Source organism: Candidatus Rokuibacteriota bacterium (assembly GCA_030647435.1).
Taxonomy (GTDB): domain Bacteria; phylum Methylomirabilota; class Methylomirabilia; order Rokubacteriales; family CSP1-6; genus AR37.
Genome location: JAUSJX010000126.1, coordinates 1 through 44,361, shown reverse-complemented (window position 1 = coordinate 44,361; position 44,361 = coordinate 1). Strand labels below are relative to the sequence as shown.

Genomic DNA, 44,361 nt, shown 5'->3' with positions numbered 1-44,361 from the left:
ACCACTGCACCTCGCTCGACGATGTCCTCCGCGAGAGCGGCGTGGGCAAGGGCAACTTCTACTACCACTTCAAGAGCAAGGAAGAGCTCTGCTACGCCATCATCGACCGGCTGGTGCGCGGCTTTCTCGAGCGCACCCTTGAACCGTCCTTCGTTGATCCCGATCGCGATCCCGTAGCGCAGATCCACGGCTTCCTCGACCGTGTTCTCGACAACCTGCGCCAGCGCAACTGCGTCGGAGGCTGCCCCATCGGTAATCTCGCCTCCGAGCTGTCCGACGTCCACGAGGGCTTCAGGCAGCGGCTGGCCGAGATCTTCGTCCAGTGGCGGGCGACACTGGCGCGATCGCTGCGCCAGGGTCAGGCGTCCGGGCGGCTCAGCGCAGACTGCAATCCCGAGGGGGCGGCCCACTTCCTCGTGGCAAGCCTCGAGGGCGCCATCCTCATGAGCAAGGTGACAAAGGACATCACGGTGATGGAGCAATGCGTGGACGAGCTCAAGCGACACCTGACCCTGTACATCCGGTCTTGAGCCCCCGGTCTTAAGCCCCCAGTCTTGAGCTGACGACGACCAGCGTGTCCCGCGCGGCGGGGCACAGGAGAGTCATGATGAGCGTCCCACAAGCGGAGACGATGACCGAACCCGAGCCGCGGCCGGCCGGAGCCCCGCGCGTCGATCGCGACGCTGCCCTCCTGGAAGGGCTGCGCCGGGGCGATGCCGGGGCGGCCGAGCTGCTGCTCGACACCTACGGCGACCGCGTCTATCGCCTGGCCATCCGCATCACCGGCAACGAGCAGGATGCCGAGGAGGTCGCCCAGGACGCGCTCTGGACCGCAGCGCGCAAGATCGACACCTTCAAGGGCGAGTCGGCCTTCGGCAGCTGGGTGTACCGGATCACGGCCAACACGGCGTACCAGAAGCTTCGCGGGCGGCGCGGCCGGCGCAACGAGGTGCTGTGGGACGATCTCCAGCCCGCCTTCGACGAGCACCGCCAACATGTCGAGCCGGTCGCCGACTGGTCGGGCAAGGTCGAGGAACCGGCGCTCCAGACTGAGCTCAGGACGGTGCTGACGACGGCGATCAACGACCTCCCCGCCGATTACCGGACGGCCTTCCTCATGCATGATGTGGAAGGGCTGTCGAACCCGGAGATCGCCGAGACGCTGCGTCTGAGCCTGCCCGCGGTGAAGTCACGCGTGCACCGCTCGCGTCTCTTCCTGCGCGAGCGCCTCTCGCGCTACATGGCGGCCGCATGACCGCGCGCGCCAAGGCGGATACGCGCTGGATCGCCGATTTCCGGTCGCGCTATGCCGCGTGGTGGCCCGGGGCCGCGCCGCTGATCGAGCAGCACGACTACGCGTCGGCCTTCAAGAGCTATCCCTGGCCGGCCTTCACCGAGACGCCCTGGACGCCGCTGATGAAGCCGCTCGCGGCCCTGCGCATCGGCGTGGTCACCACGGGCGGCCTCTACCGCACGGGCCACGACCTCCCTTTCGACGGCAAGGCTCCCGACGGGGACTGGAGCTTCCGCGCCATCCCGGCCGGGACCGCGATCCAGACGCTCGCCATCTCGCACGAGCATTTCCCCCACGAGACCGCGCGTGCGGACATGAACACGATCTTCCCGCTGGACCGGCTGCGCGAGCTCGAAGCGGGCGGCGAGATCGGCGGTCTCACGCCGACCCACTATAGCCTGATGGGCTACTGCACCCGGGCGGCCGACATCGCCGAGACCATGGCGCCCGAGATCGCCTCGCGGCTCAAGGCCGAGGGCGCGGACGCGGTTCTCCTCGTACCCGTCTGACCCATCTGCCACCAGTCCGGCGGACTGGTGCAGCGCGAGATCGAGGCCTGGGGCATCCCGACCATCTCACTCTCCAACAACCCGGGGGCGACCGGGCGTGTCATGCCTCCCCGCTGGGCGCACGCACGCTTCCCTCGCGGCAGCATGCTGGGCGAGCCGGGAAACCGCGACAAGCAGCTGGCCGTCCTGCGGGACACGCTTGCCGCGCTGGCGTCCATCACGACCCCCGGAGGGCACGTCGAGCTGCCGTACCGCTGGGAGACCTCCCCGGTCATGTGGCGCGGCAAGCCGCTGAGCGAGAGCTCGAACAGCTAACGTCGCGTCGTGCTTGACTTTCGGGCCCGTCCTGTGGTCATATGGGCGCTCGCTCAAATTTCATCCGAAGAGAGGTCAGAGGGCAATGGAAGCGGTCATCGCGACGGGCGGGAAGCAATACCGGGTGGCTCCGGGCCAGGTGATCAAGGTCGAGCGCCTCGACAAGGCGGCCGGCTCGCCCGTGGAGTTCACGCAGGTGCTCATGGTCGAGAACGACGGGCAGGTAACCGTTGAGCCCAAGGCGCTTGCCGCCGCGAAGGTCACGGGCCAGGTGGTCTCCGAGAAGAAGGGCGCCAAGGTCCTCGTGGTCAAGTTCAAGCGCAGGAAGGGCTACCGCCGGCACCGCGGGCACCGGCAGATCATGACCGCAGTCCGCATCACCAAGATCGAGGCATAGCGCGATGGCTCACAAGAAGGGTGTCGGCAGTTCCCGCAACGGCCGCGACTCGAATTCGCAGCGACTGGGCGTCAAGCGCTTCGGCGGGCAGTTCGTGACGGCGGGCAGCATCATCGTGCGCCAGCGCGGTACCCGCTTCAAGGCGGGCGTCGACGTCGGGCTCGGCACGGACCACACGCTGTTCGCCACCTCCGACGGCTACGTTCGCTTCGAGCGCAAGGGCGACGACAAGTACGTCAGCATCGCCCAGCAGCCCGCCTGATCGCGCCCGGCGTCCCCGGGGCCTGAGATGTTCGTCGACGAGATCGACGTCTTCGTCAAGGGCGGTGACGGCGGCGCTGGCTGCGTGAGCTTCCGGCGGGAAAAGTTCATTCCCCGCGGCGGCCCGGACGGCGGCGCCGGCGGCGCCGGCGGCAGCATCTTCCTCGAAGCTGATCCGTCCATCACCACGCTCCTCGACTTCCACTACCAGCGGCACTACACCGCCGAGCGCGGCCAGCACGGCAAGGGCGCCAACAAAACGGGCGCGTCCGGCGAGGACACCGTCCTGCGCGTGCCGCTCGGCACCGTGGTGTCGGGCCGCGCCACGGGCGAGCGCCTGGGAGACCTGACGGCGCCCGGCGAGCGCGTGCTCGTGGCGCGCGGCGCGCGCGGCGGGCGCGGCAATGCGCGGTTCACCAGCTCCACCAATCGCGCGCCGCGCCGCGCCGACCTCGGGCGCCCCGGCGAGGAGCGCTGGATTCACCTCGAGCTCAAGCTCCTGGCCGACGTGGGCGTCGTCGGATTCCCCAACGCCGGAAAGTCCACGCTCGTCTCGCGGCTGTCGGCCGCCAAACCGAAGATCGCGGACTACCCGTTCACCACGCTCCAGCCGAGCCTCGGCATCGTCCGGGTGGATGAGCACCGCTCCTTCGTCATCGCCGATTTGCCTGGGCTCATCGAAGGGGCCGCCGAGGGCAAGGGGCTCGGCCACCGCTTCCTGCGCCACACCGAGCGGACGCGCGTCCTCGTGCACCTGGTCGATCTCGACCCGGGCTCCGGCCGTGACCCGGTCGAGGACTGGCGCGTCATTCAGGGGGAGCTCGCCGCGTATTCCGGGGAGCTGGCGGCGCGGCCCCAGATCGTGGCGGGGAGCAAGGCCGAGCTGCCCGGGACCGAGGAGCGGCGCCGCGCGCTCGAGACCTTCTGCGCGGCCGAGGGGCTCTCCTTCCACGCGATCTCGTCGGTCACGGGATTCGGGCTCGACGGGCTGCTGCGCGATATTGCCAAGATCCTGACGAGCCACATATGGGCGCCCGCCGCGGGCTGACGCGCGCGCGGCGTCTCGTGCTCAAGGTCGGCAGCGGCCTGATCACGAGCCCGGCCGAGGGGCTCGACGCCAAGCGCATCAGGGCGCTGGCGGGAGACATCGCCGCGCTCGTCGCCGAGCGCCGCGAGGTCGCGCTCGTGTCGTCGGGCGCCATTGCCGCGGGCATTGCGCGCCTGGGCCTCACGTCCCGGCCGCGCTCGATCCCGGAGAAGCAGGCCGCCGCGGCCGTCGGGCAGTCGGCGCTCATGTGGCACTACGAGCAGGCCTTCAAGCGTCACGGCATCAAGGTCGGCCAGGTGCTCCTGACCTCTCAGGACATCAGCGACCGCGGCCGGTACTTGAACGCCCGCAACACGCTGCTGGCGCTGCTCGATTTCGGCGTGCTGCCCATCGTGAACGAAAACGACACGGTCGCCGTGGACGAGATCAAGGTGGGCGACAACGACAACCTGGCGGCCCTCGTCGCCCACCTCATCGACGCCGACCTGCTGGTGCTGCTGACGGACGTGGACGGCCTCTACACCGGCGACCCGCGGCGCGATCCCTCGGCGCGCCGCATCGAGACGGTCGAAGCCGTGACCGACGAGATCCGTAAGCTCTGCTTCGACGAAGTCGGCCGGGTCTCGGTCGGCGGCATGGCCACCAAGCTCGAGGCGGCCCAGAAGGCCGGCGCCTCCGGCATCCCCATGGTGATCGCGAGCGGCCGCGAGCCCGGCACGCTGGGCCGCCTGCTCAAGGGCGAGCCGCTGGGGACCTACTTCCTGCCCCGTGACGACAGGCTGGCGGCGCGCAAACGCTGGATCGCGTTCGCCGTCCCGCCGCGGGGGCGGCTTACCGTTGACGCCGGGGCGCGAAAAGCGTTGACTGAGAAGGGTAAGAGCCTGCTGCCGTCGGGCGTGCTGGGCGTCCAGGGGGAGTTCAGCGCCGGCGACGTCGTGGCGCTGGGCGAGCCCGACGGACAGGAGTTCGCGCGCGGGCTCGTCAACTACGACGCGGGCGAGTTGAGGAAGATCCGCGGCGCGAAGACGTCCGAGATCGAGAAGGCCCTGGGGTACAAGGGGCTTGCCGAGGTCATCCATCGGGACAACCTGGTGGTGCTCTCCGGCCCGGGAGGATGCTGACCATGGACGTGACGGCGCACGTGACCGCGAAGGCGCGGGCGGCGAAGGAGGCGGCCCGCGCGCTGGCCCTTGCCTCCACCCGCGCCAAGAACGAGGCGCTGCTCCAGATGGCCCGCGGCCTCGAGGAGAAGACGGCCCCCATGCTCGAAGCCAACCGCGCCGACCTCGAACGCGGACGGGCGACCGGGCTCACCTCGGCCTTCATCGACAGGCTGACGCTCTCCGAGGCGCGCATCGAAGAGATGGCGGCGGGCCTGCGACAGATCGCCGCGCTGCCCGATCCCGTGGGCGAGACCGTCGAGGCCTGGCGCCGGCCGAACGGGATCGAGATCTCGCGCGTCCGCGTCCCGCTGGGCGTCATCGGTTTCATCTACGAGTCGCGCCCCAACGTCACGGCCGACGCCGCCGGCCTCTGCCTCAAGTCCGGCAACGCGGTGCTGCTGCGCGGCGGCAGCGAGGCGCTCGCGTCCAACGCCGCCATCGTCAACGTGCTCGGCAAGGCCGTGGAGAAGGCCGGCCTGCCCGCGGACTCGGTGCAGGTCGTGGACACCGCCGACCGCGCGGCGGTCATGGCCATGCTCACGCTCGACCGCTTCGTCGATCTCATCATCCCGCGCGGCGGCGAGGAGTTCGTGCGGCTTGTCGCCGAGCGCGCCACGGTGCCCGTCCTCAAGCATGACAAAGGCGTGTGCCACGTCTACGTGGATGCGGGCGCCGACCTCGACATGGCCGCGGCCATCGCGGTCAACGCCAAGGCGCAGCGCGTGAGCGTGTGTAACGCCATGGAGACCCTCCTCGTGGACGCGGCGGTGGCAGCACGCTTCCTGCCGAAGGTGGCGGCGCGGCTGCGCGAGGCCGGGGTGGAGATGCGCGGCGACGACCGCACGCGGGGCTTCGTGCCCGACGCACGGCCGGCGACGGACGCCGACTGGGACACGGAGTATCTCGACTATATCGTCGCGATCCGGGTCGTCGACGGACTGGACGCCGCCATCGAGCACATCCGGCGCCACGGCTCCGGGCTGGCCGAGGCCATCGTGACGTCCGACCTCCGGAACAGCCGTCGCTTCACTCGTGAGGTGGACGCCGCCGCGGTCCTCGTCAACGCCTCGACGCGCCTCGTGGACGGCTCGCAGTTCGGCATGGGCGCCGAGATGGGCATCTCGACCTCGCGGCTGCACGCGCGCGGGCCCGTCGGCGTGCGCGAGCTGACCACGACCAAGTTCGTCGTGATGGGTGACGGACAGGTGCGGGAGTAGCGGCCCAGGTGCCCAAGGTCGGCGTCTTCGGCGGCTCGTTCAACCCGATCCACTTCGGACACCTGCTCCTCGCCGACGAGATCTGCGAGGCCCTGGCCTTCGACCGCGTGCTCTTCGTGCCGGCCGCCGTCCCGCCCCACAAGCCCGCGGCCGAGCTGGCGACGGCCGAGCATCGGTACCGGATGACCGAGCTGGCCGTCAGCCTGCACCCGCGCTTCGCCGTCTCGGACGTCGAGCTCCGCCGCCGGGGACCTTCCTACACCGTGGACACGCTCCAGGCGCTTCGGGGCGAAGGCGATCTCTACCTGCTGATCGGCTCGGAAACCTTCCTCGACCTCTTGAGCTGGCGGGAGCCCCGGGAGGTCGCCCGCCTGGCGCGTCTGGTCGTCGTACCGCGCACGGGCGCCGACTTCGAGCCCGAGGCGCCGGCGGCCCAGAAGGTCCTCCACGAGCTTGGACTATCTGCCTTCGGCAGCGCGGACGGCCCCGTGCTCTACCGCGCGGCCTCGCTGCCGATCTCGGGGTCGGACCTGCGCCGCCGCGCGCGCGACGGCAGGAGTCTCGCCTACAGGATGCCCGAGCCCGTCGCCGCCTACATCCGCCTACACCGCCTGTACCGCCCGGCACCCTGATGGCACCCCTCTCTGCTGAAGCCACCGCGCGCCTGGCGGCCCACGCCGCGCTGGACAAGAACGCCGAGGACCTCGTCATCCTCGATCTCCGGGGCCTGTCCACGGTCGCCGACTTCTTCGTCGTCACGAGCGCGCGCTCGACGACGCAGGCCGGCACCATCGTCGAGGCCGTGCGTATGGCGCTCAAGGGTGCGGGTACGCGGCCACGACACCAGGAGGGCAGCGCGGAGAGCGGGTGGCTGCTGCTGGACTACGTCGACGTCATCGTGCACGTCTTCGTCGGAGTGACGCGGCACTTCTACGCGCTGGAGCGCCTGTGGGGCGACGCGCCGCTCCTCACCGTGGAGCGGGGAGCGGCCGCCGGCGATTGATTTCCGCTGGGGAGCGTGGTAGCCTTCGCCACTAATTCCGGCCCCCGACCGCCGTGTCGCGGAGGAGACAGCGATGAGGAAGGATCGCTTGGCCCAGTTCAAGAAGAAGCTGGAGGAGAAGCATCGCCAGCTCTCCGAAGGCGTGGGCAAGACCGTGCTCTACGCCAAGGGTCCCGAGGACGACTCCACGAAGGACATCGGCGACCAGGCCGCGACGTCCTACAACCGCGAGTTCCTCTTCGAGCTGAGCAACGGCGACCGCCGGGTCCTGAAAGAGGTCGTCTCCGCGCTGCAGAAGATCGACGGAGGCAACTTCGGTGACTGCGAGCGGTGCGGGGAGGCCATCTCCGACAAGCGCCTCGACGCGCTGCCCTTCGCCCGCTACTGCATCGACTGCCAGCGGCTCATCGAAGAAGAAGAGCGCACCGCCGCCGGGTAGCGCCGCCCGGGGGCTCTCCAGCCGTGTCCGTCCGCTTCGGCGTCCTGCTCGCTCTCGGCTTCGGCGCCGCCGTCGCGTACCTCGCCTCACTGAACACCGCGCGCGTCCGCGTCGTCGTCGCCGCCGATTGGGCTTGGGAGGTCCCGCTGGCCGCGCTGGTGGTTGGCGCGTTTCTCGCCGGCGCGGTGCTGGTCTTGCTCCTCGGCCTCGTCCGCGACCTCGGACGCTCCTACCGCGACTACCAGCGCGCGCGCGAGGCCCGGCGCGCCGAGTCCCTTGCCGACGTCTACCACCGTGGAGTCGACGCCCAGCTCTCCGGCCGCGCCGACGCGGCGCTCCAGATCTACGAGGAGCTGTTGAAGCGGGATCCCGGCCACGCGCAGGCGCACGCGCGGCTGGGCGAGCTCGCGCTCGAGCGCGGCGACGCCAAAGGGGCCCTGGTCCACCACCTGGACGCGCTCCGGGGCGAGGAGCGGCCTGAGCTCGTGTTAGCAGCTGCGGAGGACTTCCGGCGGACGGGCCGCCCCGGGGAGGCCGCGGCCCTGCTCGAGCGCCTGCTGGCCCACGACCACGACCACGTGGCCGCGCTCCGCGCCCTGCGCGATCTCGCCGTGGCCGAGGGGCAGTGGCAGCGGGCGCTGGGCGCGCAGGAGCGGATCGTCGCCCTCGGCTCGGGCGAGCGGCGCCCGGAACAGGCGATGCTGGCCGGCATCCAGTACGAGCTCGGGCGGGCGCTTCTCGCGGAGGGCCAGGTTCAGCCCGCCATTGCCCGCTTCCGCGAGGCGCTACGCTCCCAGTCCGACTTCGTGCCCGCCGCCGTCGCGCTCGGAGACGCCTACGTCGCGGCGGGCGACAGCCGGGAAGCCTTCCGCGCGTGGGAGCGGGCGGTCGAGACCCATCCGGAGCTGCCGCTCCTGGCCCGCCTCGAGCAGGCGTACAGGATCGAGGGCCGCCCGACGCGGATGATCGCGCTCTACCAGGCCGCGAGCGCGCGCGTGCCGGAGAGCGTGCCGCTGGCCTTCGCCCTCGGCCGCGTCTACTTCGAGCTCGCCATGCTGGACGAGGCCGCCGACCAGTTTCAGAAGGTGGAGGTCCGGGAGCCGAACCTGCCCGGGCTCCACGCCGTCCTCGGTGCGATCTTCGAGCGCCGCGGACAGACGGCGGAGGCGTTCGAGGAATACCGGCGGGCGCTCACGCTCAGCGGCGCGTTCGACTGGCCCTACCGTTGTAGCGCGTGCGGGGCTGAGCACGGGCGCTGGATCGACCGGTGCCCGTCATGCCGCGGCTGGAACACGTCGCGCCCGTAGCGGCGGGCGAGGCTCACGGCTGGCGGCCGTGGGTCACCGCCGCCCTCGACCTCGTCTTCCCTCCGCTCTGCCCGGTCTGCGACGGGATGCTCGGTGCCGGCCGGCGCGACCCGCTCTGCGGCGCCTGCTGGGAAGGCTTCGAGCGGATCGCGCCGCCCTGGTGCCGGTGCTGCGGCGCCCCGCTCGGTATCGAGGGGCTCTGCGGTGCCTGCCGGAGCCGCCGGCCGCGATTCGCGTACGCGCGCGCGGCCTTGCTCTACGGCGACCTCGCGCGCGAGGCGATCCACGCCTTCAAGTTCGGCGGACGGCGCGGGCTGGCGAATCCGCTGGGCGACCTTCTCGCCGGGCTGGGTCTCTCCGCGCTGCCGGGCGCTGCACCCGACGCCTTCGTGCCGGTCCCGCTCCACCCCCGCCGCGCGCGCGAGCGGGGCTACGACCAGGCGCTGCTCCTGGCCCGGCGCCTCGAGTGCGCCTGGGGCGTGCCGGTGGTGGTCGACGCCCTCCTGCGGGCCGTGCCGACCCAGCCCCAGACCGATCTCGACGCCGCGGCGCGAAGGCGGAATGTCCGCGACGCCTTCGCCGTGCGCCGGCCCGAGCTGATCGCCGGTCGCCACGTCGTGCTCGTGGACGACGTGCTCACCACCGGCGCCACGGCGGGGGAGTGCGCCCGCAGCCTCTACCGGGCAGGGGCGGTCGCCGTCGGCGTCCTGACCGTCGCCCGGGCCCTCTAGAGCAGGCCGCCGATAAGGGCCCATCTGCTTCGTTGCCGCCCTCGGCTGCGGGCTCAACGTACAGGAGTACGCCTCGCCCGCAGCTCTCGGGCGCCGCCTCGCATCTGGACCCTTCTCGTCGCCCTGCGGTGTTGTTCGCTGCCGCCTCAGTTGTGTCTTTGGCTGTGCTTGCGGCGGCGACTGCCGCCGCCTATAATTAGGGCTCTCGTGAGGCGGAAGTCGCCGCCAATCCTCAATAATCGTCACCAAGGAGCGCATCATGGGTGTGCGGGTCGGGGTCAACGGGTTCGGGCGCATCGGCCGGGTGTTCTTTCGTGCGGCGCTCCAGGCGCCGGAGCTCGAGGTGGTGGCGGTCAATGACCTGGCGGACGCCAAGACGCTCGCCCACCTTCTGAAGTACGACTCGGTCCACGGCATCCTCGCCGCCGAGGTGACGCACAAGGGCGAGGCGATCTTCGTCAACGGGCGCGAGGTGCGCGTCTGCTCCGCGAAGGATCCGGCGACCCTGCCATGGGGCGAGATGGGCGTGGACATCGTTGTCGAATCCACGGGTGTCTTCCGCGACAAAGCCACGACGACCAAGCACCTGCAGGCGGGTGCCAAGAAGGTGGTCATCACGGCGCCGGCCAAGGATCCCGACATCACCGTCGTGCTGGGCGTCAACGAGCAGAAGTACGACCCGGTCAAGCACGAGCTGGTCTCCAACGCCTCGTGCACCACCAACTGCCTCGCCACCGTCGCCAAGGTCCTGCTCGACAACTTCGGCATCAAGCGCGGCTTCGCCTCCACCGTGCACTCCTACACCAACGACCAGCCCATCCACGACTTCCCGCACAAGGATCTGCGCCGCGCGCGCGCGGGCGCCCTCAGCATGATCCCGACGACGACGGGCGCCGCGACCGCCGTGGGACTCGTGTTGCCCGAGCTCAAGGGCAAGCTCGACGGGATTGCGATCCGCGTGCCGACCGCCAATGTCTCGGTGCTGGATCTGACCGCTGATCTCGAGAAGCCGACGACGGCGGCGGCGGTCAATGATGCCTTCCGCGCCGCCGCGACGGGCGCGCTGCGCGGGATCCTTGACGTCACGGACGAGCAGCTCGTCTCGGTGGACTTCAACGGCAACCCCCACTCGTCCATCGTGGACCTGCAGTCCACCGCGGTGATCGACGGCACCATGGTCAAGGTCCTCGCCTGGTACGACAACGAGTGGGGCTACTCGAACCGCGTCAAGGACCTCATCCGGTACATGTCGAAGTCACTGTAGCCGGACCAAGGCAGCTTGCCCAAGCTCAGCGTCGATCAACTGGACCTCGCGGGGAAACGCGTCTTCCTCAGGGTGGATCTCAACGTCCCGCTCGAGGATGGCCGCGTCGCCGAGGACACGCGCATCCGCGCCGTCGTGCCCACGATCGAGCACTGCCTCAAGGCGGGGGCGTCGGTCATCCTCGCCTCGCACCTGGGGCGCCCGAAGGGCAAGGTCGACCCGCGCTACTCGCTCGCGCCGGTGGCCGCGCGGCTCGATGAATTGCTCGGCCGACCGGTGCCGCTCCTGCCCGACTGCGCCGGGCCCGAGGTCGAGGCGGCCGCGGCCGCCCTCAAGCCGGGCGATATCGTCTTGCTCGAGAACCTGCGCTTTCACCCGGGCGAGGAGGCCAACGACCCCGAGTTCGCGCGCCGGCTAGCCGCGCTTGCCGACGTCTACGTCGACGACGCCTTTGCGGCGGCGCACCGGGCGCACGCCTCGACCGAGGGGATCACGCGCTTCCTCCAGCCCGCCGCGGCCGGGCTGCTCATGGCGCGCGAGCTCGAGGCGCTGGGGCGGATCTTCGAGCGGCCCGAGCGGCCTGTGGCCGCCGTGCTGGGCGGGGCGAAAGTCTCCGACAAGCTCGCCCTGGTCGAGCACCTGCTGACCCGAGTGGATGCCCTCCTGATCGGCGGCGGCATGGCTTTCACCTTTCTCGCGGCGCTGGGCCACGGCGTCGGCCGCTCGCTCCTCGAGGCCGAGCGGCTCGAGGAGGCGCGCGGCATCCTGGCGCGCGCCAGGAGCCTCGGCGTGCGGGTGCGGCTGCCCGTGGACGTGGTCGTGGCGCCGTCCTCCGACAGCGCGGACGGCATCCGGACCGTGGGCGTGCGCGAAATCCCCGACGAGCTGATGGGCCTCGACATCGGCCCGCTCACCGTGGCCCAGTTCGGCGCCGCGCTCCAAGGCGCCAAGACCGTCGTCTGGAACGGGCCGATGGGCGTCTTCGAGAAGCCGGCCTTCGCGGCGGGCACTCTCGGCGTTGCGCGCGCGGTCTCCGGGTGCGGCGCCTTTTCCGTCATCGGCGGCGGCGACACCATCGCGGCGGTGCGGCAGGCGGGCGTCATCGACCGCATCGGCTACATCTCGACGGCCGGCGGCGCCTTCCTCGAGTTCCTCGAGGGGCGCGTGCTGCCCGGTGTGGCGGCCCTCGGCGAGGCGCCCTGATGCGGACACCCCTCGTCGTCGGCAACTGGAAGATGCACGGCGGGCTCGCCGAGGCGCGGGCGCTGGCCTCGGGAGTGCGCGACGGGCTCAAGCGCCCGCGCGGCGTGGAAGTGGCGCTCTGTCCGCCGTTCACGGCGCTGCCTGCGGTGGCGGAGGTGCTGGCGGGCTCGTCCATCGGCTGGGGCGCCCAGAACTGCCATTGGGAGGACACGGGCGCCTTCACGGGCGAGATCGCGCCCGGCATGCTCGCCGAGCTGGGCTGCCGCTTCGTCATCCTCGGGCACTCGGAGCGCCGGCACCTCTTCCACGAGACCGACGACGACATCGCCCGCAAAGTCGCGGCGGCGCTTCGCCACGGGCTCCAGCCGCTGCTCTGCGTCGGCGAGACCGCGGAGGAGCGGCGCCAGGGGCTGACCTTCACCGTGGTCGAGGGGCAGCTGCGCGCCGGATGGGCCGGGCTTGGTGCCGACGAGATCGCCCGCTCCGTCCTGGCCTACGAGCCCGTGTGGGCCATCGGCACCGGTGTCAACGCCACGCCCGCCCAGGCCGCAGAGGTCCACGGCTACCTGCGCGGGCTCGTCTCCGAGCTCGCCTCGAAGGAGACCGCCCAGTCCCTGCGCATCCTCTACGGCGGCAGCGTCAAGCCCGACAACGCGGCGGCGCTGACGCAGCAGCCCGACATCGACGGCGCACTCGTGGGCGGCGCCTCGCTCCAGGCGCAAGGCTTCATCACCATCGCGAAGAAGTCCGCCTCCAGGGGCGGATCATCGAAGGAGTGACCCGCCCATGTTCACCTTGCTCGTGATCATCCATGTGATCGTCAGCCTCGTCATCATCGGCATGGTGCTGCTCCAGGCCGGCAAGGGCGCCGACATCGGCTCGGCCTTCGGGGGCAGCGGCAGCCAGGCGGTGTTCGGCTCCATGGGCACCCCGACCATCCTCGGCAAGATCACGACGGTGGTCGCCGTGGCTTTCATGGTGACGTCGTTCTCGCTGGCCGTGCTGGCCCACAACCGCTCGACGACGATCATGCCGGCCTCCGCGCCGGCAGAGCCGACGGTGCCCGCTGCCCCCGGCGTCCCCGCGCCGGGGCGGAAGTGATGCGCGCCGCGCGTGGAACGGTCCTGCTGGCGCTCGCCACGCTTTTCGCTTTCGGCGGCAGCTTCGGGCACGAGGCCGCGGTCGCCGCCGACCAGACGCCGGTCGCGAGCGAGAAGCCCGTCTCCGGCGACACCTTCGTCCAGGCCTCGATCGGCGACATCACCGGCCTCATCCCCAACATCACCACGGACGCGCCCTCGCACGCCGTGGGCAACCTCATCTACGACGGGCTGGTGCAGACCGACAAGGATCTGAACTGGGTGTCGTCGATGGCCGAGTCCTGGCAGTTCAGCAAGGACTGCCTCAACCTGACCTTCAAGCTGCGGAAGAACGTGAAGTGGCACGACGGCAAGCCGTTTACCGCCGAGGACGTGCACTTCACGTACAAGACCATGATGAACCCGAAGACCCCGACCGCGTACCGGGACGATTTCGAGCTGGTCCGGGACATCCAGGTGCTCGACCCGTACACGGTCCGCGTCATCTACTCGCAGCCGTACGCCAAAGCCGTCGGGAGCTGGGGGACGGCCATGCTGCCGAAGCACCTGCTCGCGAAGTATGTCGAGGAGGGAAAGCTGCGCGAGGCGCCGCAGAACACGCAGCCCGTCGGCACCGGGCCATACCGGTTCCAGGAGTGGAAGAGCGGCGAGAAGGTGGTGGTGGTGGCCAACAAGGACTACTACGTCGAGGGGCGGCCGTACCTGGGCCGCATCGTCTACCGCGTCATCCCGAGCCAGGCGACCATCTTCCTGGAGCTCAAGGCCAAGGGCGTGGACATGGCCGATCTCACGGCCATCCAGTACGCGCGCCAGACTGAGTACCCGGCCTTCAAGCAGGACTACAACAAGTTCCGCTACCCGGGCAGCGGCTACACCTACTTCGGCTTCAATCTCAAGGACCCGCGCTTCGCCGACCGGCGGGTGCGGCAGGCCTTTGCCCATGCGATCAACAAGCCGGAGCTGATCGAGGGTGTGGTCATGGGGCTGGCGCGCGAGGCGACGGGGCCATTGCGCCCCGGCACCTGGGCCTATACCGACAAGGTCAAGCGCTACCCGTACGACCCGGCGAAGGCCAAGCAGCTCCTCTCCGCCGCGGGGTGGTCGGACCGGAACGGCGACGGCATCCTGCGGAACAAGGAAGGCCAGCCCTTCAGCTTCACCATTCGGACCAACCAGGGCAACGAGGAGCGGAAGAAGGTCGCCGAGCTCATCCAGCAGTGGCTCAAGGAGATCGGCATCCAGACTGACATCCAGACCATCGAGTGGGCCGCCTTCCTCAAGGAGTACATCAAGCAGAAGCGCTTCGAGGCGATCATCCTCGGCTGGGGCACGGGCATAGACCCGGACCAGTACCCCATCTGGCACTCCTCCCAGATGGGGCCCGACCAGCTCAACCAGATCTCCTTCTCGAACGCTGAGGTCGACGCGCTCCTCGAGAAGGGCCGCACCTCCTGCCACCAGCAGGAGCGGGTCGCGACGTATCGGCGCATCCAGGAGATCCTGGCCGAGGAGCAGCCGCTGATCTTCCTGTACTTCAAGGACGCGCTGCCCGCGGTGTCCTCGCGGGTGCGAGGGATCAAGCCGGAGCCGGCAGGCATCGGCTACAACTTCATCGACTGGTTCGTCCCGAAGCAGCTGCAGCGGTATACGTCGGGCTAGATGACGCTCTTCGCCCTGCGCCGGCTGGTGCTGGCGATCCCGCTCCTGATCGGGATCACCTTCATCTCCTTCATGGTCATCCAGCTGGCGCCGGGCGGGCCCTTCGATTATCTGCGCGGGGAAGAGTCGGGGCAGGACTCCAAGCTCATCGAGCGGCTGAACAAGGAGTACGGCCTCGACCAGCCGATCCACGTCCAGTACTGGCGGTGGCTGACCCGCCTCGCGGCCCTCGACTTCGGCCGGTCCTTCCAGCCGGACGCCAAGCCCGTCCTGACCAAGATCAGCGAGCGCCTGCCGATCACGCTCTTCATCAACCTCATCCAGATGTTCATCATCGTCGCGCTGGCGATCCCGATCGGCGTCGCCGCGGCGACGCGCCAGTACTCGCTCTTCGACAAGGTCACCACGATCTTCGTCTTCATCGGCTTCGCCACGCCCGATTTCTGGCTGGCGCTCCTGCTGATGATCCTCTTCGGGGTGCAGCTCGACTGGCTGCCCATCTCCGGGCTGCGCTCCCTCAACCACGAGTACCTGGGCTTCTGGCAGAAGCAGTGGGACTTGCTGAGCCACTTGGTCCTGCCGGTCTTCGTGGTGGTCTTCGGCGGCCTGGCGGGGCTCTCGCGCTACATGAGGCAGAGCATGCTCGAGGTGATCCGCCAGGACTACGTGCAGACCGCGCGGGCCAAGGGGCTGCCCGAGCCCGTCGTCATCGGCAAGCACGCGCTGCGCAATGCGCTCCTGCCGGTGGTGACCATCCTCGGGCTCTCGCTGCCGGGGCTCATCGGCGGCAGCGTCATTATCGAGAGCATCTTCGCCATCCCGGGTATGGGCCAGCTCATGGTCCAGTCGGTCTTCTCACGCGACTACCCGGTGGTCATGGGCAACCTCGTCATCGTGGCAACGCTGACGCTGCTGGCCAACCTCTTCGCCGACCTCGCCTACGGGCTCGTGGACCCGCGCATCCGGTTCTCGGCGCGGCGGCGGCGGCGCTAGGATGCGCCTGGCGGCCCGCGCCCGGCGAGGGGAGATCCGCCAGTTCTGGCGCACGTTCTCCCGCAACCAGCTGGCCTGCTGCGGCGCCGTCGTGGTCGGCATCCTGGTCGTGATCGCGGTGCTGGCGCCGGCGCTGGCGCCGTGGGACCCGAACAAGCCCAACATGAAGAGGATCCTCGAGGGGCCGTCCGCCACGCACTGGCTCGGCACAGACCAGATCGGGCGCGACGTGCTCTCGCGCCTGCTCTACGGCTCCCGCATCTCGCTGGCGGTCGGCTTCGTCTCGGTGGGGATCGCGGTGCTGATCGGCATCCTGCTGGGCGCCGCGGCGGGCTACAACGGCGGCATCGTGGACGCGTTCATCATGAGGCTCGTGGACCTCATGCTGGTCTTCCCGCGCTTCTTCCTGCTGCTGGCCGTGCTGGCCTTTCTCAAGCCCTCGATCTGGACCATCATGGCGGTGATCGGCCTGACCGGTTGGATGGGCGTCACCCGCCTCGTGCGCGCAGAGTTCCTGGCGCTCCGCGAGCGGGAGTTCGTCATTTGGTCGGAGTCCATCGGGGCCGGCGCGCTGCGCGTGATCTTCAAGCACATCCTGCCCAACGCGCTGGCGCCCGTGCTGGTCGCGATGACGCTGGGCATCCCGGCCGCCATCCTGACCGAGTCCGGGCTGTCCTTCCTGGGCCTGGGCGTCCAGCCGCCCTACGCGACCTGGGGCAACATCCTCAACGACGGCAAGGACCTGATCACGTACGCTTGGTGGCTGACGCTCTACCCGGGGCTCGCCATCCTCGTGACCGTGCTCTCCTACAACCTGCTGGGTGAGGGGATCCGCGACGCCCTCGACCCGCGGCTGCGCCAGTCGGCGGTGGGACGCGTGCGCCGGCTCGGGCGCTGATTGACAAGCCGCTCGCGGCCACGGCATACTTTGCCTTCGCCGGGCCGAAGTGGCGGAATTGGCAGACGCGCACGTTTGAGGGGCGTGTGGGGCAACCCGTGGGGGTTCAAATCCCCCCTTCGGCACCAATGATTGCTAAGCGGGCGTGTTGTTTAGTGTACTCGGTCGGCCCGGACGTCAGCGGGAGTATTTCGGGAGTACCGCAGCGGCCCCCTCCGCAGGTGTGGTGACCGTCTTCGTCCCCTCCATCCGGTGCATAAGCGCGCTGCCGTCTCGCCGCGTCCTGTTCGGGATGTAGCGCGCGTACACGCTGAACAGCATCTCGGGGCTCGCATGCCCCAGCATCGCCGCCACCCAGGACGGCGCCTCGCCCGCGGCCAAGGCATTTGAGGCAAACGTGTGCCGGGTCTGGTACATCGTCCTGCGGCTCAGGCTGGCTGTCGTGAGTGTGGGATACCAGACCCTGTCCCGGAGGGCGTTCACGTTCAGCAGGCCCCCTTGCGCCCCGGTGAAGACGTAATCCTGCCCCGTCGCAGGCGCCCCACGGCCGCGCTTGAGACGCTCGGCGGCTTGCTGGGCCTTCTGGGCCTTCAGCGCATCCGTGACGGCCGGGAACAGGTCGATGTCGCGCACGCTGCTGGCGGTCTTGGGCGGGCCTTCCGTGCCGCGGTAGCGCGCCGCCCGGATGCGCAGGATGCCGCGTGCGGCATCCACATCGCCCCACTTGAGCGCCGCCAGCTCGTTCGGGCGGGCGCCCGTCCAGAACGCCACGGTGAAGTACGGGCGCCACCACGGTGGGCACGCTGCGAGAAACACCGTCACCATGTCCGGGTCAAGCGGATCGGCCTCAGTCGTGGGCTCCCGGAGACCACGGACATGCTCGGTGGGGTCCTCCCGCATGAAGCGCCGCCGCACCGCCGTGCGCAGGATCATCTTGAGCACCAAGAGCGCCAAGTTGATCCGCCGGGCCGAGAGGCCCGCGTCCTGGACCTGGGTCACGAGCTGGCGCATCCGCGACTCCGTGATCGCGCTCACGCGCAGATCACTAGGTCCCGCAGGCCGTTTTTTTGACCGCCGGGTGAGGGTGAGCACGCGCGTTTGCGGGTCCCCGAAGATCCCCACGACCGTCGAACTCGGTCGGAATCCCGCCAAGCGATACGTATCCCACAGCCGGCGCGGTCGTCGCAGTGTTGGCATGCGCGTATCATGCCCGATGCTCGCGCCACCGCCTCAGCCTTTCCGACCGCTGCCAGAGCGGGTTCCCGCACCCTCAACCCCCTGTTTTCACCCACTCACTTCGACGAAGAGCCCGTTTGCGATCAGCTGCCGCTTTTTACAGTCGGCTGCATCGGTTAGATTCCGATGATCTCGTTGAGACCCTCAACGACTTGCGAAATCTCCTCGGGTGAAGCACGGCCGAGTTTTGCCCCGATGCGTTCGACGGCAAGTGTGCGAATCTGGCTGATTTTGACCCACGAGCGTTTCGGCAGCTTTGCCGCTTGAAGCTCGAGAGTCAGCGGAAAACCGGCGCGCTGAGGCTGGCTTGACAACGCCGCTACAATGACAGTGCCGGAGCGCTCATTGAACACGTCGTGGCTGAGGATTAATACCGGACGCAAACCCGCTTGTTCGCGACCGCGGACCGGGTTGAGGTCGGCCCAGCGAAGCTCGCCTCTTAGTATTCGGGCCAAGCGTCGAGATCCTGCCCTAAGCCTTCTTCAGCGAGCGCCTTCTCAAATTTAGGATCGAGCTTTGCGCATTCAGACGCCAGACGGCCGCGCTCCATCCGCGCGAGCTTCTCGGCTACGGCCGACTGGATTGCTCGGCTGCGGTTGGGGAAAACCTTCTTTGCAACTAAGCTGTCAACGCGCTCCAGCGTTTCGCTGTCGATAGTGATGGCAACTTTGATACTGCTCATGGCACCCCTCCACAGTATGATAAAGCATCATACCTCGTCGGAACGCCCAAGGAATTTGACGTGGTGCGTTGAGGGACGCGGAGCGAGCGGCCCGAGCAGCGCCGCGAGCGGGGCGCACAGATCGCGGTGGCGCCAGCCATCGGGCGCAGCCCGTTGTCCCACGGCCGGGGCCCTTTGCGTGTCCACTCACGCGCTTGATCTCATGGCAATACAACTCGTCGGTCTGAGGCGAAAGCCTCGTTAGTATTGGATGGCTATGTTCATAATCTTCCACTCCTCCCTTGAGCCTAAACCTCATGTCTTGTGAGTGAGCCTCCATGTACGCACGCGACAGGGCATTCATTCGAGATTGATAGCCCGGCCCCTGGGATTTGAACCACGAGAGGACTTGGGTATCGATTCGAATCGAGAGCGCATAGCCAACACAAACGGGGGGTCCGCATCGTGGGGACCCGTGCGGCGGGACTCCAGCGCACCTGACACCCTCGACCCCGCCTGCGGGAACACCGGCACAGCAGCATCGCCCGGCGCAGGTGAGCGTCCGTGGCCGGATCCCGCGCTCGGTCCCGGCGATCGTGCGCCGACGACGGCCGCAGAGGCAAGGAGCGGGTGCGGGGCACCGGCGGTGCGCCGGGGGGGAGCGAGGGTGGTATCATACCCCCAGAAAGGGGAGAGCGATGATCACAGGACTCAAGCAAAAGCTCGACTACTCCGACTACGCCCGCATCCCTCCCGATGGGAAGCGCTACGAGCTCGTGGAAGGAGACCTCTACGTGACGCCCGCGCCCAGCCCGCTCCACCAGCGTATCTCCAAGCGGCTCCAGCGGAGGCTCGAAGCCTACTTCGAAGCCCGGGGCCTCGGGGAGGTATTCAATGCCCCTCTCGATCTCATCCTGACGCCCCACGACGTAGTCCAGCCAGACCTCGTGGTCGTCGCCGACCCCACTCAGGTGTCAGAGCGGGGGATCGAGGGCCCCCCGACCCTGGTCGTGGAAATTCTCTCCCCCTCCACCCGCGACCACGACCGGACCGTGAAGGCCCGGCGGTACGCCGCCCTTGGAATTCGCCACTACTGGCTGGTGGACCCGGAGGGATTCCGGCTTGAGTGCTATCGCGCGGAGGCCGGAGCCTATGCGCTGGTGGTCCAGGGAGAAGGCGATGCGTCCCTGTCTCATCCGGACTGGCCCGGCCTCGCCCTGCCCCTCGCCGACCTCTGGCGTTAATCCAGCTGCCCCCTCCTGTACTGGCCCGTTCGCTGGCTGGCACAGAGGGCCTCCAGAATCAGCTTTTGATTCTTTTGGGGAGGACATAGCGCCGAGATCCCTATTTGCGGTGTACCGTTGGGTTGCGATTTCCAGCGTGCGAAGGGGGGGAAGTTGACAGCAGAGGGGGGCTCAAGCATATACAATCGCCACCGGGTGACCATGAGTGTGCGATCCGCATGACCTCGGCGAATGGGGGTACCCGCGTCGGCGTGAACGCCTCCATCGTGGGGGAGAATCCCACCGGCCTCGGAGTGTACGCGATCAAGCTGGTGGGCGAGCTCGATCAGCGCTGGGGAGACCTCGTCATCTACACCTCCCACCCGGAAGCCTTCCCATCGCTCAAGGCTCGGATCGGCCGGGTGCCCGTCTGCTCGCGTCCTGACTACGGCGCGCGGGGTCATTTCCTCCGGGCGCTCTGGGTCCAGAGCCTGCTTCGGCTCAAAGCCCGTGTTGCGGGCGTGACCGTTCTCCTCAACACCGTGCCCGAGAGAATAGTGGGCTCCTCCATGCCTCAGATCACCGTGGTTCACGACCTGCTGCCGTTGTGCTTTCCGGCGGAGTACCCGCGTCAGCAATACTACTTCCGCCTGCTCGTGCCTCGAGTGCTTCGCGCATCGACGATGGTCGTGGCTGACTCGGAGAACACCCGGCTGCACATCAGCGAGCGCTACGGGGTTCCGCTCGAGAAGATTCGGATCCTCCATCCGGCATACGACGCCACCGTGTACCGTCGAGAGGCATTCGATGACTCACCCGGCGGTGATCGGGACGCGTATGTCCTCTACGTCGGGAATCTGCTTCCCCACAAGAACCTGCTCAGGCTGCTGGACGCTGTGGCGATCCTTCGGTGGCGCCGTCCGTGTCGCCTGGTCAGCCGGGGCCACGGTCGGCCGGCGTACGTGCGGGCGGTGAGGGAGCGGGTTGAGACGCTGGGCCTGGGTGACGCCGTGACCTTCCTCGACTACTTGACGGAGGCCGCGCTCCGCCGGCTGTACACCCACGCCGCCTGTTTCGTGCTGCCGTCCCTCGGGGAAGGATTCGGCATTCCCGTGCTGGAGGCGATGGCGTGCGGGACGCCGGTCGTCACCTCGGACATCCCCGCGCTCCGCGAGGTCGCGGCGGACGCGGCGCTGTTCGTTGATCTCTATGATGCCGCGAGCATGGCGGATGCGATGTACCGCGTGCTGTCAGATGGCGAGCTGCGGGAGGAGCTTCGGGAGCGGGGCGTGCGTCGGGCGCAGGCGTTTAGCTGGAAGAGGACCGGAGCGGAGATCTCCGGGGTGATCGACGAGGTGTCAAGAGCTCGGTGTTCAGAGGGGCCGGTGTCCGGTGCTGCGCGATCGTAACGGCTCCTCGAGGAAGGTCCGGTGACTCTCCCGGGCGTCCCTCCCGGCGCGCCGGCGACGGGCGGCCACGTGGACAACCGGTTCGTGATCCGGACGCCTTGCATCCGGGTCGGGAGCGCACGGAGCAGCGGCGGCGGGCCCTTCCCGCCGTACTATGGGACCTGAAACAAGCGAAAGATCCGCGAGTGGTTTGGCCGCGCCATTGCCAGAAAAGGACGATAAATAAACATAATTGAGTCAGCAACTCAGCTTTACCGATACCGTGGCATGGTTCAGATCTTAATCTTGAGGGAACTCAAAGCCCGGTATCGCGGAACCGCTCTGGGATTTCTGTGGTCGTTTGTCAACCCGCTGGTTCTGATGGTGGTTTACGTTTGGGTCTTTTCGGTGTACTTCCGTGTTGACATGGAGCACTACTCCGTCTTTCTCCTGTCCGGGATTCTTCCGTGGAACTGCTTCTCGTCAGGACTGAATGAAGCCACCAACTCCATTATCAGTAATGGCGGGCTTATCAAAAAGGTCTACCTCCCTTCGGAGATGTTTCCGTTAGTGTACGTCGCTTCCAACATGGTGCACTATCTTTTGAGCATTCCGATCCTTCTCCTCTTCTTAATCTTCTTTGGAATAAAACTGTCGTGGCCATTACTTTTCTTCCCCTGGATCCTTTCTATTCAGTTGCTGTTCACCTACGGGCTGGCGCTGATCGTGTCGTCGCTCGCGGTTCAGTTCCGTGACCTTCTTCATGTTGTGCCGAACTTCTTGATGATCTGGTTCTTCGTTACGCCAATCCTTTACCCCGTTGGGATGGTGCCGGAGAGGTATCGTCCCGTGGTGAAGTTTAACCCCATGGCTCAATTGATCACGGCATATCAAGATATGTTCTTTTCTAATCGGATCCCTTCGATGGCCAGCTTAATGATATTGACCGGCTTGTCCGTTGCGTTCCTGGCGATCGGCCTGGCTGTTTTCGGGGCGCGCAGGGACGTCTTCGCCGAAGAGGTGTAACGGATGGTCGCCGTTGAATTATTGGGCGTATCAAAGAAGTATCGACGGCATACCGAGCGTCCGCTCGCTACGACGTTGAAGTCCTATTTCTTGCGGGACCTGTGGCACCGAAAGGATGCCACCAAGAATGTCATCTGGGCTCTGAGGGATGTGAACCTGAAGGTAGAACGCGGGGCAACTTTGGGGGTCATCGGTCGAAACGGTTCCGGAAAGAGCACGTTGCTTAAGGTGATCAGTCGAATCCTGAAGCCTGATGCGGGGACAATCTCCGTGAACGGCAAGGTGGCGGCCCTCATTGAGCTGGGTGCCGGCTTTCACCCCGAGCTGACCGGACGGGAAAACGTGATGATCAATGGAATCATCCTCGGTCTGACAAAGCGGGAGATTCGAGCCAAGCTTGATGAGATCGTCGAGTTTGCCGAACTCCGGGAGTACATAGACGATCCCGTCCGAACGTATTCCAGCGGCATGTACATGCGTCTTGGGTTCTCGGTAGCCGTCCATGTGGATCCGGACGTGCTCTTGATCGATGAGGTTCTGGCGGTTGGAGATGCAGCCTTCAGTCAAAAATCTATTGACCGGATGGGTCATTTCAAGGCGTCAGGCAAGACAATAATCCTCGTGAGCCATGATCCCGAGCTGGTTCAGTCTTGGTCAGACGAAGCGGTGTGGCTGGATGCTGGGCTGCTGAAGATGAAAGGGAACCCGGCCACGGTCGTGAAAGCATACACTCACGAGGTGCGTTCTCACTCTGAGTCTGGCGATCGAGCTTCCAGCGCAATCGGCGGCGAGTCCAAACTGGGGCACTGAGATCAACGCGGGGAAAATGACGACGGGACCACGGCCTTTCCATATGGCGAATTCTGAAGTTACCATTGATGAGCTCATGCAGGGTATCCGTGAAGAAGTGCGCCTGCGGCGGGCGCAGGGCGCGAAGCACGCGAGCGAAGCAAATCCAGCGGGCCAAGCTCCCACCCCCGCGAACGGCGGCGTCGTTGACGAAGTCCTTACGGCCGCGCAGGAGGTTCACGGCGTTGGCTTGAGTCTGCCTTCGATGACCCGACAGCAAGGGATCAAGCGAGGGCTGGCTATAGTTATTGCCCGATTGTTTCTTCGGGTTGCTCAAATCATTACCCGGGACCAGCGTGTCTTCAACAACGCCAGTCTTGCTGCGCTTCGCGCCTTGCATGGGGGCTTGAAGGCGCAGGCGGCACGGGTGGCGGAGCTGGGGGGGCGGACCGAGGGATTGGAGCAGGCGCTCGCAGCGGTCCGGGAAGAGGGCGCGGCGCGGGTGGGGGCGGCACAAGCCGCGCTACAGTCGCAGGTTGACACGCAGGCGGCACGGGTGCGTGAACAATTACGAGTGGCGGGAACTCGTCTTTACATTCACTGCGTCGACTTATGACAAGGATATTTTTTATCGAATCTGCTTGGCTTCTACCCACCATTGAGCTTGCGTATCTATGACGTTCATTTCCTACGCCCAGAACTACGAAGATGTCATGCTCTTTCGGGCCCTGAAAGGGGTCGACAAAGGCTTCTATATTGATGTTGGCGCACAGGACCCACTGTTCGATTCGGTAACCAAGGCGTTCTACGAGCGCGGGTGGCGCGGTATCAACATTGAACCCGTCGAGCACTGGTTTCAGAAGCTCGTTGCGGACAGGCCGGAGGACATCAACTTGCAGCTTGCGGCATCGTCGCAAACTGGCAATGTGAGATTCTTTGAGGTCCGAGACACGGGCATGTCGACCGCGGACGTAAACTTTGCGCGACAGCATGCCGCGCAGGGTTTCGAAGTGCGGGAATATGAGATTCTCGCAAAGCCGCTGGATATGATTTGCGCTGAATCCGGTGTGAAAGAAGTGCATTTCCTCAAGGTCGATGTCGAGGGAGCTGAAGCGGAAGTCTTACGCGGTATCAGCCTTACGGACATTCGGCCACACATCATTCTTGTCGAAGCGACGGAACCAAATTCGCAAGTTACCACGCACAAACAGTGGGAGCACCTGCTGACGAACCGGGGGTACGAGTTCGCATATTTCGATGGATTGAATCGTTTTTACGTCGCGACCGAACATGCGACGCTCAAGAGCATGTTCTCCATTCCCCCTAATTATTTTGACCATTACATCCGTTATCAGGAGTGGCGGGCAACAGAGCACGCTTCGCGTCGTGAGGCCGAACGCGAGGGGCTTGCCCGGGAAACCGATGGGCTGCGCGGGCAGCTCGAAGAGACCCGGCGTGATGCCGAGACATTGCGCGAGCGCGTGGGACGGACGGAAGCCGAACGCGAGGGGCTTGCCCGGGAAACCGATGGGCTGCGCGGGCAGCTCGCTGAAGAGCGCCGGGTTGCCACCGAACTGCGCGGCACAATAGAGTTGTATTACAACAGCCGCTCTTGGCGTATGACTGCCCCGCTGCGCGCTGCTAAACGCCGGTTTGTTCTGAGCGTGCACATATTGCTTGGCGCGTGGAGCTATCTAGTGCGAATGCCTAGGGAACCGCTGCGAGCGGCAGGGCGCCGGGCAGCGAACCGTCCCGCTTTGCGTCGGCTTGCACGAAGGCTGATGATGCGTTGGCCCCGGTTGCGGTGGCGCATCAGGCAGTTTCTATCGGTGACACCTGAGGCGTCGATGGTAGGGCTCAATGCAGACTCCCTCGACCCGCCGCGCGGCGCGGACACCCCCCCGACATCGAATCTCTCGCCGGCGGTTCAGGCGCCAACTGGAAATCACTCGGGGGAGCGTGTTGGGAGATTCGCTGTTATTGAATCGATGCAAGCGGTCGTTGATGTCGAAGCGCTGAGAGCGAGAATACGTAGCGAGACAGAGCATCGCCAAGGACAGAGCGCAGTTTGAGAATGTCGGCTCTTCGAAGTAGCTACAACAACCGACTTAATAAGACGATCTGAAACATGGAATATGGATTGGAGAACAATCAGACCATGAAAAGGAACCCGATTTATTACTGGATCGACCATACAGCCAAGTATGCGTCGAATACCGGGATGCAACGGGTCACGCGCTGTCTTGCGCGCGCTCTTATGAATAACGATAAAAATGTCGTGTTTGTAGGGTGGAATTCTGAGCGAAAGAGTCTTGTCTTGGTAACTAGGGACGAGCTCGAGCATTTTTCTCGATTCAGCGGCCCGCAACTAGACAGAACCTCTCTTGCGCAATATCCCGCGGTGGGCGAAGTCTGCGAATTGCACGAGGCACCACACTTCGTCGCTGGTGAAGGGTGGCTTATCGTGCCAGAGGTGACCCACATCACATATCACGAGTCGCCGCCTACGCTCGATCCAATACTCTACGCAAGGCATTACGGGTTGAGGTCTGCGTTCATTTTCTACGATGCAATTCCGCTAAAACTTCCAGAGTACGCGACCGCTGCAGAAGCCCACGCAGCATACATGCAACATATAGCAATGGCAGATTTGATTATACCGATTTCGGAGTTTTCAGCGGATGATTATGTCGCTTATCTCAGAACCTTCATTTGTTTCGACGACCGAACATTGCCTACTGTTCGGCCAGTTAGTTTGCCGGGAGAAATTCCAGAGAGCCCAAGGGCACAGCGATTAGAGCAGGACTCTGCGGAGACCATGATTTTGTCAGTCGGGACAGTAGAACCTCACAAAAATCAGATCACGTTAATTGATGCTTTCAATCGGCTCTGTGTCAAGTATCCCGAACGTTCACTTCGCCTGGTTCTCGTAGGGCATCTGCATCCGGCGGTTGCGGAGCGCGTCCTGGAAGCCACGCAGCGTAACCCAAAAATCAGCTACCTCCAGTATGTCGAAGATGTGGAGCTTGTAAAGCTGTATCGGCGCAGTAAGTTCACGGTATTTCCGTCAATCGAGGAAGGTTTTGGCCTACCGATCTTGGAGAGTTTGTGGCACGGCAAGCCGTGCGTATGCGCCAAGTTTGGCGCGATGGATGAGGTAGCCCGCGAAGGGGGATGCTTGCAGGTTGATGTCCGATCGGTTGACCAAATCGCGACGGCAATGGAGCGATTGGCGACTGATGAGAACCAGTGGCGCGATTTGGCTCAAGAGGCATTAACCCGAAAGATAAAGACGTGGGACGCGTACGCGACGGAAATCTCTCTGCTGCTCGACGAAATTTCCGATCCAGTCAGCAAGGTCAGGCGGATTCTATATTGGGTCGAGCACACCTGTATATTTCCGTACAACACGGGGATTCAGAGGGTAACACGCCTTCTGGCAAAGTCTTTAATCGCTGAGGGAGTTGAACTCGTGCCGGTGAAATGGGATGCGCAAAAATCGGTTTTCGTTCCACCTACACATGCGGACCTTGAATATCTCGCGCGCTGGTCCGGCCCTGACCCCAATGCTTGGACTTTATCCGATGACTTTGCCGATAAGCCCAGTACATGGCTTCTGATTCCGGAGTTGACGGCCTACCCTTCCGGGCCAGATCTCCCCTGTGTCGTTCAGTACGCCGCAAGCTTAGGGATACGCTCCTCGATTCTCTTTTACGATGCGATTCCATACAAGATGCCGGAATGCTGCTCTCCGCTAGCGACAACACTCCATACGGCTTATATGGGGGCGCTGGATCGGTTTCACCTCGTGATTGCGATCTCGGAGCATAGCAGAATGGATTTACGCGACTTCTTGGTTCGCGAAAAAACGCGTCTGATCGATTTGGACGACCGGGTGATCGCAATAAGTCTCCCGGGAGAGTTTATCGATGTACCGCGAACGACTCGGTATGAAGAGCCCTCGGGCGACGTCATCAGTATCTTGAGCGTGGGCACGATTGAGAAAAGGAAGAACCACGCTAAGATGTTTAGGGCATTCCTCGCCGCCATGGAACACAGTACGAGAAAGGCGGAATTGACAGTGGTTGGCCGGGTGGCCGATGACCTACGCGAGGAAGTTGAAGGATATATCAGTCTAAACCCGGCAATAAAGTGGATCGGCCATGTCGATGATGCACGATTGAGGGAGTTATATTCGGCATGTCATTTTACTGTTTATCCATCACTCGAAGAGGGATTTGGGCTGCCGATTCTCGAAAGCTTGTGGCATGGGAAACCGTGCATCTGCCGGGACCGGGGAGCAATGGTCGAGGCTGCCCAAGGGGGTGGATGTATTCTCGTAGATACGGCAGACGAAGCCCAGTTGGCCGAGGCAATAAGGAAACTCATCGATGACGAGGTCGAAAGAGAACGGCTCGGTCGCGAGGCAACATCAAGGACGTTCAAAACGTGGCGGGCTTACAGCCGGGAAGTGCTGGCTGTTCTGGCGGACCGGTCGGTCGCGCCATTTCAACCAAACCCGGCGATGCCGCTAGCGCCGAAGCTTTACTCGCCGTTGCTGTCAATATGCATCACAACGTACAACCGGTCGGAATGGCTGGATGTGAGCCTTAAACAGCTAACGAAGTTTGTCTCGCCCTATACCGACGTGGTTGAGATTGTAGTCTGCGATAATGCCTCATCTGATAATACCGAAAGGGTCGCAGCTCAATACCGTGGGTTTCCTGGTTTTCGGTATTTTAGAAACCCGGTGAACGTTGGGATGCTCGGGAATTTGCGAGAAACCGTGCACCATGCCCGCGGGCGATTCGTATGGCTACTCGGGGACGATGATATCTTGCAGGCGGGCGCGCTAGAAAAGATCTTAGGGGTCATTGTTGAAAGACCTAATCTTGCGTTAATCTATCTCAACTACGCCTATACGCACCATGATGCGCCGCGGACTATCGAAGATATCGATGAATTTGTCTCAAGCGCGATCCCTATTACTCCACTCAGTGAGGACCGCTGCGCTCCGATTGCTGAACTTGCAACCATGAGCGAAAACTTTTTTACAGCGATTTATTGTCTCGTTTTTAGGCGGGACCATGCGATCAAAGCTTATTCTCAGGATATCGTTGGGCAGCCGTTCTCATCATTATTGACCTGTATTCCAACATCTTATTACGTCTGCAATTACATGTTCCGGGAAATGGGGTATTGGATCGGCGAGCCATGTGTAGTGGTCAATATGAACGTATCGTGGGTAAAGCACGCGCCGTTGTGGGTTCTTGAACGGCTTCCGGAGTTATATGAGTTGGCGGAGTTGCGAGGGGCCGATCCAGCAGAGGTGGATCGGTGGCGGGTGCACAATCTTCCGGGGGCGTTGCATTTTCTTCCGGTGATATATTTCGATGATGGCGCGGGAAATCGGGATCGTTTTTCCTTTGAAAGATTCGTTAGAAGGCATAAGCATCTAGCAGAATTCCAGGCCCAATTGGGCGAGTTCGTAAAGATATATCAACGGGCATATGACGAAGGACTTGTACGCAACGACGCGCCCCCGACGGAGCTTCTTACACGCTTTGGCCTAGTTGAGAAAGGTTATTAGTGAGTTGGCCAATGGAGTGTGATTCATGACGAATTACCGTGAGATCAAAGAATGTCGCATCAGTGGTAGTAGCCGTCTGGTTTCGGTACTCAACCTGGGTAATCAGGTGCTGACGGGAGTTTTCCCGAATAGCCGCGACGTGGAGGTGACGTCGGGGCCTTTGGAGCTAGTGTGGTGCCCCGACAGCGGATTGCTCCAGCTGAGGCACTCCTATGATCTTGACGAAGTGTATGGCAATAGCTACGGGTATCGGTCGGGGCTGAACCAGTCGATGGTGAATCATCTGACAGAAAAGGTCCGCTACTTAGAGCGGACGATACCATTGGGTCAAGGAGACATAGTGCTCGACATCGGCAGCAACGATGCGACTACGCTCAGGGCTTACCGCACCCCCGGCATACAGCGAGTCGGAATCGACCCGACGGGTCGGAAGTTCGGACAGTATTACAGCAACGATATTAGACTCGTTCCGGACTTTTTCTCCTCGGCAGCCTACCGGTCCGTTCAGTCGAAGCCTGCAAAAATCATCACCTCGATAGCGATGTTTTACGATCTTGAAGCCCCCGCAAAATTCGCTTGCGAGATCGAATCAGTGCTTGCTGAAGACGGCATTTGGCATTTTGAGCAGAGCTACATGCCGTCGATGTTACGTCTCAACTCGTACGACACCATCTGCCACGAACACTTGGAGTATTACTCGCTCGGCGTAGTTAAGACAATCATGGAAATGGCGGGGCTCAAGATCGTCGATGTTGTGATGAACGCGGTGAATGGCGGCAGTTTTGCGGTTTCCGTGGCTAAGGTGGGAAATCGAAAGGTTAAGGCGAATGACGCGGTGATCAACTGGCTTCTTGAACAGGAAGAGCGTATGGGACTCAGCACACCGAGACCATACCGCGAATTCGAAGAGAGGGCATTTCGGCATCGCGAGGACCTGGTTCGTTTGATCCGCGCATTGGTCGCCGATGGGAAAACAGTGCTTGGCTACGGGGCGTCAACTAAGGGCAATGTGGTCTTGCAGTTCTGCGGGTTCTCGGAGCGGGATGTCCCTGCGATCGCGGACGTCAACCCGGATAAGTTCGGTTGTTTCACCCCCGGGACACATATCCCAATCATTTCCGAACGCGAGGCTCGTTCGATGAAACCGGACTATTTCCTCGTTTTACCTTGGCACTTTAAAGCTGGAATACTCGATCGTGAAAAAGAATATCTGGCAAACGGAGGAAAGATGATCTTCCCATTTCCAGAAATTGAGATTGTTTGAAGGAGGGCGCTATGCGTTACGAAGGGGTATGTTTTATCTGGAGGGTGTGCGATCCTTTTTAGTAATATTGCATTTCTTGACAACACCATCATCGAGCATGCGGCCGACCGGAACCTGGGGAAACATGGCGCACGGGCGTTGGGAACGGACATCCCGATCATCAGCGAGGGCGAGTCGAGAGCAATGAAGCCGGATTACTACCTTGTGCTGCCGTGGCACTTCAAGAGGGAATTCCTCGAAAGGGAAAGAGAGTCGCTCGACAGGGGAGGTGGTATTATTTCCCCATGTCCGACGATCGAGATCGTTAAGCGCTGAGACGGGTAACGGGAGGCAGACAAGTGAGATGCCGTTCTTTCCTCTTAGGAGCAATGGCGTGGCAATGACGCGAGTGCTGATCACTGGTATCACCGGGTTCGTCGGTAGTCATCTCGCCGAGTATGCCCTGGGCAAAGGGGTCGAGGTGATCGGTTCGATTCGCTGGCGGAGCAGGACCGAGAACATCGAGCACCTCCGATCGCAGATCCAGCTGATCGAGTCCGACCTCCGCGACCTTTCCTCGGTGCAGGGCTTGGTGGAGGCGGCGAATCCGGACTACGTGGTCCACCTGGCCGCCCAGAGCTTCGTGGCGGCCTCCTGGCAGACGCCGGCTGAGACGTTCTACACGAACACGGTGAGTCAGGTGAACCTCCTGGAGGCGATCCGGGTTCGCCCGAAGAAGCCTCGGTTTCTCGTGATCGGTTCCAGCGAGGAATATGGTCTGGTCCATGAGGACGAGCTACCGATCAAGGAGACGAACCCGCTGCGCCCGCTCTCCCCCTATGCGGTCAGCAAGGTCGCACAGGATTTGATGGGCTACCAGTACTGGAAGAGCTACGGCCTGCCCATCGTCCGTTCCCGCGCCTTCAACCACGAGGGCCCCCGCCGGGGCGACGTCTTCGTGACCTCCAACTTCGCCAAGCAGATCGCCGAGATCGAGGCGGGGCTCCGCGAGCCGGTGGTCCATGTGGGAAACCTTGAGGCCCGGCGGGACTACTCTGACGTGCGTGACATCGTCCAGGGTTACTGGCTCTTGCTAGAGCGTGGAGAGCCCGGCGAGGTGTACAACCTCTGCTCCGGCCGGAGCTGGACGATCCAGGAGGTTCTCGACTTTTTCCTGCGTGAAGCCAGAGTCTCGGGAATTGTAGTGAAGCAGGACCCCGCGCGGCTCCGTCCTTCCGACGTACCCCACCTCCTCGGTGACGCCTCCAAGGTCCGCAAGGAGCTCGGCTGGCAGCCCGCAATCTCCTTCGAGCGGACCCTCCTGGATACACTCGAGTACTGGCGTCGTCGGGTTCGGGTTCCGACTCTGTAGGACGGGGTCGGACGGGCCTGGGGCTATGGAGTACTACTACTATTCTGTCCTCTCGTGGCTGCTGTTACTCGTCTGCGGGCTGCCCTTTTCGTTCGCTTGGCTGCCCCGGCCACTGAAGAGGTACTCGCTGGCGTTCGCGCCGTCCATCGGCTACTGCTACGTCGTCTTCGTCACCTACTACGGCTACCGGTCGAATCTGGCCCCGATCAGCGCCTATGCGTTCTCCGTCCTCGCCCTCCCCGTGATCCTGCTCGCGCTCTACGCGGTAGGGGTGCTTCGGGCTCCCGCCGAAGTCCGCGAGATCTGCAACGCCAGGGTCGGCCTCATCACCGCGCTGACGGTGGTGGGATTCGTCGTGGTCTCGATTCCCTTCCTGGCCAAGCACGGGCAGGCGACCTCGCTGTCCCTCGGCAACCTCGACATCGCGGAGTTGGCGGGAGCCTCGCGCTTCTTGCAGGAGTTCGCCCGGAACAGCCAGGTCGGCTTCCTCGGGCAGGGCGGACACTTTGCCTGGACGTCCGACGACGTGTGGTTCGGGCCCTCGGCCATCGTCGCCTTCGCCAGCTCCATCCTGAGCTCCGAGCCCTACAAGCTGCAGAGCCTGGTCATGAACGTCCTCGCCTGCCAGGGCATCCCGTTCCTCTATCTGCTGGCGCGCGAGAGCTTGGCCTTTTCCCGCGCCAGCGCGATCGGAGTGACGCTCCTCTACGCCATCAATCCGGTCGTCGTCTATACGGTCTGGCAGAGCTTCGGCGGCCAGATGATCTCGATGGGGCTCATGCTGGCCCTCTTGTTCCTGCACACCTTCGCGCTGCGCGAGGGGAGCACGGTCCGGGACTACCTGCCATTCGCGCCGGCCGTGGTCATCTTCTTCTCAGGGCTGCTGCTGACCTACCACTTCATGCTGCTGGTAATCGGCGCGCTGCTGGTGGCGTATACTGCGGTCCACGAGGTGGTAGCGCGGCGACTGTCCAAGGGATTGAAGCTGGCGGCCGTGGTGCTCGTTTTGCTCGGGGTGAGCCTACTGCTGAACCCCTTCCGTCTCCGTAGCATCGGCATCGCGCTCAGCTGGCTCGCGGGGGGGAACAACGGCTGGTTCATCCCCTGGCTGAGCCCCGACGTCCTCGTCGGTGGCGGCGTGGTCTCGTCGGACGCCGTGGGTCCGGATCCGGCGCGCATCTTCCTCGCCGGCCAAATGCCCTCAGGCCGCGCCTGGTTCGTGGCGATGGCCGTCGCGGCGTTCGTCGTGTCCGTGGTCCATGCAGCGAGAGGAATGGAGCGCCGGACGCACCTCAGCTTCCTGCTCGGGCTGTTCGTGCCGCTGTTCCTGGTCGGGCTGTACTTCGCCGTCGTCGGATCGGAGGGAGGCATCCTGGGAAGCTATCGGAGCTCCAAGATTACCGCGACGTTCAGCGGGGTGACGCTCCTCGGGCTCGCGCTGGGCTTCCAGACGACATCCTGGCGGGACAGCCGGCTGAAGGTGCTCTTCGCCGGCGTCTGCTTCATCGCCGTTGCTGTTGCGTCGGTGAAGAGCGACAAGGACCTGGTGCGCTTCATGGCCGAGCAGGCTTTCGTCCTGCCCGAGGAGATCGTAGAGCTGAAGAAGATCGAGAGCCTCCCCTTCGTGAAGGGCATCAACGTGCTCGACACCGACAACTTCACGCTGTTCTGGATCAACTACTTTACGATGCGGAAGCCACAAGTATACCAGCGGTTCCCCTACGGAGGGAGACCCGTCGGGTTTCTGAGCCAGGACTACTATCTGGCCATGACACCCGCGGCGCGGAGCAGCGCCCGGGACATATTCTTCGTCGAGGCGACCGACTACAAGATCAAGTACGACATCAACCCGTGGTTCGTGCTCTATCAGGGCGCCGACTCGGACCTGACCCTGAGTCCTGGGGAAGGGTGGTCGGGAAGCGAGCGTACGCACCGGTGGTGCGGCAACGACGGACGGTCGTGCTCGGTTTTCGTGGATAGCCGGACGGAGGGCGTCAAGGTGAGCCTGGAAACGCGCTACTTGTGGCGGCGCGACGGGGAGACGATCTCGGTCGCCGTCAACGGCCAGCCGGTGCGCTCCTCGGAGACGAAGAGGATGCTGGTCACCGAGCCCTTTTCGTTGCGGGCAGGCCGAAACGTCGTGAAGTTCACAAGCTCGCTCGATCCTGTGCTGCGGAGTCCACACGACCCGCGGATGCTCCTGATCGCCTGGCAGTCGATCGTCGTGCGGCTGCCAAAGAGCGCGACGGAGGGGACGCGATGAAAGGCGAACGGACGGTGCCCGGACCGGTGTCCATCCTCATGCCGGTCTGCAACGAGGCCGACATCATCGAGGACGTCATCGAGGAGTGGGTCCAGGACGTCTTTCGGTACCTACCGGAGGGCTCCGAATTCCTCTTCGACGACGGGGCCAGCACCGACGGAACCCGCGAGATCCTGGGCCGGATGTCCGAGAAGTACCCGTTCATTCAAGTCCGCTACAACGACACGAAGGACGGGTTCGCGGCAGCCGCCAGGCGGCTCTATCTAGCCGCCCAATGCCCGTGGGTGTTCTTCACCGACTCCGACGGGCAGTACGTGGCGTCGGAGTTCTGGAAGCTGGTGCCGTTCGCGAACGAATTCTCCGTTGTTCACGGGGCGAAGATCGGGCGCCAGGACGCCTTCGCCCGCAAGGCGGCGTCGGCGGTCTTCAATTACATCGCCCGCGTCGTCTTCGACGTCCATTACAGTGACATCAACTCGGCGTTCCGGCTCGTGAAGCGGGAGGTGGTTCGGGAACTCCTCCCGACGATTCGGTGCATGCCAACCCTGCTGAACGCGGAGCTCTTGCTGAGGGCCGAGCTGAACAACTATGCGATCAAGCAGGTTCGGGTGATGCACCGACGGCGGAAGTTCGGGGTGAGCCGAGGATTGCCGTCGAACCGGTTCCTCTGGGAATGCGTGAAAGCGTATCGTGGCCTGCTAGAATTGAAGAGCGAGTTCAGGGTATGAGAGAGGCCCTGGTGGGGCTGGCGACACGGTACTATCGAAAGGCGAAGACATATATGCTGACCCGGCAGCCGCCGGTGCTCACCCCGCTCTTCTTTCACGCCGTAGAGATCGTGGACAAAGTACTGTCGCCGCGGCGGCAAAGCGCCGAAGAGCGACGCGCCAATACGTTGTGGAAACAGCAGTACCTCGCCTACTGGACGGCGAACGAGGGACTCCGGCTGAAGGTGAAGTCGGACTATCCGGTGGCTCATGGGAGCGATGACCACCGCTACCCGCGGGGCACAGTATTCGACAACTCGGTGAACTACCGGTTCAACCTCAAGCTGTACGAGACCCTGGGCTTCCCGGAGCGCATCGCGGTGATGGATCTGGGATGCGCGGGCGGCGGGATGGTGCGGTCATTTCTCGAGGACGGCCACATCGCGATCGGGCTGGAGGGATCGGACACGTCGAAGCGGCTCCGGTCGGGGGAGTGGGACACGATCCCCTTTCACCTGTTCACCTGCGACATCACCAAGCCGTTCCTGGTCACCGACTGGCATGACCGCGCGTTCCTCTTCGATGTGATCACGGCCTGGGAGGTTCTGGAGCATATCCCCGAAGAGGCGCTGGACGGCCTGATCCGTAACATCCACCGGCATCTGAAGCCGGAGGGGTACTTCATCGGCTCGGTTGATCTGCTTCCGGACGGCAATCCGCTGACCGGTGCCGTGTATCATCGGACGCTCAAGCCGGGGGACTGGTGGCTGGCTCAGTTCACTACGCGTGGCTTGGTCGAGGTGAAGCCGCATGGGTTCACGCGCCGGGACATGGTTCGGGGGAACGGGCTGTCGTTGAAGGACTGGCGGCCGGAGGATGGTGGCGGGATCCACCTGATTCTCCGGAAGGCGTAGACGGACGGGCGAGGGGATGATCATCTGCCAGACGCCATTGCGGGTGAGCTTCTTCGGGGGCGGCACTGACTTCCCGGAGTTCTTCAGAGAGCACGGGGGAGCGGTGCTGGCGACCGCCATCGACAAGTTTATCTACCACTCGGTGAGCCATTTCCCCTCGAAGCTCTTCGACTACTCCATCCGACTGGCCTACCGGAAGGTGGAGTGCGTGAACGGCCTAGCCGAGATCGAGCATGTTCCCTTTCGTGAGATCCTGCGGTACTTCGGGATCGAGCGGGACGTCGAGATCAGTCTCACCGCGGACCTGCCGTCGTTCTCGGGCCTCGGATCGTCGTCCAGCTTCACAGTCGGCATGATCAACGCCCTGAACGCCTATCAGGGCCGGTTCATCCCCAAGGGCGAGCTGGCCAGCCTGGCCATCCACGTGGAACGTGAGATCCTTGGGGAGGCGGTGGGGCTCCAGGACCAGATCATCGCCGCCTACGGCGGCCTGAACGTCATCGAGTTTTCGGGCGCCGACAACTTCGTGGTCCACCGGGTCGCGGTCTCGAAGGCCAAGCTGCAGGAGCTGGACGGCTCGCTGCTGCTCTTCTTCACCGGGATCACGCGGCGCGCGAGGGAGATCGAGAAGAGGAAGATCGAGAACCTGCACCGGATCGAGGGCAACCTGAAGCGGATGCTGACCCTGGTGGAGAAGGCCCACGGCGTGCTCACGGGGGACGGGTCGCTGGCGGCGTTCGGCGAACTGCTGGACGAGACGTGGCGGGAAAAGCGCGTCCTCGATCCGGCCGTCAGCAGCCCGGCGATCGACGAGATGTACGAACGGGCCCTGAGCGCGGGCGCCCTCGGCGGCAAGCTGCTCGGCGCCGGTGGGGGCGGCTTCATGCTCCTCTTCGTTCCCGAAGAGCGGCAGGCCAAGGTCCGCGAAGCGCTCAAGGACCACACCGAGATCCGCTTCAGCATCAATTCTCCTGGGAGCGGTATCATCCACTCATGAGGCGTCGGAGAGACTGAAACGTCATGCGTGAACTGGAGACGCAGATCGCCGATCTCGTCAAGCCCCTGCAGCAGCTCGGGCGCGAGCCATTCGCGGGCCGGGTACGCCAGGCCATCGACCTGATTGTAGCGGCGCTCCGAGTCGGCAAGCCGGTGCTCGTGTGCGGCAACGGCGGCTCGGCCGCGGCCGCGCTCCATATCTCAGGAGAACTGGTGGGCCGATTCTTCCGGGAGCGCAGGGGGCTGCCGGTGATTTGCCTCTCCGCCAACGCGTCGGTGCTGACGGCGTGGGCGAACGACGTCTCGTTCGAGTCCGTGTTCGCCCGCCAGGTGGAGGCCTTCGGTCAGCCGGGGAGCGTGCTCTGGTGCCTGTCGACGAGTGGTCGCTCCAAGAATGTCGTCGCCGCCGCCGGCGCCGCGAGGCAGCTCGGCCTCTCGGTCATCGCCATGACCGGCGAGGGCGGAGGGCTCCTGGCCGGGCTGAGCGACGTGCTCTTGGATGTGCCCTCGCGGTCGACGCCGCGCATCCAGGAGATGCACATCGTCCTCTATCACTTTATCTGCGAGCGCGTCGAGGACGCCTTCGCCGACGGTGACGGGCGATGAGGATCCTGATTACGGGCGGCGGCGGCTACATCGGCTCGGTGCTGACCCCCCACCTCCTGCGTGAGGGGCACCAGGTCACGGTGCTGGACAACTTCATGTTCGGCCAGAACAGCCTCGCCGAGTGCTGCGCCTCCGACTCGTTCGACGTGGTCCGTGGAGACTGCCGCGAGGAGCCGCTGATGCGGGAGCTGGTGGCGAAGGTAGACGTGATCGTGCCGCTGGCCGCCCTGGTCGGCGCCCCGCTCTGCAACCGCGATCCGGCGGGCGCCCGGAGCATCAACCAGGAGGCGGTGGAGATGCTGTGCCGCCTCGCGAGCCGCCAGCAGTGGATCCTCATGCCGGTGACCAACAGCGGCTACGGCGTGGGCGAGAAGGACAGGTTCTGCACCGAGGAGACGCCATTGCGGCCGATCTCGCTCTACGGGGTGACCAAGGTCGAAGCGGAGAAGGCGGTGCTGCAGCGGGAGAACAGCATCACGTTCCGCTTGGCGACCGTCTTCGGAATGTCACCACGGATGCGGATCGACCTGCTGGTCAACGACTTCGTCTACCGGGCCGTGCATGACCGGGCGGTGGTGGTGTTCGAGGGCCACTTCAAACGGAACTACATCCACGTCCGCGACGTGGCCCGGGTATTCGCCTTCGCGATCGAGAACTTCGAGGTCATGCGGGGGAAGCCTTACAATGTGGGACTGAACGAGGCAAACCTCTCCAAGCTCGAGCTGTGTGCCGAGATCAAGAAGGTGCTGCCGAACTTCGTCTATCTCGAGGCGCCGGTCGGTGAGGACCCGGACAAGCGAGACTACATCGTCTCGAACGCGCGGCTGGCCCAGACTGGGTTCAAGACGGAGTGGTCGCTGGAGCGCGGCATCCGCGAACTGGTGAAGGGCTACACGATCTTGCGCAACACCCGCTACGGCAACGTCTGATGCTCTGTCGCGTTTGCGACTCGGCGGACCTGGATCCGGTCGTGGATCTGGGCCACCAGCCCTGGTGCAATCACTTCCTGAAGAAGGAGGAGATTGGGCGCGAGCCGTTCTATCCGCTGCGGGCCATCTACTGCAACGGATGCGCGACGGTGCAGCTGGACTACACGGTGAAGAAAGAGGTCATGTTCGGCGACCACACCTACCTCTCCGGAGTGACGAGGTCGCTCAGCGAGCACTTCCGGAGGGTGGCCGAGGAGGTGGATGCTCGGTTTCTGCGGGGGGCCCACACGAAGTCGGTGCTCGACATCGGCTCGAACGACGGCACCCAGCTGAAGCACTTCCAGGCCCTCGGCTACGAGGTGCTGGGCGTGGAGTCGTCCAAGACGACCGCGCAGATCGCCGTCCAGGCCGGGGTACCGACCCTCAACCGATTCTTCAACCTCGAAACGATGCGCGAGATCGGGCGGCGATACGACGTGATCAACGCCGCCGGCGTGTTCTTCCACTTGGAGGAGCTGCATTTCGTCACCGAGGCGATCCGGGAGGGCCTGAAGGAGAATGGTGTCTTCGTCGTGCAGTTTCTCTACATGAAGCGGATCGTGGAGAACCTGGCCTTCGACCAGATCTACCACGAGCACCTGCTCTACTACACCCTGGAGACCGTTGAGGTGCTGCTGAACCGCCACGGGCTGGCCATGTTCGACGCGTACCTGGCGCCGATCCACGGCGGCTCGATTGTCGGCTTCGTCGGGCACCGGGGGCAACGCCAACCGAGCCCGCGCCTGCTGGAGATGCGGCGGCGAGAGGACGTTGACGGCAGCAATCGCATCGGCACCTACCGGGAGTTCTCCCGGAGGATCGTTCGCAAGAAGGAGGAGGAGCTCGAATACCTCGAGCGGGCGAAGCGGGCAGGCAAGCGGGTGTTCGGACTCGGTGCTCCCGTCAAGGGCAACACGCTCCTGAACTACTTCGGCGTGGGGACGAACTACATTGAGTGCCTAGTGGAGAAGAATGAGCTGCGACGGGGCCTCTACTCGCCCGGCATGCACATCCCGGTGGTGATGGAGAGCGAGCTCATGGAGCCTCCCGACATCTACTACGTGCTGGCGTGGAATTTTAAGCGCGAGATCCTCGAGCGGAACAGGGGGCTCTTGGAACGGGGCGTGGAATTCTACTTTCCGGTCGATCCCGGAGTGGCCTGAGTTGCGAATTCTGGTAACTGGGGCCTCGGGATTCCTCGGGCGCGCGCTCTGCGGATACCTCGAGGAGCGGAGCCACCGGGTGACGCGGCTGAATTCGCGCAACTGCGATCTGACGCGCCGTGAGAGCCTGGACCACCTGGAGCCCGTTTCCTACGATCAGATCTACCATCTGGCAGCCTGGACGCAGGCCGGCGACTTCTGCCTGCGCCATCCCGGCGAGCAATGGGTCCTGAACCAACTGATCAACACGAACGTGCTGGAGTGGTGGCAGCGGCGCCAGCCCCAGGCCAAGATGATCTGCATGGGCACAAGCTGCTCCTACGCGCCGGGCACGGAGCTCCGGGAAGAGAATTACATGCTCGGGGAGCCGATCGAGAGCCTGTACACCTATGCGATGACGAAGCGCATGCTATACGCGGGCCTGCTCGCGCTGCACAAGCAGTTTGGCCTTCGCTATTTCTACGCGGTGCCTTCGACGCTGTACGGGCCCGGTTACCACACCGACGGCCGGCAGATGCATTTCATCTTTGACTTGATCCAAAAGATTATCCGGGGCCGGGAATTCGACGAGCCGGTGGTGCTGTGGGGCGACGGCCATCAGAAACGCGAGGTGATCTCCCTCGACGATTTCGTCGACGCGCTGTACCGGCTGGCGGAGTCGCGAGACAACGATCTGGTAAACATCGGGGCCGGGGAGGAGCACACGATCCGCCATTTCGCGGAGGTGATCTGTGAGGTCGTCGGCTATCCCGCCGGGCGCATCGAATACGACACGAGCCGGTACGTCGGCGCGCTGTCGAAGTGTCTGGACATGGGGAAGGTGAAGGTCCTGCTGCCCTCGTTCCGGCTTACACCGCTTCGGGAAGGAATCGAGCGCACGGTGCGGTGGTTCTATGAGTCGCAGGCGTACCTGAAGAGTGAAGGGCGGGGGAGGAGGTCCCGTGTGACTTGACCCCGCGCGAGCGTCTTTCGATCTGTCGTGCGTGGGCGAACCGGAGTTCAACGGCGTCATGGCGCGGTTCATCCGGACGCTGAAGGGACAATGCATTTACCTCTACAGCTTCCGGAACCTCGAGGCGGCGCAGCCGCGGCGAATCATCGAGGAGCTCATCGAGCGCTAGAACACCGAGGGGCTCGTCGAGCTGCTCGGGTGTGGGCCGCCGCGCAGGCCCGGTGGAGGCGGAGAGGGCTGCGGCATGACCATTCGCTCCGTACGGTCGGAATCTGAGGGCCGCAGTTGAGCCAGGATCGCAGTTCGTCGCTGGCGCCATACCTGTTCCCCGAAATAGGGCTTCTCGCGCTTCCGTTGTGTCGAGGAAACCGGGTCCGATTTAGATGGGCAAAAGCAGTAGGCGGCTTCGTGGTCTGCCGGAACATTCGTGGGTGTTAGCCTGTGTGATCGTCGTGACTGCGCTCCTTGCAGGCTGTGGGGAGTCGACGCCGCCGGCTGTCCTGGAGCCGAAGCCTTTATCATCCATCGGGATGGACGTGGTCTACGAGCCGGTGAAGGTACCGGATCGCGTCAAGGCGGGGTCAAAGATGACGGCTGTCATTAGGATCAAGAATGCCGGCATGGAGCCGTGGCCGGCCAGAGCAACTTCGGACGGGCGAAACACCATTGCGCTGGCATATCACTGGTTCGACGTGGAGGGGGGAGTGGTCGTGGCCGATGGGGTTCGAACACGGCTCAAAGGCGATCTGCATCCCGGCAAAACCATGACCCTCGATGCTTTGGTAGTGGCGCCAGAGAAGCCTGGACGGTATCGTCTCCAGTTCGATATGGTTCAAGAGCTTGTCGCCTGGTTCAGTGGGAAGAAGGCGAGCGTTCTAACCGTGCCCGTGCTGGTGGAGTAGCGTCTCAATCGCGACAGGGTCAGGCGAACCCAGTCCTTTCACGGGGGCATGAATGGCCTGGCGAGGATGGATGCAAGGAGAACACTATCGGATGAGGCTCCAGAACGCGTCCCCGACCGTTGCGCGGTGGCCCGAAGCCGAGCCGCACAGCCCGAAGTGGGGCCTATCACGGTCGCGCCCGCCCTGTTCGACGGCCCTGGTCGTGCTTGTCCTATCGTGGAGCCTGCTTATTCTGCCTTCTCTGGGTGTGGGTGGCGGGTGGGCGTTCGCGGAGCTGCCGAGGCCGTCGGCTGCCGACATTGCCGCGTGCGTCCGGGATCCCGGCTGTCATCGGACGTTCGTCGTCGCGCACCGCGCGAAAGGATTCGGCGCGCCCGAGAACAGTCGGGCCGCGGTGGCGCGAGCTGTGGCGGCCGGCGTCCCGATCGTCGGGATCAGTGTCCGTGCTTCCAGCGACGACGAGATGTTCGTGCTGCACGACCGGGACCTCCGGAGGGAAACGACGCTGCAGGGGAGGATCGATGAGGTCCCGGCCGCTCGGCTCGCCCAGGCGCTCCTCAAGAATGGAGAGCCATTGCCCCGATTCTCCGATCTGTACGCGCTGGTCCGCGGCCGCGCCGTGCTGACCGTGGGCTTCAAGGTCGACCTGGTGAGTCGGCTCGCCGACTGGATCCATGCCCACGGGTCCTTCGACGACGTGATCTTCTTCGTGAACAGGGGGGAGCAGATGCAGGCCGCTGCGCGGGCGAAGGGGCGATACCCGGAGATGATGGTGATGGTCCGCCTGCTCGACACCCGCGTCACGGTGGAAAGCACGAAGGCCGTGTTCGGGCGGTTGCCCGAGATTCTCCATACGGATCCCCTAGGCGCCAAACAGGTGTCCGACCTCCAGGCCCAAGGGGGCAAGGTGTTCATGAATGTCCTGCGCTCGGAGCGGCTCGTGCCACCGCTCAACTCTCTTGCCATCCGGCGGGTTCTCGGCACGCGCCCGGACTTTGTCCAGACGGATGAGCCCGTGCGGTTGATGCACCGGGTCGCGACGAATGGGCGGTAGACGCGGTCAGTCGCTACGGACTGACCTGCGGGGTCGGATGGACGGGCCGTGACGCGAATCCTCGATCGCTACGTCCTCAGGGAGCTGGGCGGGCCCTTCGCCATCGGCGTGGGGGTGTTCACCTTCTTTCTGGTCATCGACCGGATCTACCAGCTGACCGATCTCGTGATCACCAAGAACGTCCCGCTCCAGCTCGTGCTGTCCCTGCTGCTCTTCATGCTGCCGGCGTTCCTGGCCCTGACGCTGCCCATGGCGCTGCTGGTCGCGGTGCTGCTGGCGTGCGGCCGGCTGGCGAGCGATCTGGAGGTAACCGCCCTCAACGCGGCGGGGGTGAGCCCGCTCCGGCTGCTGCGCCCCTTCCTGGCGGCGGGGGTGGTCGTGACGCTGGCCATCGCCTGGCTCACCCTGGTCGCCACGCCCTGGTCGACCGGGGCGTTCCAACGCCAGCTGTTCAAGATCCTGCAGACACGGGCCACGACCGGCATCCAGGAGCGCACCTTCTCCGCCAGCTTCGGCAACCTCGTCATCTACGTGGAGGAGCTGAGCGCCTCGCAGGTGGCGTTCACGGGAGTGCTGGTGTCGGACGAACGCAACCCGGCCCTGTCACGGATTATCCTGGCGCGGGAGGGGCGGCTGCTCACAGACGAGGGACAGCGGCGGGTCACACTCCGGTTCATCGACGGGTCCATCAATGAGACCGATGTCGCCGACCCGAGGCGCTTCCGGTACACCGCATTCAGCCTCTACGACATGAAGCTGCCGCTGGAGTCCTTGCTTTCGCGCGTGGCCGAGCCCGAGAAGCCCGAGAAACAGCTCCCGGTCGGGCAGTTGATCGACACGGCCGCCACGCTCGACGCCACGGCCGCGGCGCCGTACTGGGTCGAGCTGCACAAGCGCCTGGCGCTGCCGGTGGCCGCGCTGGTGTTCGTGGTCGTGGGCTTCGCGCTCGGCATCCGCTCCCACCGGGGCGGGCGGGCGGTGGCCCTCGCCGCGAGCTTCGGCATCGTCGCGTCGTACTACATCCTGATCACCTCCCTCGAGGGGATGGCGCTCAATCGCCGGCTGCCGGCCGGGCTGGCCATCTGGCTGCCCAACGCGCTGTTCCTGGCCCTGGGCGCCGGCCTGCTGCGGCTGGCGGCCCTCGGGATCCCCTCGGCCTGGGGGGAGCGTCTCTGGGGGCTTACCGCAAGGCTGCCTCGCGGCTGGCCCGGCTGGATCGGGTGGCCGAGGTGGGCCTCGCGCTCCGCCCGCCTCCGCGGCCCGCGGGCCTCCAGCTACATCATCGACCGGTACCTGCTGCGCCGGTACCTGCTGTTCCTCGGCATCGGCTGCTTCGTGGGCGCCGTCCTGAGCCTCCTCGTGGACATCCTCCAGAGCCTGGACCGGTTTCTCCGGATCAAGCCGCCACTCAGCTACATCGCCCAGCACTTCCTCTACCTGGTGCCCCGGGAGCTCTACAAGGGGCTCCCGATCATCGTGCTGGTCGCGACGGTCTTCCTGTTCCTGTCGCTGACGCGCCAGCGGGAGCTCGACGGGCTCAAGGCCGCGGGCGTGAGCCTCTACCGGACCAGCGCGCCCGTCCTGGCCCTGGCCCTGTGCATCAGCGTGGGGGCGTTGATCTTCCAGGAGGCGGTGCTGCCGGGCATCACCTCGAAGGCCGAGGAGGTGGATCGGGTCAAGATCCGGGGTCTGCGGCCCCGCCACCTCGAGCAGCAAGGTCAGATTTGGTACCACTTGTCGGACACTCGATTCATTCACATCGCGCTGCTCGATCCGGCTCAGCAATCTCTCGATGGCCTGCTCGTGCTGAACATCGACCGGAACTTTCGCCTCCTGGATCGGCTGGATGCCGGCGCTGCGCAGTGGACCGGCGACGGCTGGCGACTCAGGAAGGGGGTCCTGCGCCGCGTCGACGCCGCCGACCGGGTTCAGTCCGAGAGCTTCGATCAGCGGATGGTCGACATGCCCGAAGACATCAATGACCTCACCCAGCTCCAGAAGCCGGCGGACAGCATGAGCTTCCTCGAGCTGCGTGCCTACGTGAAGCGGCTCCGGGAGAGCGGCCATCCTGTGCGCGGATACCTTGTTGAACTCTACGCGAAGCTGTCCTTCCCGCTCGTCCACGTGATCATGGCGCTCGTGGCCATCCCGTTCGCCCTGGTCTCTCCGCGGAACAGCGGCCGGGCAGTCGGCATCGGCGTGGCGATCGTGATCTCCGTGGGGTACTGGGTGGTGCACTCGATCGCCCTGTCCTTCGGACGAGCGGATCTGCTGCCGGCGGCGCTGGCGGCCTGGACCGCTAACGTTGTCTTTCTCGGCCTGGGCAGCGCCCTCTTCCTCAAAGTCCGGACATAGCCCGGATTATGCGTGAACACATGCGCCACCCTCACCCCGACCCTCTCCCTCTCCGAGGGAGAGGGAGCCGTTTCGATCCCCTCGCCCCCGGAGAGGGACAGGGTGAGGGGGCGCATAGGACGCGGAACACGCGTTCGTGAATAGAGCAGGCT

Annotated in this window: 46 protein-coding genes, 1 tRNA gene and 1 pseudogene; 44 read left to right on the top strand and 4 right to left on the bottom strand. The window is 64.6% G+C overall.

Annotated features, from left to right (window positions below; genetic code table 11):
* The 22 genes from Q7W02_21895 to Q7W02_21790 form a co-directional block, all read left to right on the top strand.
* A partial coding sequence (locus Q7W02_21895; protein MDO8478799.1) for a TetR family transcriptional regulator C-terminal domain-containing protein occupies positions 1-530 on the top strand: 530 nt, incomplete at its 5' end.
* A gap of 77 nt (positions 531-607) precedes the next feature.
* On the top strand, positions 608-1,255 hold the full coding sequence (locus Q7W02_21890; protein ID MDO8478798.1) for an RNA polymerase sigma factor: 648 nt from the start codon (positions 608-610) through the stop codon (positions 1,253-1,255).
* On the top strand, positions 1,252-1,803 hold the full coding sequence (locus tag Q7W02_21885; protein MDO8478797.1) for a glycine/sarcosine/betaine reductase selenoprotein B family protein: 552 nt from the start codon (positions 1,252-1,254) through the stop codon (positions 1,801-1,803). The genes Q7W02_21890 and Q7W02_21885 overlap by 4 nt, the downstream gene beginning before the upstream one ends.
* Positions 1,804-1,830: 27 nt before the next feature.
* Positions 1,831-2,118, top strand: coding sequence for a hypothetical protein (locus Q7W02_21880; protein ID MDO8478796.1), 288 nt, complete (start codon positions 1,831-1,833; stop codon positions 2,116-2,118).
* 85 nt (positions 2,119-2,203) lie between these two features.
* Positions 2,204-2,515 (top strand): 50S ribosomal protein L21, encoded by a 312-nt coding sequence (rplU, locus tag Q7W02_21875; protein ID MDO8478795.1) that lies wholly within the window; start codon positions 2,204-2,206, stop codon positions 2,513-2,515.
* Between the two features lie 4 nt (positions 2,516-2,519).
* Positions 2,520-2,777 (top strand): 50S ribosomal protein L27, encoded by a 258-nt coding sequence (gene rpmA, locus Q7W02_21870; GenBank protein MDO8478794.1) that lies wholly within the window; start codon positions 2,520-2,522, stop codon positions 2,775-2,777.
* A gap of 27 nt (positions 2,778-2,804) precedes the next feature.
* On the top strand, positions 2,805-3,824 hold the full coding sequence (gene obgE / locus Q7W02_21865; protein MDO8478793.1) for a GTPase ObgE: 1,020 nt from the start codon (positions 2,805-2,807) through the stop codon (positions 3,822-3,824).
* The gene (gene proB / locus Q7W02_21860) at positions 3,803-4,945 is read left to right on the top strand and encodes a glutamate 5-kinase (protein MDO8478792.1); all 1,143 of its coding nucleotides are present in this window, start codon (positions 3,803-3,805) and stop codon (positions 4,943-4,945) included. Before obgE ends, proB begins: the two co-directional genes overlap by 22 nt.
* A gap of 2 nt (positions 4,946-4,947) precedes the next feature.
* Positions 4,948-6,204 (top strand): glutamate-5-semialdehyde dehydrogenase, encoded by a 1,257-nt coding sequence (locus Q7W02_21855; protein ID MDO8478791.1) that lies wholly within the window; start codon positions 4,948-4,950, stop codon positions 6,202-6,204.
* An 8-nt stretch (positions 6,205-6,212) separates the two neighbouring features.
* A complete protein-coding gene (nadD, locus tag Q7W02_21850) occupies positions 6,213-6,836 on the top strand; it encodes a nicotinate-nucleotide adenylyltransferase (protein ID MDO8478790.1) in 624 nt (207 codons plus the stop codon).
* Positions 6,836-7,207: a ribosome silencing factor gene (gene rsfS, locus Q7W02_21845; protein ID MDO8478789.1), complete on the top strand. Its 372-nt coding sequence runs from the start codon at positions 6,836-6,838 to the stop codon at positions 7,205-7,207. The genes nadD and rsfS overlap by 1 nt, the downstream gene beginning before the upstream one ends.
* 73 nt (positions 7,208-7,280) lie before the next feature.
* Entirely contained in the window at positions 7,281-7,646 is a 366-nt protein-coding gene (locus tag Q7W02_21840; protein MDO8478788.1) for a TraR/DksA family transcriptional regulator, read from the top strand.
* A 23-nt stretch (positions 7,647-7,669) separates the two neighbouring features.
* Entirely contained in the window at positions 7,670-8,953 is a 1,284-nt protein-coding gene (locus Q7W02_21835; GenBank protein ID MDO8478787.1) for a lipopolysaccharide assembly protein LapA domain-containing protein, read from the top strand.
* The gene (locus Q7W02_21830; GenBank protein MDO8478786.1) at positions 8,923-9,684 is read left to right on the top strand and encodes a ComF family protein; all 762 of its coding nucleotides are present in this window, start codon (positions 8,923-8,925) and stop codon (positions 9,682-9,684) included. Before Q7W02_21835 ends, Q7W02_21830 begins: the two co-directional genes overlap by 31 nt.
* A gap of 259 nt (positions 9,685-9,943) precedes the next feature.
* A complete protein-coding gene (gap, locus tag Q7W02_21825) occupies positions 9,944-10,948 on the top strand; it encodes a type I glyceraldehyde-3-phosphate dehydrogenase (GenBank protein MDO8478785.1) in 1,005 nt (334 codons plus the stop codon).
* Positions 10,949-10,963: 15 nt separating this feature from the next.
* Positions 10,964-12,151 (top strand): phosphoglycerate kinase, encoded by a 1,188-nt coding sequence (locus Q7W02_21820; GenBank protein ID MDO8478784.1) that lies wholly within the window; start codon positions 10,964-10,966, stop codon positions 12,149-12,151.
* Positions 12,151-12,930: a triose-phosphate isomerase gene (tpiA, locus tag Q7W02_21815; protein ID MDO8478783.1), complete on the top strand. Its 780-nt coding sequence runs from the start codon at positions 12,151-12,153 to the stop codon at positions 12,928-12,930. The genes Q7W02_21820 and tpiA overlap by 1 nt, the downstream gene beginning before the upstream one ends.
* A 7-nt stretch (positions 12,931-12,937) precedes the next feature.
* Complete coding sequence (gene secG / locus Q7W02_21810; GenBank protein ID MDO8478782.1) at positions 12,938-13,252, top strand: preprotein translocase subunit SecG; 315 nt, start codon at positions 12,938-12,940, stop codon at positions 13,250-13,252.
* Positions 13,252-14,910: a peptide-binding protein gene (locus Q7W02_21805; GenBank protein MDO8478781.1), complete on the top strand. Its 1,659-nt coding sequence runs from the start codon at positions 13,252-13,254 to the stop codon at positions 14,908-14,910. The genes secG and Q7W02_21805 overlap by 1 nt, the downstream gene beginning before the upstream one ends.
* Positions 14,911-15,903 (top strand): ABC transporter permease, encoded by a 993-nt coding sequence (locus Q7W02_21800; GenBank protein ID MDO8478780.1) that lies wholly within the window; start codon positions 14,911-14,913, stop codon positions 15,901-15,903.
* A gap of 1 nt (position 15,904) precedes the next feature.
* Positions 15,905-16,801, top strand: a complete 897-nt coding sequence (locus Q7W02_21795; protein ID MDO8478779.1) for an ABC transporter permease — start codon at positions 15,905-15,907, stop codon at positions 16,799-16,801.
* Positions 16,802-16,844: 43 nt separating this feature from the next.
* Positions 16,845-16,929: transfer RNA gene (locus tag Q7W02_21790), tRNA-Leu, on the top strand.
* Between the two features lie 49 nt (positions 16,930-16,978).
* On the opposite strand, the gene Q7W02_21785 is transcribed toward Q7W02_21790, so the two are convergent.
* The 4 genes and pseudogenes from Q7W02_21785 to Q7W02_21770 form a co-directional block, all read right to left on the bottom strand.
* Positions 16,979-17,836 (bottom strand): site-specific integrase, encoded by an 858-nt coding sequence (locus Q7W02_21785; protein MDO8478778.1) that lies wholly within the window; start codon positions 17,834-17,836, stop codon positions 16,979-16,981.
* Positions 17,837-18,153: 317 nt separating this feature from the next.
* Positions 18,154-18,492: a type II toxin-antitoxin system PemK/MazF family toxin gene (locus tag Q7W02_21780; GenBank protein MDO8478777.1), complete on the bottom strand. Its 339-nt coding sequence runs from the start codon at positions 18,490-18,492 to the stop codon at positions 18,154-18,156.
* Positions 18,477-18,719 (bottom strand): ribbon-helix-helix domain-containing protein, encoded by a 243-nt coding sequence (locus tag Q7W02_21775; protein MDO8478776.1) that lies wholly within the window; start codon positions 18,717-18,719, stop codon positions 18,477-18,479. Before Q7W02_21775 ends, Q7W02_21780 begins: the two co-directional genes overlap by 16 nt.
* A gap of 301 nt (positions 18,720-19,020) precedes the next feature.
* Positions 19,021-19,131, bottom strand: a pseudogene (locus Q7W02_21770) (BrnA antitoxin family protein).
* A 265-nt stretch (positions 19,132-19,396) separates the two neighbouring features.
* Here Q7W02_21770 and Q7W02_21765 point away from each other — a divergent pair.
* The 22 genes from Q7W02_21765 (at position 19,397) to lptG (ending at position 44,209) form a co-directional block, all read left to right on the top strand.
* A complete protein-coding gene (locus tag Q7W02_21765) occupies positions 19,397-19,942 on the top strand; it encodes a Uma2 family endonuclease (GenBank protein ID MDO8478775.1) in 546 nt (181 codons plus the stop codon).
* Positions 19,943-20,160: 218 nt separating this feature from the next.
* On the top strand, positions 20,161-21,330 hold the full coding sequence (locus Q7W02_21760) for a glycosyltransferase family 1 protein (GenBank protein ID MDO8478774.1): 1,170 nt from the start codon (positions 20,161-20,163) through the stop codon (positions 21,328-21,330).
* A gap of 267 nt (positions 21,331-21,597) precedes the next feature.
* Complete coding sequence (locus Q7W02_21755; GenBank protein ID MDO8478773.1) at positions 21,598-22,335, top strand: ABC transporter permease; 738 nt, start codon at positions 21,598-21,600, stop codon at positions 22,333-22,335.
* 3 nt (positions 22,336-22,338) lie between these two features.
* On the top strand, positions 22,339-23,145 hold the full coding sequence (locus Q7W02_21750) for an ABC transporter ATP-binding protein (protein MDO8478772.1): 807 nt from the start codon (positions 22,339-22,341) through the stop codon (positions 23,143-23,145).
* Positions 23,146-23,188: 43 nt separating this feature from the next.
* Positions 23,189-23,740 (top strand): hypothetical protein, encoded by a 552-nt coding sequence (locus Q7W02_21745; protein ID MDO8478771.1) that lies wholly within the window; start codon positions 23,189-23,191, stop codon positions 23,738-23,740.
* 58 nt (positions 23,741-23,798) lie between these two features.
* Positions 23,799-25,196 carry an FkbM family methyltransferase gene (locus Q7W02_21740; GenBank protein ID MDO8478770.1) on the top strand — a complete coding sequence of 466 codons (1,398 nt, stop codon included), beginning with the start codon at positions 23,799-23,801 and terminating at the stop codon, positions 25,194-25,196.
* Between the two features lie 56 nt (positions 25,197-25,252).
* Complete coding sequence (locus tag Q7W02_21735) at positions 25,253-28,714, top strand: glycosyltransferase (protein ID MDO8478769.1); 3,462 nt, start codon at positions 25,253-25,255, stop codon at positions 28,712-28,714.
* Between the two features lie 25 nt (positions 28,715-28,739).
* Positions 28,740-29,978: a class I SAM-dependent methyltransferase gene (locus tag Q7W02_21730; protein ID MDO8478768.1), complete on the top strand. Its 1,239-nt coding sequence runs from the start codon at positions 28,740-28,742 to the stop codon at positions 29,976-29,978.
* A gap of 51 nt (positions 29,979-30,029) precedes the next feature.
* Entirely contained in the window at positions 30,030-30,293 is a 264-nt protein-coding gene (locus Q7W02_21725; GenBank protein MDO8478767.1) for a hypothetical protein, read from the top strand.
* A 64-nt stretch (positions 30,294-30,357) separates the two neighbouring features.
* On the top strand, positions 30,358-31,329 hold the full coding sequence (locus Q7W02_21720; protein MDO8478766.1) for a GDP-mannose 4,6-dehydratase: 972 nt from the start codon (positions 30,358-30,360) through the stop codon (positions 31,327-31,329).
* Positions 31,330-31,354: 25 nt separating this feature from the next.
* Complete coding sequence (locus tag Q7W02_21715; GenBank protein ID MDO8478765.1) at positions 31,355-33,592, top strand: hypothetical protein; 2,238 nt, start codon at positions 31,355-31,357, stop codon at positions 33,590-33,592.
* Positions 33,589-34,320: a glycosyltransferase gene (locus Q7W02_21710; GenBank protein ID MDO8478764.1), complete on the top strand. Its 732-nt coding sequence runs from the start codon at positions 33,589-33,591 to the stop codon at positions 34,318-34,320. Before Q7W02_21715 ends, Q7W02_21710 begins: the two co-directional genes overlap by 4 nt.
* Entirely contained in the window at positions 34,317-35,213 is an 897-nt protein-coding gene (locus Q7W02_21705; GenBank protein ID MDO8478763.1) for a class I SAM-dependent methyltransferase, read from the top strand. Before Q7W02_21710 ends, Q7W02_21705 begins: the two co-directional genes overlap by 4 nt.
* 16 nt (positions 35,214-35,229) lie before the next feature.
* Positions 35,230-36,210, top strand: coding sequence for a GHMP kinase (locus tag Q7W02_21700; GenBank protein ID MDO8478762.1), 981 nt, complete (start codon positions 35,230-35,232; stop codon positions 36,208-36,210).
* Between the two features lie 23 nt (positions 36,211-36,233).
* Positions 36,234-36,815 (top strand): SIS domain-containing protein, encoded by a 582-nt coding sequence (locus Q7W02_21695; GenBank protein MDO8478761.1) that lies wholly within the window; start codon positions 36,234-36,236, stop codon positions 36,813-36,815.
* Complete coding sequence (locus Q7W02_21690; GenBank protein ID MDO8478760.1) at positions 36,812-37,744, top strand: NAD-dependent epimerase/dehydratase; 933 nt, start codon at positions 36,812-36,814, stop codon at positions 37,742-37,744. Before Q7W02_21695 ends, Q7W02_21690 begins: the two co-directional genes overlap by 4 nt.
* Complete coding sequence (locus tag Q7W02_21685) at positions 37,744-38,946, top strand: class I SAM-dependent methyltransferase (protein MDO8478759.1); 1,203 nt, start codon at positions 37,744-37,746, stop codon at positions 38,944-38,946. The genes Q7W02_21690 and Q7W02_21685 overlap by 1 nt, the downstream gene beginning before the upstream one ends.
* A gap of 1 nt (position 38,947) precedes the next feature.
* Positions 38,948-39,898 carry an NAD-dependent epimerase/dehydratase family protein gene (locus Q7W02_21680; GenBank protein ID MDO8478758.1) on the top strand — a complete coding sequence of 317 codons (951 nt, stop codon included), beginning with the start codon at positions 38,948-38,950 and terminating at the stop codon, positions 39,896-39,898.
* Positions 39,899-39,929: 31 nt separating this feature from the next.
* Positions 39,930-40,067 carry a hypothetical protein gene (locus tag Q7W02_21675; GenBank protein MDO8478757.1) on the top strand — a complete coding sequence of 46 codons (138 nt, stop codon included), beginning with the start codon at positions 39,930-39,932 and terminating at the stop codon, positions 40,065-40,067.
* A gap of 274 nt (positions 40,068-40,341) precedes the next feature.
* Entirely contained in the window at positions 40,342-40,800 is a 459-nt protein-coding gene (locus tag Q7W02_21670; GenBank protein MDO8478756.1) for a hypothetical protein, read from the top strand.
* A gap of 91 nt (positions 40,801-40,891) precedes the next feature.
* Positions 40,892-41,854 carry a glycerophosphodiester phosphodiesterase family protein gene (locus Q7W02_21665; protein MDO8478755.1) on the top strand — a complete coding sequence of 321 codons (963 nt, stop codon included), beginning with the start codon at positions 40,892-40,894 and terminating at the stop codon, positions 41,852-41,854.
* 48 nt (positions 41,855-41,902) lie between these two features.
* Positions 41,903-44,209 carry an LPS export ABC transporter permease LptG gene (gene lptG, locus Q7W02_21660; protein MDO8478754.1) on the top strand — a complete coding sequence of 769 codons (2,307 nt, stop codon included), beginning with the start codon at positions 41,903-41,905 and terminating at the stop codon, positions 44,207-44,209.
* Positions 44,210-44,361: the final 152 nt, after the last annotated feature.

What these genes read in the sequence shown, in the direction of transcription:
- Q7W02_21890 (MDO8478798.1), top strand. Translation starts at nt 608, where the DNA reads ATGAGCGTCCCACAAGCGGAGACGATGACCGAACCCGAGCCGCGGCCG.
- Q7W02_21885 (MDO8478797.1), top strand. Translation starts at nt 1,252, where the DNA reads ATGACCGCGCGCGCCAAGGCGGATACGCGCTGGATCGCCGATTTCCGG.
- rplU (MDO8478795.1), top strand. Translation starts at nt 2,204, where the DNA reads ATGGAAGCGGTCATCGCGACGGGCGGGAAGCAATACCGGGTGGCTCCG.
- rpmA (MDO8478794.1), top strand. Translation starts at nt 2,520, where the DNA reads ATGGCTCACAAGAAGGGTGTCGGCAGTTCCCGCAACGGCCGCGACTCG.
- obgE (MDO8478793.1), top strand. Translation starts at nt 2,805, where the DNA reads ATGTTCGTCGACGAGATCGACGTCTTCGTCAAGGGCGGTGACGGCGGC.
- proB (MDO8478792.1), top strand. Translation starts at nt 3,803, where the DNA reads ATGGGCGCCCGCCGCGGGCTGACGCGCGCGCGGCGTCTCGTGCTCAAG.
- Q7W02_21855 (MDO8478791.1), top strand. Translation starts at nt 4,948, where the DNA reads ATGGACGTGACGGCGCACGTGACCGCGAAGGCGCGGGCGGCGAAGGAG.
- rsfS (MDO8478789.1), top strand. Translation starts at nt 6,836, where the DNA reads ATGGCACCCCTCTCTGCTGAAGCCACCGCGCGCCTGGCGGCCCACGCC.
- Q7W02_21840 (MDO8478788.1), top strand. Translation starts at nt 7,281, where the DNA reads ATGAGGAAGGATCGCTTGGCCCAGTTCAAGAAGAAGCTGGAGGAGAAG.
- Q7W02_21830 (MDO8478786.1), top strand. Translation starts at nt 8,923, where the DNA reads ATGCCGCGGCTGGAACACGTCGCGCCCGTAGCGGCGGGCGAGGCTCAC.
- gap (MDO8478785.1), top strand. Translation starts at nt 9,944, where the DNA reads ATGGGTGTGCGGGTCGGGGTCAACGGGTTCGGGCGCATCGGCCGGGTG.
- tpiA (MDO8478783.1), top strand. Translation starts at nt 12,151, where the DNA reads ATGCGGACACCCCTCGTCGTCGGCAACTGGAAGATGCACGGCGGGCTC.
- secG (MDO8478782.1), top strand. Translation starts at nt 12,938, where the DNA reads ATGTTCACCTTGCTCGTGATCATCCATGTGATCGTCAGCCTCGTCATC.
- Q7W02_21805 (MDO8478781.1), top strand. Translation starts at nt 13,252, where the DNA reads ATGCGCGCCGCGCGTGGAACGGTCCTGCTGGCGCTCGCCACGCTTTTC.
- Q7W02_21800 (MDO8478780.1), top strand. Translation starts at nt 14,911, where the DNA reads ATGACGCTCTTCGCCCTGCGCCGGCTGGTGCTGGCGATCCCGCTCCTG.
- Q7W02_21795 (MDO8478779.1), top strand. Translation starts at nt 15,905, where the DNA reads ATGCGCCTGGCGGCCCGCGCCCGGCGAGGGGAGATCCGCCAGTTCTGG.
- Q7W02_21775 (MDO8478776.1), bottom strand. Translation starts at nt 18,719, where the DNA reads ATGAGCAGTATCAAAGTTGCCATCACTATCGACAGCGAAACGCTGGAG.
- Q7W02_21765 (MDO8478775.1), top strand. Translation starts at nt 19,397, where the DNA reads ATGATCACAGGACTCAAGCAAAAGCTCGACTACTCCGACTACGCCCGC.
- Q7W02_21760 (MDO8478774.1), top strand. Translation starts at nt 20,161, where the DNA reads ATGACCTCGGCGAATGGGGGTACCCGCGTCGGCGTGAACGCCTCCATC.
- Q7W02_21755 (MDO8478773.1), top strand. Translation starts at nt 21,598, where the DNA reads ATGGTTCAGATCTTAATCTTGAGGGAACTCAAAGCCCGGTATCGCGGA.
- Q7W02_21750 (MDO8478772.1), top strand. Translation starts at nt 22,339, where the DNA reads ATGGTCGCCGTTGAATTATTGGGCGTATCAAAGAAGTATCGACGGCAT.
- Q7W02_21745 (MDO8478771.1), top strand. Translation starts at nt 23,189, where the DNA reads ATGGCGAATTCTGAAGTTACCATTGATGAGCTCATGCAGGGTATCCGT.
- Q7W02_21740 (MDO8478770.1), top strand. Translation starts at nt 23,799, where the DNA reads ATGACGTTCATTTCCTACGCCCAGAACTACGAAGATGTCATGCTCTTT.
- Q7W02_21735 (MDO8478769.1), top strand. Translation starts at nt 25,253, where the DNA reads ATGGAATATGGATTGGAGAACAATCAGACCATGAAAAGGAACCCGATT.
- Q7W02_21730 (MDO8478768.1), top strand. Translation starts at nt 28,740, where the DNA reads ATGACGAATTACCGTGAGATCAAAGAATGTCGCATCAGTGGTAGTAGC.
- Q7W02_21720 (MDO8478766.1), top strand. Translation starts at nt 30,358, where the DNA reads ATGACGCGAGTGCTGATCACTGGTATCACCGGGTTCGTCGGTAGTCAT.
- Q7W02_21715 (MDO8478765.1), top strand. Translation starts at nt 31,355, where the DNA reads ATGGAGTACTACTACTATTCTGTCCTCTCGTGGCTGCTGTTACTCGTC.
- Q7W02_21710 (MDO8478764.1), top strand. Translation starts at nt 33,589, where the DNA reads ATGAAAGGCGAACGGACGGTGCCCGGACCGGTGTCCATCCTCATGCCG.
- Q7W02_21705 (MDO8478763.1), top strand. Translation starts at nt 34,317, where the DNA reads ATGAGAGAGGCCCTGGTGGGGCTGGCGACACGGTACTATCGAAAGGCG.
- Q7W02_21700 (MDO8478762.1), top strand. Translation starts at nt 35,230, where the DNA reads ATGATCATCTGCCAGACGCCATTGCGGGTGAGCTTCTTCGGGGGCGGC.
- Q7W02_21695 (MDO8478761.1), top strand. Translation starts at nt 36,234, where the DNA reads ATGCGTGAACTGGAGACGCAGATCGCCGATCTCGTCAAGCCCCTGCAG.
- Q7W02_21690 (MDO8478760.1), top strand. Translation starts at nt 36,812, where the DNA reads ATGAGGATCCTGATTACGGGCGGCGGCGGCTACATCGGCTCGGTGCTG.
- Q7W02_21685 (MDO8478759.1), top strand. Translation starts at nt 37,744, where the DNA reads ATGCTCTGTCGCGTTTGCGACTCGGCGGACCTGGATCCGGTCGTGGAT.
- Q7W02_21665 (MDO8478755.1), top strand. Translation starts at nt 40,892, where the DNA reads ATGAGGCTCCAGAACGCGTCCCCGACCGTTGCGCGGTGGCCCGAAGCC.